This is a genomic window from Pseudomonas sp. TE21394 (assembly GCF_054057835.1).
This window is the reverse complement of the sequence record NZ_JBSRZR010000001.1, coordinates 5,125,253-5,178,814: the sequence shown is the minus strand read 5'-3', so window position 1 is coordinate 5,178,814 and position 53,562 is coordinate 5,125,253. Positions and strand designations below refer to the sequence as shown.

Annotated in this window: 57 protein-coding genes and 1 pseudogene (2 of these 58 only partly in view); 25 read left to right on the top strand and 33 right to left on the bottom strand. The window is 64.7% G+C overall.

Annotated elements, in window-relative coordinates; translation table 11 throughout:
* From ACVWZT_RS23715 to ACVWZT_RS23690, 6 genes are all read left to right on the top strand, one after another.
* Nucleotides 1-823 carry the 3' portion of a LysR family transcriptional regulator gene (locus ACVWZT_RS23715; RefSeq protein ID WP_296235043.1) on the top strand. 62 nt of this gene lie to the left of the window's left edge, so the window shows 823 of its 885 coding nt (coding positions 63-885); the start codon falls outside the window, past its left edge; its stop codon occupies nt 821-823.
* Between the two features lie 37 nt (nt 824-860).
* Nucleotides 861-1,262, top strand: coding sequence for a hypothetical protein (locus tag ACVWZT_RS23710; protein WP_296235044.1), 402 nt, complete (start codon nt 861-863; stop codon nt 1,260-1,262).
* 125 nt (nt 1,263-1,387) lie between these two features.
* Nucleotides 1,388-1,609, top strand: coding sequence for an MbtH family protein (locus ACVWZT_RS23705; RefSeq protein ID WP_003256222.1), 222 nt, complete (start codon nt 1,388-1,390; stop codon nt 1,607-1,609).
* Complete coding sequence (locus ACVWZT_RS23700; protein WP_296235045.1) at nt 1,606-2,325, top strand: thioesterase II family protein; 720 nt, start codon at nt 1,606-1,608, stop codon at nt 2,323-2,325. The genes ACVWZT_RS23705 and ACVWZT_RS23700 overlap by 4 nt, the downstream gene beginning before the upstream one ends.
* A 57-nt stretch (nt 2,326-2,382) precedes the next feature.
* Entirely contained in the window at nt 2,383-2,934 is a 552-nt protein-coding gene (locus ACVWZT_RS23695; RefSeq protein WP_296235046.1) for a hydrolase, read from the top strand.
* A 26-nt stretch (nt 2,935-2,960) separates the two neighbouring features.
* Entirely contained in the window at nt 2,961-4,013 is a 1,053-nt protein-coding gene (locus ACVWZT_RS23690; RefSeq protein ID WP_457471744.1) for a DUF1615 domain-containing protein, read from the top strand.
* Between the two features lie 22 nt (nt 4,014-4,035).
* On the opposite strand, the gene ACVWZT_RS23685 is transcribed toward ACVWZT_RS23690, so the two are convergent.
* The 9 genes from ACVWZT_RS23685 to ACVWZT_RS23645 all read right to left on the bottom strand — a co-directional run bounded on the left by ACVWZT_RS23685 (nt 4,036) and on the right by ACVWZT_RS23645 (nt 11,578).
* Nucleotides 4,036-4,899, bottom strand: a complete 864-nt coding sequence (locus tag ACVWZT_RS23685; protein WP_457471743.1) for a metal ABC transporter substrate-binding protein — start codon at nt 4,897-4,899, stop codon at nt 4,036-4,038.
* The gene (locus ACVWZT_RS23680; protein ID WP_457471741.1) at nt 4,896-5,795 is read right to left on the bottom strand and encodes a metal ABC transporter permease; all 900 of its coding nucleotides are present in this window, start codon (nt 5,793-5,795) and stop codon (nt 4,896-4,898) included. The genes ACVWZT_RS23685 and ACVWZT_RS23680 overlap by 4 nt, the downstream gene beginning before the upstream one ends.
* On the bottom strand, nt 5,795-6,541 hold the full coding sequence (locus tag ACVWZT_RS23675) for a metal ABC transporter ATP-binding protein (RefSeq protein ID WP_457471739.1): 747 nt from the start codon (nt 6,539-6,541) through the stop codon (nt 5,795-5,797). The genes ACVWZT_RS23680 and ACVWZT_RS23675 overlap by 1 nt, the downstream gene beginning before the upstream one ends.
* Entirely contained in the window at nt 6,538-7,440 is a 903-nt protein-coding gene (locus ACVWZT_RS23670) for a metal ABC transporter substrate-binding protein (RefSeq protein WP_296235051.1), read from the bottom strand. The genes ACVWZT_RS23675 and ACVWZT_RS23670 overlap by 4 nt, the downstream gene beginning before the upstream one ends.
* Nucleotides 7,441-7,456: 16 nt before the next feature.
* Entirely contained in the window at nt 7,457-8,026 is a 570-nt protein-coding gene (locus tag ACVWZT_RS23665; RefSeq protein ID WP_296235052.1) for a DUF6162 family protein, read from the bottom strand.
* On the bottom strand, nt 8,023-8,343 hold the full coding sequence (locus ACVWZT_RS23660; protein WP_296235053.1) for a hypothetical protein: 321 nt from the start codon (nt 8,341-8,343) through the stop codon (nt 8,023-8,025). The genes ACVWZT_RS23665 and ACVWZT_RS23660 overlap by 4 nt, the downstream gene beginning before the upstream one ends.
* A complete protein-coding gene (locus tag ACVWZT_RS23655; RefSeq protein ID WP_296235054.1) occupies nt 8,340-8,879 on the bottom strand; it encodes a thiamine pyrophosphate-binding protein in 540 nt (179 codons plus the stop codon). Before ACVWZT_RS23655 ends, ACVWZT_RS23660 begins: the two co-directional genes overlap by 4 nt.
* Nucleotides 8,876-10,069 carry a PepSY-associated TM helix domain-containing protein gene (locus ACVWZT_RS23650; RefSeq protein ID WP_296235055.1) on the bottom strand — a complete coding sequence of 398 codons (1,194 nt, stop codon included), beginning with the start codon at nt 10,067-10,069 and terminating at the stop codon, nt 8,876-8,878. Before ACVWZT_RS23650 ends, ACVWZT_RS23655 begins: the two co-directional genes overlap by 4 nt.
* Nucleotides 10,070-10,243: 174 nt before the next feature.
* Nucleotides 10,244-11,578, bottom strand: coding sequence for a lysine N(6)-hydroxylase/L-ornithine N(5)-oxygenase family protein (locus ACVWZT_RS23645; RefSeq protein ID WP_457471737.1), 1,335 nt, complete (start codon nt 11,576-11,578; stop codon nt 10,244-10,246).
* Between the two features lie 202 nt (nt 11,579-11,780).
* Between ACVWZT_RS23645 and ACVWZT_RS23640 the strand changes: the two genes are divergently transcribed.
* Nucleotides 11,781-12,215, top strand: a complete 435-nt coding sequence (locus ACVWZT_RS23640) for a hypothetical protein (RefSeq protein WP_457471735.1) — start codon at nt 11,781-11,783, stop codon at nt 12,213-12,215.
* Between the two features lie 288 nt (nt 12,216-12,503).
* Here the strand turns inward: ACVWZT_RS23640 and pbpG are convergent, their stop codons facing one another.
* The gene (pbpG, locus tag ACVWZT_RS23635; RefSeq protein ID WP_457471734.1) at nt 12,504-13,430 is read right to left on the bottom strand and encodes a D-alanyl-D-alanine endopeptidase; all 927 of its coding nucleotides are present in this window, start codon (nt 13,428-13,430) and stop codon (nt 12,504-12,506) included.
* Nucleotides 13,431-13,736: 306 nt separating this feature from the next.
* Between pbpG and ACVWZT_RS23630 the strand changes: the two genes are divergently transcribed.
* Nucleotides 13,737-14,105, top strand: coding sequence for a hypothetical protein (locus tag ACVWZT_RS23630; protein ID WP_296231217.1), 369 nt, complete (start codon nt 13,737-13,739; stop codon nt 14,103-14,105).
* A 41-nt stretch (nt 14,106-14,146) separates the two neighbouring features.
* On the opposite strand, the gene ACVWZT_RS23625 is transcribed toward ACVWZT_RS23630, so the two are convergent.
* Complete coding sequence (locus tag ACVWZT_RS23625) at nt 14,147-14,551, bottom strand: MerR family transcriptional regulator (RefSeq protein WP_296231215.1); 405 nt, start codon at nt 14,549-14,551, stop codon at nt 14,147-14,149.
* A gap of 73 nt (nt 14,552-14,624) precedes the next feature.
* On the opposite strand from ACVWZT_RS23625, the gene ACVWZT_RS23620 reads away from it, so the two are divergent.
* Nucleotides 14,625-15,689, top strand: coding sequence for an SDR family oxidoreductase (locus tag ACVWZT_RS23620; RefSeq protein WP_457471732.1), 1,065 nt, complete (start codon nt 14,625-14,627; stop codon nt 15,687-15,689).
* Between the two features lie 104 nt (nt 15,690-15,793).
* Here ACVWZT_RS23620 and ACVWZT_RS23615 read toward each other — a convergent pair.
* Nucleotides 15,794-15,925, bottom strand: a pseudogene (locus ACVWZT_RS23615) (DUF2599 domain-containing protein); the annotation flags it as partial.
* Between the two features lie 266 nt (nt 15,926-16,191).
* On the bottom strand, nt 16,192-16,866 hold the full coding sequence (locus ACVWZT_RS23610) for a polysaccharide lyase family 7 protein (RefSeq protein ID WP_457471731.1): 675 nt from the start codon (nt 16,864-16,866) through the stop codon (nt 16,192-16,194).
* A 245-nt stretch (nt 16,867-17,111) separates the two neighbouring features.
* On the opposite strand from ACVWZT_RS23610, the gene ACVWZT_RS23605 reads away from it, so the two are divergent.
* Nucleotides 17,112-17,423 (top strand): DUF1654 domain-containing protein, encoded by a 312-nt coding sequence (locus tag ACVWZT_RS23605; RefSeq protein WP_457471729.1) that lies wholly within the window; start codon nt 17,112-17,114, stop codon nt 17,421-17,423.
* A 38-nt stretch (nt 17,424-17,461) separates the two neighbouring features.
* Here the strand turns inward: ACVWZT_RS23605 and ACVWZT_RS23600 are convergent, their stop codons facing one another.
* The 3 genes from ACVWZT_RS23600 to ACVWZT_RS23590 all read right to left on the bottom strand — a co-directional run bounded on the left by ACVWZT_RS23600 (nt 17,462) and on the right by ACVWZT_RS23590 (nt 19,002).
* Nucleotides 17,462-18,280 carry a S24 family peptidase gene (locus tag ACVWZT_RS23600; RefSeq protein ID WP_296231234.1) on the bottom strand — a complete coding sequence of 273 codons (819 nt, stop codon included), beginning with the start codon at nt 18,278-18,280 and terminating at the stop codon, nt 17,462-17,464.
* A gap of 110 nt (nt 18,281-18,390) precedes the next feature.
* On the bottom strand, nt 18,391-18,573 hold the full coding sequence (locus ACVWZT_RS23595; protein WP_296231209.1) for a hypothetical protein: 183 nt from the start codon (nt 18,571-18,573) through the stop codon (nt 18,391-18,393).
* A gap of 93 nt (nt 18,574-18,666) precedes the next feature.
* Entirely contained in the window at nt 18,667-19,002 is a 336-nt protein-coding gene (locus ACVWZT_RS23590) for a hypothetical protein (protein ID WP_296231208.1), read from the bottom strand.
* 160 nt (nt 19,003-19,162) lie between these two features.
* Here ACVWZT_RS23590 and ACVWZT_RS23585 point away from each other — a divergent pair, with 160 nt between their 5' ends.
* Nucleotides 19,163-19,984: a shikimate 5-dehydrogenase gene (locus ACVWZT_RS23585; protein ID WP_457471728.1), complete on the top strand. Its 822-nt coding sequence runs from the start codon at nt 19,163-19,165 to the stop codon at nt 19,982-19,984.
* A 63-nt stretch (nt 19,985-20,047) separates the two neighbouring features.
* Here ACVWZT_RS23585 and ACVWZT_RS23580 read toward each other — a convergent pair whose 3' ends face one another.
* From ACVWZT_RS23580 to ACVWZT_RS23570, 3 genes are all read right to left on the bottom strand, one after another.
* The gene (locus ACVWZT_RS23580; RefSeq protein WP_296231206.1) at nt 20,048-20,290 is read right to left on the bottom strand and encodes a hypothetical protein; all 243 of its coding nucleotides are present in this window, start codon (nt 20,288-20,290) and stop codon (nt 20,048-20,050) included.
* A gap of 97 nt (nt 20,291-20,387) precedes the next feature.
* On the bottom strand, nt 20,388-20,915 hold the full coding sequence (gene gloA, locus ACVWZT_RS23575; RefSeq protein WP_296231205.1) for a lactoylglutathione lyase: 528 nt from the start codon (nt 20,913-20,915) through the stop codon (nt 20,388-20,390).
* A gap of 225 nt (nt 20,916-21,140) precedes the next feature.
* Nucleotides 21,141-21,500, bottom strand: coding sequence for a histone-like nucleoid-structuring protein, MvaT/MvaU family (locus tag ACVWZT_RS23570; protein ID WP_296231204.1), 360 nt, complete (start codon nt 21,498-21,500; stop codon nt 21,141-21,143).
* Nucleotides 21,501-21,863: 363 nt separating this feature from the next.
* Between ACVWZT_RS23570 and ACVWZT_RS23565 the strand changes: the two genes are divergently transcribed.
* Both ACVWZT_RS23565 and cobF read left to right on the top strand, forming a co-directional pair.
* Nucleotides 21,864-23,153, top strand: a complete 1,290-nt coding sequence (locus ACVWZT_RS23565) for an OprD family porin (RefSeq protein ID WP_457471725.1) — start codon at nt 21,864-21,866, stop codon at nt 23,151-23,153.
* 67 nt (nt 23,154-23,220) lie between these two features.
* Entirely contained in the window at nt 23,221-23,970 is a 750-nt protein-coding gene (gene cobF / locus ACVWZT_RS23560; protein ID WP_296231201.1) for a precorrin-6A synthase (deacetylating), read from the top strand.
* Nucleotides 23,971-24,049: 79 nt separating this feature from the next.
* Here cobF and ACVWZT_RS23555 read toward each other — a convergent pair whose 3' ends face one another.
* Nucleotides 24,050-24,400, bottom strand: coding sequence for a response regulator (locus ACVWZT_RS23555; RefSeq protein WP_457471722.1), 351 nt, complete (start codon nt 24,398-24,400; stop codon nt 24,050-24,052).
* 250 nt (nt 24,401-24,650) lie between these two features.
* On the opposite strand from ACVWZT_RS23555, the gene ACVWZT_RS23550 reads away from it, so the two are divergent.
* From ACVWZT_RS23550 to ACVWZT_RS23530, 5 genes are read left to right on the top strand one after another with little or no spacing between them, the layout of a single operon-like run.
* Nucleotides 24,651-28,121 (top strand): response regulator, encoded by a 3,471-nt coding sequence (locus ACVWZT_RS23550; RefSeq protein WP_296231199.1) that lies wholly within the window; start codon nt 24,651-24,653, stop codon nt 28,119-28,121.
* Complete coding sequence (locus tag ACVWZT_RS23545) at nt 28,118-28,939, top strand: CheR family methyltransferase (RefSeq protein ID WP_296231198.1); 822 nt, start codon at nt 28,118-28,120, stop codon at nt 28,937-28,939. The genes ACVWZT_RS23550 and ACVWZT_RS23545 overlap by 4 nt, the downstream gene beginning before the upstream one ends.
* On the top strand, nt 28,936-29,511 hold the full coding sequence (locus tag ACVWZT_RS23540; protein ID WP_296231197.1) for a chemotaxis protein CheB: 576 nt from the start codon (nt 28,936-28,938) through the stop codon (nt 29,509-29,511). Before ACVWZT_RS23545 ends, ACVWZT_RS23540 begins: the two co-directional genes overlap by 4 nt.
* Complete coding sequence (locus ACVWZT_RS23535) at nt 29,505-30,731, top strand: hybrid sensor histidine kinase/response regulator (RefSeq protein ID WP_457471719.1); 1,227 nt, start codon at nt 29,505-29,507, stop codon at nt 30,729-30,731. Before ACVWZT_RS23540 ends, ACVWZT_RS23535 begins: the two co-directional genes overlap by 7 nt.
* Nucleotides 30,732-30,774: 43 nt before the next feature.
* Complete coding sequence (locus ACVWZT_RS23530; protein ID WP_225777371.1) at nt 30,775-31,152, top strand: response regulator; 378 nt, start codon at nt 30,775-30,777, stop codon at nt 31,150-31,152.
* Nucleotides 31,153-31,209: 57 nt separating this feature from the next.
* Here the strand turns inward: ACVWZT_RS23530 and ACVWZT_RS23525 are convergent, their stop codons facing one another.
* Genes ACVWZT_RS23525 through ACVWZT_RS23515 form a run of 3 tightly spaced genes read right to left on the bottom strand, consistent with a single transcriptional unit; the run spans nt 31,210 to nt 33,850 of the window.
* The gene (locus ACVWZT_RS23525; RefSeq protein WP_296231194.1) at nt 31,210-31,791 is read right to left on the bottom strand and encodes a TetR/AcrR family transcriptional regulator; all 582 of its coding nucleotides are present in this window, start codon (nt 31,789-31,791) and stop codon (nt 31,210-31,212) included.
* A 12-nt stretch (nt 31,792-31,803) separates the two neighbouring features.
* Nucleotides 31,804-32,652, bottom strand: coding sequence for a 3-hydroxybutyryl-CoA dehydrogenase (locus ACVWZT_RS23520; protein ID WP_457471717.1), 849 nt, complete (start codon nt 32,650-32,652; stop codon nt 31,804-31,806).
* A gap of 13 nt (nt 32,653-32,665) precedes the next feature.
* Nucleotides 32,666-33,850 (bottom strand): acetyl-CoA C-acyltransferase family protein, encoded by a 1,185-nt coding sequence (locus ACVWZT_RS23515; protein WP_296231192.1) that lies wholly within the window; start codon nt 33,848-33,850, stop codon nt 32,666-32,668.
* A gap of 168 nt (nt 33,851-34,018) precedes the next feature.
* Here ACVWZT_RS23515 and ACVWZT_RS23510 point away from each other — a divergent pair, with 168 nt between their 5' ends.
* Nucleotides 34,019-35,029 carry an AraC family transcriptional regulator gene (locus tag ACVWZT_RS23510; RefSeq protein WP_296231191.1) on the top strand — a complete coding sequence of 337 codons (1,011 nt, stop codon included), beginning with the start codon at nt 34,019-34,021 and terminating at the stop codon, nt 35,027-35,029.
* A 68-nt stretch (nt 35,030-35,097) separates the two neighbouring features.
* Here the strand turns inward: ACVWZT_RS23510 and ACVWZT_RS23505 are convergent, their stop codons facing one another.
* The gene (locus ACVWZT_RS23505) at nt 35,098-35,535 is read right to left on the bottom strand and encodes a carboxymuconolactone decarboxylase family protein (protein ID WP_457471715.1); all 438 of its coding nucleotides are present in this window, start codon (nt 35,533-35,535) and stop codon (nt 35,098-35,100) included.
* Between the two features lie 195 nt (nt 35,536-35,730).
* On the opposite strand from ACVWZT_RS23505, the gene ACVWZT_RS23500 reads away from it, so the two are divergent.
* A complete protein-coding gene (locus ACVWZT_RS23500) occupies nt 35,731-36,189 on the top strand; it encodes a nucleoside deaminase (RefSeq protein WP_457471714.1) in 459 nt (152 codons plus the stop codon).
* Nucleotides 36,186-37,382, top strand: a complete 1,197-nt coding sequence (locus ACVWZT_RS23495) for a cyanate transporter (RefSeq protein WP_457471713.1) — start codon at nt 36,186-36,188, stop codon at nt 37,380-37,382. Before ACVWZT_RS23500 ends, ACVWZT_RS23495 begins: the two co-directional genes overlap by 4 nt.
* Here ACVWZT_RS23495 and pdxR read toward each other — a convergent pair.
* From pdxR to glcD, 7 genes are all read right to left on the bottom strand, one after another.
* Entirely contained in the window at nt 37,375-38,808 is a 1,434-nt protein-coding gene (gene pdxR, locus ACVWZT_RS23490; RefSeq protein WP_296231186.1) for a MocR-like pyridoxine biosynthesis transcription factor PdxR, read from the bottom strand. The two genes, ACVWZT_RS23495 and pdxR, sit on opposite strands and share 8 nt — an antisense overlap.
* 85 nt (nt 38,809-38,893) lie before the next feature.
* Nucleotides 38,894-39,232 (bottom strand): hypothetical protein, encoded by a 339-nt coding sequence (locus ACVWZT_RS23485; protein WP_296231184.1) that lies wholly within the window; start codon nt 39,230-39,232, stop codon nt 38,894-38,896.
* A 190-nt stretch (nt 39,233-39,422) separates the two neighbouring features.
* Nucleotides 39,423-41,594, bottom strand: a complete 2,172-nt coding sequence (locus ACVWZT_RS23480) for a malate synthase G (RefSeq protein WP_457471711.1) — start codon at nt 41,592-41,594, stop codon at nt 39,423-39,425.
* A gap of 46 nt (nt 41,595-41,640) precedes the next feature.
* Entirely contained in the window at nt 41,641-42,039 is a 399-nt protein-coding gene (locus tag ACVWZT_RS23475) for a heme-binding protein (RefSeq protein WP_457471710.1), read from the bottom strand.
* Nucleotides 42,032-43,267 carry a glycolate oxidase subunit GlcF gene (glcF, locus tag ACVWZT_RS23470; protein ID WP_457471709.1) on the bottom strand — a complete coding sequence of 412 codons (1,236 nt, stop codon included), beginning with the start codon at nt 43,265-43,267 and terminating at the stop codon, nt 42,032-42,034. The genes ACVWZT_RS23475 and glcF overlap by 8 nt, the downstream gene beginning before the upstream one ends.
* Nucleotides 43,268-43,276: 9 nt before the next feature.
* Nucleotides 43,277-44,329, bottom strand: coding sequence for a glycolate oxidase subunit GlcE (glcE, locus tag ACVWZT_RS23465; protein ID WP_457471707.1), 1,053 nt, complete (start codon nt 44,327-44,329; stop codon nt 43,277-43,279).
* Entirely contained in the window at nt 44,329-45,828 is a 1,500-nt protein-coding gene (glcD, locus tag ACVWZT_RS23460) for a glycolate oxidase subunit GlcD (protein WP_457471706.1), read from the bottom strand. The genes glcE and glcD overlap by 1 nt, the downstream gene beginning before the upstream one ends.
* 196 nt (nt 45,829-46,024) lie before the next feature.
* On the opposite strand from glcD, the gene glcC reads away from it, so the two are divergent.
* Entirely contained in the window at nt 46,025-46,789 is a 765-nt protein-coding gene (gene glcC, locus ACVWZT_RS23455; protein ID WP_296231174.1) for a transcriptional regulator GlcC, read from the top strand.
* A gap of 92 nt (nt 46,790-46,881) precedes the next feature.
* Here glcC and ACVWZT_RS23450 read toward each other — a convergent pair whose 3' ends face one another.
* Both ACVWZT_RS23450 and mrdA read right to left on the bottom strand, forming a co-directional pair.
* On the bottom strand, nt 46,882-47,199 hold the full coding sequence (locus tag ACVWZT_RS23450) for a DUF2388 domain-containing protein (RefSeq protein WP_296231172.1): 318 nt from the start codon (nt 47,197-47,199) through the stop codon (nt 46,882-46,884).
* Between the two features lie 241 nt (nt 47,200-47,440).
* Nucleotides 47,441-49,336 carry a penicillin-binding protein 2 gene (gene mrdA, locus ACVWZT_RS23445; protein WP_457471704.1) on the bottom strand — a complete coding sequence of 632 codons (1,896 nt, stop codon included), beginning with the start codon at nt 49,334-49,336 and terminating at the stop codon, nt 47,441-47,443.
* Nucleotides 49,337-49,627: 291 nt separating this feature from the next.
* Here mrdA and ACVWZT_RS23440 point away from each other — a divergent pair, with 291 nt between their 5' ends.
* The 3 genes in view from ACVWZT_RS23440 to ACVWZT_RS23430 are tightly spaced (each overlapping or abutting the next) and all read left to right on the top strand, a layout consistent with a single transcriptional unit that may run on beyond the window.
* Nucleotides 49,628-50,296, top strand: coding sequence for an ABC transporter ATP-binding protein (locus tag ACVWZT_RS23440; RefSeq protein WP_457471702.1), 669 nt, complete (start codon nt 49,628-49,630; stop codon nt 50,294-50,296).
* Entirely contained in the window at nt 50,293-52,752 is a 2,460-nt protein-coding gene (locus ACVWZT_RS23435; protein WP_457471701.1) for an ABC transporter permease, read from the top strand. The genes ACVWZT_RS23440 and ACVWZT_RS23435 overlap by 4 nt, the downstream gene beginning before the upstream one ends.
* Nucleotides 52,742-53,562, top strand: partial view of a lipocalin-like domain-containing protein gene (locus ACVWZT_RS23430; protein ID WP_457471699.1) — the 5' portion only. 235 nt of this gene lie beyond the right edge of the window; 821 of the gene's 1,056 nt are visible here — the first part of the coding sequence; its start codon is at nt 52,742-52,744; the stop codon falls past the right edge of the window. The genes ACVWZT_RS23435 and ACVWZT_RS23430 overlap by 11 nt, the downstream gene beginning before the upstream one ends.

Below are 53,562 nucleotides of genomic sequence, written 5' to 3'. Positions count from 1 at the left end.
TGCTGCCGAGCGCCTGGGCATGTCCAAGCAGTCGGTCAGCCGACGCCTGATGCAGCTGGAAGAGCGCCTGGGTGTGCGCCTGCTGAACCGCTCCACGCGGCGCCTGGACGCCACCCCGCTGGGCCAGCACTACTACCAGTCGGCACTGCGCCTGCTGGGCGAGGTGCAGCAGGTGGAGCGCGACATCAGCGGCCAGGCCCAGGCCTTGCGCGGCACTTTGCGCCTGAGCGCGCCGCTGTCGTTCGCCATGGCCCACCTGAGCTGCCTGCTGACCGAGTTCCTGCAGCTACACCCGCAGGTCGATGTGGAAGTGGACTTGAGCGACCGTGCCGTTGACCTGATCGGCGAGGGGTACGACCTGGCGCTTAGGATTGGCGTGCTGGAGGATTCCAGTCTGATTGCGCGGCGTATTGCGGGAGTCGAGCGGGTTTACTGCGCAAGCCCGGCGTATCTGCAAGGGCGCGGCGTACCCGCCACGCCTGATGAACTGGCTGGGCACGAATGCCTGCCTTACGGGCACTCACGGCAGGTGCAGTGGCAGTTCCGTCAGGGTGGCAAGGCCCAGATGCTTCAGGTGAGCGGGCGCATGCGGGCCAACAATGGCGAGATGCTCAGGGATGCGGCGATTGCCGGGATGGGGGTGACTTACTTGCCAACCTTTATCGTTGGGCAGGCGTTGGCGGACGGGCGGCTGGTGACTGTGCTGGATGAATGGCGGCCGCCGGCGTTGCAACTGTCGGCGGTGTACCCGCAACACCGACAGGTGGCGCGGCCGGTGCAGGGGTTCGTAGCTTTCCTGCGCGAACGACTGGTGCAGCTGTGACAGCCTTGAAACGCCGCTACAGGCTATGCTTGCTGGCATGAGCACACCACCCCCTTTGCGCCCGCCTTGCCCGCCTGGCGCCTGCGATTGTGGCCGCGAACAGCTGGCTGACCACCCGTGGGCCGCCCAGCGCATCCTCCTGCTTACCCGCCAGGAGGAAAAGCGCCTGCTCGAACGCCTGGAAAACCTCAAGGACCTGGAAGACCTGCAGCGCCTGCAGCAACGGATGTACGAAAACCTCGGCATCCGTGTGCACATCGCCCCCGGTTTCAACGAAGTGCGGACCATGCGCGGCATCGTCATCGAGCTGGACGACCAGCCCGGGCTGTGCCGCAAGACCCGCCAATCGATTCCGGCGGCGATCCGCCGGGGGCTGGAACGCAACCCGCAGGTTGCCTTCCGTCTGCTCGATACCCATGATTTGCTGCGGGATACCTGAAGGCCAGCCAGGTGCGCTCGCTCTACAAGCGCCTGGCCGCTAATTTTTTCACAGTGTGCCACGTCTACTACAAGGCACCCCTGCGCCACGTGCGCAGCGGCATTCATCACTCAAGGAGACAGGCAATGACTTCCGTTTTCGACCGCGACGATATCCAGTTCCAGGTAGTGGTCAACCACGAAGAGCAGTACTCGATCTGGCCCGACTACAAGGCCATCCCCAACGGCTGGCGTGCCGTTGGCAAGAGCGGCCTGAAGAAAGACTGCCTGGCCTACATCGACGAGGTCTGGACCGACATGCGCCCGCTGAGCCTGCGCCAGAAAATGGCCGAAGCCGCTGCCCAGTGACCGCACTGAATCTGCTGTGCCTGCCGTACTCCGGCGCCAGCGCCATGGTCTACAGCCGCTGGCGGCGCAAGTTGCCCGCGTGGTTGCAGGTGCGCCCGGTCGAACTGCCCGGGCGCGGCACGCGCATGGCCGAGCCACTGCACACCAACCTGCAAGTGCTGGCCCGGCAATTGGCTGCCGAGCAACGTCTGGCGACGAGTGCCCCCTACGTGCTGCTCGGCCACAGCCTGGGTGCGTTGCTCGCCTTCGAACTGGCTCACGAGCTGCAGGCGCTGGGTAGCCGGCCACCGATGGCCTTGTTCGCTTGTGGAACCGCTGCGCCGACCCGCCGCGAGGATTACGAGCGCAACAATTGGCGCGAACCCAAGGGCGACGCCGAGCTGATCAGCGAATTGCGCGAGCTGCAGGGCACGCCCGAGGAAGTGCTGGCCAACGCCGAGCTGATGAGCCTGACCTTGCCGATCCTGCGTGCCGACTTCCTGCTCTGTGGCAGCTACGCTTACCGCCAGCGCCCGGCGTTGCAGTGCCCGCTGCATGTGCTGGGTGGCGTGGACGATCGCGCCAGCGACGAGCAACTACAGGCCTGGCGCCAGGAAACCCATGGCCCGTTCTCGCTGCAGATGTTCCCGGGGGGGCACTTCTTCATTCACGAACAGGAAGACCAGGTGCTCGCTGCGCTGGTCGCATCGCTTGAACCGCTTCGGCTTTCCGCCTGATTGACGTCACCGCTTGCCTGGGGGAGGCTAGGCCTTTTTCCAGGCAAGGGGCAGGCAATGCTGATCGATCCACACAAGGCGACGCTGCTGGTCGTCGACATCCAGGAAAAGCTCATCGGCGCCATGAGCGACCCTGCAGGCACCCGCGCACGGGCCCGCTGGTTGCTGGCAGCAACCGCCGAACTGGAGTTGCCGACGGTCGTCTCCGAACAGTATCCCAAGGGCCTGGGGCATACCCTGCCCGAGCTGCTGGCCGCAGCGCCAGCTGCCGAGGTGGTGGAGAAAAGCCATTTTTCCTGCGTAGCCGCTGAGTGCCTGCCAGCGAGCCTGATGGCGCGCGAGCAAGTGATCGTCTGCGGCATGGAAACCCACGTCTGTGTGCTGCAGACCGTGCTCGGCCTGCTGGCGCTGGGCAAGCAGGTGTTCGTGGTCGAGGATGCCTGCGACAGCCGCACCCTGGCGAGCAAGGCCGCGGGCCTTGCGCGCATGCGTGCTGCCGGCGCGCAGGTGGTGACCCGCGAGATGGTGTTGTTCGAGCTGTTGGGCAGTGCCGGCCATCCGCTGTTCCGTCACATCAGCAAGACCTACCTGGTCGGTGAACAGCCCTGAACGGCCGGGTACTGGCGGCCGGGCTGATGGCCCTGGCGCTGCTGCAAGGTTGCGCCGGGCGCCGTGAGGAAGCACCCGAAGCAGACCCGGCCAAGGTCCGCGCGCAACTGCTGCGGCTGTTGCCCGCCCAGGCCAGGGACCGCGAGGGCTGGGCCAGGGACATTCAGCAGGCATTCGAAACCCAGCGCATTGCCCCGAGCAAGAGTAACCTGTGCGCGGTGTTGGCCGTGACCGAGCAGGAATCGACTTTCAACGCCGACCCGCAGGTGCCCAACCTGGGGCGCATTGCCCGCGACGAAATCGACCGCCGTGCCGCGCGCCTGCATATTCCCAGGCTGCTGGTCGAGGGTGCGCTGAAGACACCTTCGGCCAATGGCAAGAGCTACCAGCAGCGGTTGCAGGCGGTGCGCAGCGAGAAGCAGCTGAGCGAACTCTACGACGAAGTCATTGCCCGCGTGCCGCTGGGCAATACCTTGCTCGGTGGATTGAACCCGGTGCATACCGGCGGGCCGATGCAGGTCAGCATAGACTTCGCCGAACAACATGCGCGCGATTACCCGTACAGCCACGCTGGCAGCATCCGCCAGGAAGTCTTCACCCGGCGTGGTGGCATGTATTTCGGTATCGCTCACTTGCTGGGCTACCCGGCGAGCTACCAACGCCAGCTGTATCGCTTTGCCGATTTCAACGCGGGCTGGTATGCCAGTCGCAACGCGGCCTTCCAGGCGGCACTGAGCAAGGCGGCCGGAGTGACACTGGCCCTTGACGGGGACCTGATCGCACCGGGTTCGATCATGCCAGGGGCCACGGAAAGGGCGGCGCGCAAGCTCGGTACCCGGCTCGGCCTGCGCAACCCGCAGATTCGCCGCCAGCTTGAGCAGGGCGACAGCCCGGCGTTCGAAGACAGCGAACTGTACAGCGGGGTGTTCGCCCTGGCCGATGCAGCGGCTGGCAAACCGCTGCCACGGGCCGTGTTGCCCGGGATCGAGCTGAAGAGCCCGAAGATCACCCGCAAGCTGACCACGGCGTGGTTTGCCGGGCGGGTGGATGAACGTTATCAGCGGTGCATGAAGCGTTAGCAGTCAGGCGCCTGTGCCGGTCTCAGCCCCCGCCCAGTGCGCCCACCACCTGGTCGACACTGGCCTGCAGTCCGGCAAAGGCATCTTCGGGGTCACTCTCCACTACCACCAGCTTCGCCCCAGCCTTGCTGATCGCCTCGACCACCGCCGGCTGCGGCTGGCGATGGTCCAGTACCACTGCCACTTCCTGTGCCTTCAGGTTCTGCTCCAGCGCCTGCAGTGCAGTGGCATCCCATGCGGCGGGCAGCGGTTGCTCCACCACGTCCAGGTTCAGCCCGCTGGCCAGGTAGCCCAGGCGCTCCGACAGGCTCACCACGGTCAGGTTGTCGACCTTGGCCAGGCGCGTCTGGCTGCGTGCGGCAAGTTCCAGCAACTGGCGCTTGAGCCTGGCCAGGTTGCCCTGGATCGTCGCCTTGGCTTGCGGCGCGAGCCGTTCCAGGTCATTGGCTACCACGTCGGCCATGCGCCCGAGGTTGGTCGGGTTCAGCCAGGGATAGGCGCCATAGGCATCGTCGCCGGTGACGGCAATGCCAGGCAACGCGCCGTCCACCGGCCGTGCGGCGTCGATCTCGACGATGCGGATATTGCTGCGCCGGGCCATCGGGTACAGCGGGTCGTCAGGCCAGATCGAACGCACGCCGATCACCGCATCGGCCTGCTGCGCGGCGTCTTGAAGGCTGGCGCCACCACGCCCGCTGAAATATGCCGGCTGACGGCTGGCGGGCAAGTTGGCCGGTGCCGCACGCTTGAGCTGCACGGCGGTGCCGTCGAGCAGGGCACTGGCCAGGCTGTGAGTGACCGGCAGGCTGGTCAGCACCTGGGTGGCAAAAGACAGCGATGGCAGGCCGGCCAGGGCCAGCACCAGGGTCAGGCGTTTGAGGTTCATGCCGGGTTTCCTTGCAGGCGGGGGACGAGTGCGCGGGCCAGCGCAGCCAGGGCAAAGCAGATGCCGGCAACCAGAATGATTGCGGCACCCGACGGCACCGGCAGGTCGAATACGATCGGCAGCAGGATGCCGAGCAGGGTGCTCGAGGTGGCGATCACTACCGACAGGAAGAAAAAGCCCTTGAGCGACTGGCTGACCAGACGCGCAGCGGCGGCTGGGATCACCAGCAGCGCTCCGACCAGGATTGCCCCGATCACCTTGACCGCCGCGACAGTCACCAGGGTCACCAGCACCACGAACAGGTAGTCCAGGGTCTTCACCGCCACCGCGCGCACCGCCGCCAGCTGCGGGTTGAAGCTGGCCAGCATGATGCGGTTGTACAGGGGTACGGCCAAGGTCACTACCAGCAGCGCGACGATGCCCAGCACCAGCAGGTCCTGGCCGCTCACGGTCAGCACCGAGCCGAACAGGACGTTTTCCAGGATATGCACATTGATCTTGCCTGCCAGCATCAGCAGCAGGCTGGCGCCCAGCGCCAGCGACACCGAGAGGAATACGCCGATCAGCGTGTCCGGCGCGAGCCCTGTGCGGTTACGCAGGAAGTTGAGCAGGATGCCGAATAGCAGGCAATAGCCGAACAGGCTGCCGTATGGGCCAGTGTAGGGTTCGCCCAGCAGGATGCCGATGGCCACGCCAGTCAGCGCGGCGTGGCCGACCGCCTCGGAGAAGAACGCGAAGCGCTTGACCACCACCAGGGTACCCAGGCCGCCCAGTACCGGGCCGATCATCAGCCCTGCCAGCAAGGCGTTGACCACGAAACCGTAGGCCAGTGCCTCGGGCAGGTAGCCGGCCGTGGCCCAGCCCTGGACCAGCAGGCGCAAAGATTCAAGGCTCATCAGGCACGCCCCTCGCTGCGTGGGTGCACGGAGAACAGCCCCAGCAGGCGTTCCGGGCTCAGGGCCTGGGCCGGCGGGGCATCGAACAGCACCTGGCGGTTCAGCCCGGTCACGCGGTCGCTCAGGCGCAGCACGGCCTGCAGGTCGTGTTCGATCCACAGTACAGTCGTGCCGGCCTGGCGCCAGCCGCGCAGCAATTGTTCGAACACCTGGATACCGGCTTCATCAAGGGCCGACATCGGCTCGTCCAGCACCAGCAACTGCGGCGTCGGGACCAGGCCCTGCGCCAGCAGCACGCGCTGGCGTTCGCCCCCCGACAGCGCGCCCATGCGCCGCTTGCGCTTGTCGAGCATGCCGACCTGCGCCAGGGCTGCGTCGATGTCCGGCTGCACCCGGCGCGACAGGCCGAGGAACGCAGGGCGGCGCTGGCACATGGCGGCCATGAAGTCGTCCACGGTCATTGGCAGGCCACGGTCGAATTCCAGCGCCTGCGGTACGTAGCCGATCACTTCGCGTTCGCCGGGCCAGTGCAGGGTCAACTGGCCCTGGTGCGGCATCTGCCCGAGCAAGGTCTTGATCAACGAACTCTTGCCACCGCCATTGGGGCCGACGATGGCATGCACGCTGCCAGCGGCGACGCCGAAGCTGACCTGGTCGAGGATGCGCGTGCGGCCCAGGGACAGGCCGACGCCGGTGAACTCGATGCGCGGCCCGCAGGCGGCCAGCAGGTTGGCCGCAGCGGTCATGCGCGGTTCTCCTGGATGGCGCGCACGACGGTGTCGAGGTTGCGCTGCATTTCCACTTCGTACTTGTCCTTGGTGTATTCGCCGTAGGAAATGTGCGTGAGCGGGTACAGACGCACACCGGATTCACGCTGGATGGTTTCGACATAGGCGGACGGGAAATCCATTTCCGAAAAGATCACCCGCACATCCAGGGCCTTCAGCTGGTCGATGGTCTTCTTCAACTGGGCCGGGCTGGGCTCGATGCCATGCGCGGGCTCGACCACGGCCGTCACCTCCAGGCCGAAGTCGCGCACCAGGTAGTCGTAGGCCGCATGGATGGTGGCCACCCGGAAGGTGGCGCCGGGCGCCTCGCTGACCTTGGCCAGGGCCTTGGCCCGCAGGGCGCGCAAGCGCTTGGCGTAGGCGCGGGCATTTTGCGTGTACAGCCTGGCGTTGTCCGGGTCGAGCTTGCCCAGTTCGCGAGCGATATTGTTGACCTGGGCGATGCTGGTACTGATCGACAGGAAGGTGTGCGGGTTGACCACCTTGCCGGCACCGCGTGCGGCAATGCCGGTGGCCGCCAGCAATGGCACGTTCTGGTTGGCCTCGATGGTCCGGATGTCGGGCTTTTCGCTGGCAGCGATCATGCGGTCGGCAAAATCGTCATGGCCCACGCCGTTGAGCACCACCACATCCAGCGTACCGATGCGCTTGATGTCTTCCGCCCGTGGCTCGTAGGCATGGGGGTTGAAACCTGCCGGAATCAACGGCACCACTTCGGCCTTGTCACCGACGATGTTGCTCACATAGCTGTAATAGGGGTGCAGGGTGATGCCGATGCGCAGCGGCTTGGCGTTATCGGCCAGGGCCGACAGCGGCAGCGCAAGGGCCAGGAGCAGGGCGAGGGCGGAGCGGAGCATGGAGGAGTCCTTGGGTTCAGTGACGGTGTTCGCGGGTGACCCCGGCGTCGTAATGGCTGACCACCTGCCGCCAGCCGGCAGCGATCAATGCGGCCGGGCCGAGGTCGTCCGGTGGCGCAGCGGCGGTGTCGCGGCGCAGCCAGACATCCGCCTCGCCAGCGCTGTCGCTTGGCACGATCAACAGCAAGCTGCCGGCCACTTCCGGGGCCTGGCTGCGCCCCAGGTAGGCACCGGCCTGCAGCCACGACCATTGGTGGTTGCCGCGGCCCTGGCTGCCGGCGTCGACCACGAACGGTGGCAGGCCTTCCTCGGCCAGGGCGCTTACGCTGGGGATGGCGGCGTTTTCTTCACGCAGCAGGCGAATTTCATCGAAGGCCACGCGCAGGTCGGTGTACAGGCCTTGCTCGGCGGCGGTGAGGTCGCGCCGGGCATCGATCTGGTAGCTGGCGATGGCTTGTTCGTCCACGCGTTCACCGCGCGCCAGCACCACGCTGGCGGCGAGCAACACGATCAGCAGGCTGACCAGCAGTACGTAGAGGGTTTCATGCCCGGCACCGGCCGGGCGGATCACTTGGCAGCGGTTCATGGCTGGGTTATATCGGCATGGTCGACTTCCACCACATGCCCGGGGCCGGCATCGAACAGCACGTAGAACTCGCCGTCCGGGCGCTTGAAGGTCAGCGTCGAGTCATCACCGAGCTTGCCGCCGACCAGCACCTGTTCGTCGTAGCCGATCACATCCAGAGTCACCCCAGGGGCACCGCTGCCGTCCGAGAAGCCACCGGTGCACTTGACCTGGCCATCAGCCAGCCCTTCGCATTCGCACATCGGGTTGTGGGCCAGGGCGGGGCCAGCGCCCAGCACCAGCACAGGCAGGGCGAGGATGCGCAACAGGTGTTTCATTTCTTGCCTCCTTGTTTTTCGAGCCAGGCCACGGTGGCTGGCGATGCCTTGGCCAGGGGGACTGACGCCTGGTACAGGCTGCCGTCCCAGCCTTCCAGGGTGATCCAGACCTGCGCGTCCGGTCGGGTGCGGGGCGGGATGGGCAGCGAAGTGCCCATGTGGTAGGGCGCGCCAAAGAAAATGGTGCCGGCGGCGCGCAGGCTGCGCGGTTTGCCGATGCGCAGGTAGGCGGCCTTGACCTCCTTGACACAGGCCTTGCACAACGAGGCATTGAACACCTTGAAGTACCCGGCCGGGCCGTCGGCGCGGGGGGGCTCGTCACGCAGCTCGGCCAGGTCGAGGCGGTAGGGGCCGACCTGGATGTCGCTGATCACATTGGCGCCAAGGCCGGCTTCGCCACGGAACAGCCTGGCGTCGGCGAAGTACTTCGGCATGAAGCCCAGCGGGATGAGAATCAGCAGGATATTCAGATGGAAGCGCCACTTCAGCCACAGCTGCTTCAGCGGGCTGGCGGGCAGCGCGTGTGCCTTGCTCATGGGCGGACCTCCACGGTGCTGTCAGTGCGTGCCGGGCGTGACGTACGCTCGCTGCGCTTGAGCGCGGCGGCGGTGGCCTGGGCGGTACGCCTGGTCCAGATCAGCAAACCGCTGAACACCATCAGGGTGAGGACCAGGCCGAAGAAGAACCACACCAGCTTGATCGGCAGACCGCCGAAATCGCCGGTATGCAACGGGCGCATGGATTCGGTGACGACCTCCAGCGCCGAGCGGTCGCTGAGCAGGAACTGGCTATCGACCTGGCGTGTATAAGGGTTCACCGAAGCGCTCTGGAACATCAGTGGGTACCAGCCCGGCCCGGCCAGGGTGACGTGGCTGTAGGCAGTGGCTGGCAGGGTGATGAAATTGACCTCCAGGCCCGGGATCGCAAGGCCGGCAATGCGTGCGGCTTCATCCAGGTCAATGCGCGGTGCGGGGCTGCCGTCCGCGGTTTGCGGCACGTCCTCGCGGGCGATCACCGGCACCACCGGGCGGCTGGAAATGGTGATGTGGTTGTCGAACAGGATCGCCTGGATCAGGAACCAGGTGCCGGTGATGGAGATGACCGCAATGAACCAGATCGACCATACCCCGGCCAGGCGGTGCAGGTCACCCCAGAATATCCGCGAGCCATGGCTGGTGCGCAGCGGCTTGAAGAAGCCTTTCCAGAATTTCTTGTATACCACCAGGCCGGTTACCAGCGACGCCAGCATGGGCAGGCCGAGCAGCGACACCAGGTACCAGCCCCAACTGAAGCCATTGGTGAACGGCACCAGCCACCAGCCGTGCAGCGCACGGGTGAAGGCCTCGAAGTTGAAATCCGGAGTCTTGCCCTGGATCGCGCCGGTGTAGGGGTTGACGTACAACGTCGGGCTGGTGCCGTCTGGCAGGGTGACGTCGGCCTTGACGGCAAAGTGCGAACCGTCGGGTTGGCTCAGGCGCTCCACCACCATGTCGGGCTCGGCCCTGTGCAACGCATCCAGCACCTGCTGGAAGCTCAGGCGCTCGACGTCGCCATTCGGCTTGTTGGCGCGTACGTCCGGGTTGGCCAGCCAGACGATTTCCTGGCTGACCACGGCGAGCATGCCGGTGAAACAGACGATCAGGACAAAGAACCAGATCGGCAGGGCGAGCCAGCTGTGGACCAGGAACCAAAGCCTGGATTTCGATTTTTTCGCGGTTTTGGCCATCGGACAGTCTTCTGCAAGGGTGGTCGAGCGTGTGCCCAGCCAAAGAGGCTGTACTGATAAGGACGAATGAGAATCAAAATCCTGCCGTTTTAAATGCAAGTAAATGTTTCAGAAACACCAAGGCCGGCCTGAGGCGTATTGCCCCGGGCCGGCCAAGCTGTAGCAAGCAGCGGTTCAGGCGCGGGTCAGCGCGACCGCCGCCTGCTGCCTGCCGTGCAGCTGGGCCAGGTCCTGGTACAGCGCGCGGCCGATCTCTGCAGCACGCGCCGGTAGCACCGAGAGCAGGGTGTCGCTCAGGCCATGGCTGTTTTCGCAGAAGCCTTGCAGGTACACCGACGCCTGCAGGTCCGGGCTGGCCAGTACGCGGTAGTTGCGGTCGACCGTGAAATCGTCCAGGTAGCCGGCCAGCGGTGCCAGCAGGTCACGGTGCGAGCGGCGTTCGTAGCCGGTGGCGAGGATCACGGCGTCATAGCGGTGGGTCTGCTGCTGGCCGGTGGCCAGGTCGCGCAGGGTCAGCTCCAGCCCAGCATGGGTGGCCAGCACCGTTTCCACCAGGCGTCGGCACAGGACGTTGTGACGGTACTGATGGGCCACTTTCTGCCGATAGAGGATGCCGTAGATGCGCTCGATCAGGTTGAGGTCGACCACCGAGTAGTTGGTGTTGTGGTATTCGTCGAGCAGCTTGCGGCGTTGGTCGGCCGGCTCGTTGTAGACCAGGTCGGTATAGTCCGGGGCGAAGATCTCGTTGACGAACGGGCTGTCATCGGCAGGCTTGAGCGCTGAGCCGCGCAGAATCATGTCGACCTTGACCGACGGGTAGCTGTCGTTGAGGTCGATGAACGCCTCTGCAGCACTCTGGCCTGACCCGATCACGGCAATACGCATGGGCGCGCCGCTGGTGCATGGCAGCTTGTCCAGGCTGCTGAGGTACTGGGAATGGTGGAATACTCGCGGGTCATCCGTGAAAGCTGCGAACTTTTCCGGAATTTTCGGAGTGCCGCCGCTGCCGACCACAACCGAACGGGTGCGGCGGCTGTATTCGCGGCCTTGTACGTCACGCGAGACCAGGCGCAGGTGATCGACCCGGCCCGCCTGCACTTCCGGTTCGATACGCAGCACCTCCTCGCCATACACCGCCTGGGTAGCGAAGTGCTCGGCGGCCCAGCGCAGGTAGTCGTTGTACTCGAGGCGGCAGGGGTAGAAGGTGCCGAGGTTGATGAAGTCGGCCAGGCGCTGCTTCTGATGCAGGTAATTGACGAAGCTGTAGGGGCTGGTGGGGTTGCGCAGCGATACCAGGTCCTTGAGGAACGAGATCTGCAGCTCGCTCTGGGTCGCCAGGGTTTCACCGTGCCAGCGGTAGTCCTGCTGCTTGTCGATGAACAGTGCATCGAGGGCATGGCCCTGAGACTCGGCGAGTTCTTCCAGGGCGATGGCCAGGGCCAGGTTGGAAGGGCCGAAACCCACGCCGATCAAGTCCCTGACAGTTTCCGTATGTGCAGACTGGCTCATGGCTGCGATTCCATAGTGGTCGAATGTGGACGCACGCCGGGAGTGAGCCGGCGCCTGCGTAGGTACATGGGTTGGAACGAGCCGAACGCCCGGGAATTTACCAGTGGCCGCCTGCGCGATTGCAAGCCGGGGCTAAAGACCTGCGCCTGGCGGCCGATAGGCAGAACAGTCCAGGGACCATTTTTATTGCAGGGAGAAATACATGACCGCAATCGCAGCAATCAGCGTCGGCAGCGCGGGCCAAGTGTCGGGCAGCACCTCCGGCGTCGCTGGCCAGGATGTGCAGAAGAGCGAAGAAAGCGGGGCCGGCACCCAGGTCGACCTGTCGAGAGTGAACGCTGGCAGCAAAGCCAAAGGCGCCGAAGACAGCAGCGACAGTGCTGAACCTGCGCACATCAGGCAATTGCGCGAAATGATCAAGAAGTTGCAGAAACAGTTGGCAGACGAGCAGAAGCAACTGGCGCTGGTGATGGCTCAGAAAATGGAAGAAACCGCCAAGCTGGCCGCCATCAGCGCCAGGCAGGCGAGTATCGCCACGCTCAATGGTGAAATCCTGCAGGCCACCGCGCAGTTGCTCGAAGCACTGCAGAAGACCGGTGGCAGCAGCGCCGGCGGGATGGTCAGTACCCAGGCCTGACGCTGGGTACGGCCCGCGCGGGCAACGGCGCCCGCCTGGCCAGGGCCTCTCACGTGAGGCTCTTGCGGGAGCGACTTATCCGCGATGAGGCCCGCCCAGGCATCCGAGAGTTTTCACCGAGATTATATTCTGGGCTTGGGGGCGGGTAAGGGCCACCAGGTGTACGCCGGGAAAGTTGCAGCGCCTATCCGATCGAGCGCCGCCCGCGCGGCGCTCGATCGGATAGGCGCAATCCCTCTTTCGACAAACTCTCGCCCTTGACTTGAACAGCGCTGTCGCCAAGCGCCGTCATTCTGCCGCCAGGCGCCCTCTGTTCTGCCGCTCCGCCTTGTACTGCATGGCCACTGCCGGTGCCGGCTTGGCAACACCGGTTTCCAGCCACTGGCGCATGCGGCTGGCATCGGCGAAGTGGGTGTACTTGCCAAAGGCATCGAGGATGACCATGGCCACCGGGCGGTTGTCCATGCGGGTCAGCAGCACCAGGCAGTGGCCGGCCTCATTGGTGAAGCCGGTCTTGGTCAGCTTGATGTCCCAATTGCTCTTGTTCACCAGGTGGTCGGTATTGCGGAAGCCCAGGGTGTAGTTGGGCTTGCGGAAGGCCACGGTCTTCTCGCGGGTGGTCGACAGCTCGCTCAGCATCGGGTACTTGCGCGAGGCCATCAGCAGCTTGGCCAGGTCGCGGGCGGTGGACACGTTCTGCGTCGACAGGCCGGTCGGTTCGACGTAGCGGGTGTGCGCCATGCCCAGGCTACGGGCCTTGGCGTTCATCGCCTTGATGAACGCCGGGTAGCCGCCCGGGTAGTGGTTGGCCAGGGTATTGGCCGCACGGTTCTCAGACGACATCAGGGTAATCAGCAAGGTTTCGCGGCGGTCCAGCTGGCTGCCCAGGCGCACACGCGAATACACGCCTTTCATTTCCGGGTTGTTGGCGATGGTCATGGTGAGCATTTCATCCATCGGTTGCTTGGCGTCGAGCACCACCATCGCGGTCATCAGCTTGGTCACCGAGGCGATCGGCACCACGCGGTCGGCGTGGTTCGAATACAGCTCCTGGTTGGTGTTCAGATCGATCAGCAAAGCGCTACCCGACGCCAGGTGCAGCTTGGACGGGTCACGTTGAACCTGGGCCGGGGATTGTGCAGCAGCGGTCGACGGGAGGGTCGCGGTACCTGTGAGCAACAGCAGCAGGCTGAGGATGGACAGGGATGTTTTCACGTTGAGGCTCACTAAAAGTTGGTATGTCGTTGGCTGTGCAAGGGTTTTCCCCCAAAAAACCGCTGCATTCTGGAGTATGGCTGAATTGCTGTCGAATGCCTTATGACTAAAGGGCGCAAGGTGAAGGAAATTTAATCCTGTACCCAACGTTGCCGCGGCAGGATAGGGCCTGGGTCAGTTTCTGCACGCTCGGGAGCGACATCAGTCGACCTGGCTAACCAGCTCCAGGTAGCCATTTGCCGCTTTGCCCGCGAATTCTGTAACTGGTAGAGTCTGCGCCTTTGTTACCAGCCTGAGAGGGATCTTATGCGGCGCATCATTGCAATGACATTTGGCGGTTTGACACCGAGCTATTACATCCGCCAGCTTTTCTTCGGCGCGCTTTTCGCGGCCTTGATTCTGGGCTTGGCTGCCAATAGCCCCACCGGCCTGAGCGGCAAACCCGGCCTGCTGCTGATGGCAGTCGTCTCGACCTTGTTATACCCGTACTCTCGTTTCGTCTACGAAAGCGTAGTGGGCTTCATCATGGGTAATAACGTCTTTTTCGTGAACGCACTGTTCATGTTGGCGGTCAAGGTCTTCACCATGGCGCTTTGCTGGTCAATGGCGATTTTCATCGCTCCAGTCGGCTTGGCCTATCTGTACTGGCATCACAGCCGAAGCGTTTCCCAGTAAGCAGGCGCTAACCCCTGAACCCAGCCATTGCGCTGGGTTTTTTATTGCCTGGAGACAGCCTTCTGTACAGGAAGATGCGGCACCATCAGCCCCTTGGCGATAGCACTGGCTTCAAGCTTCGCCCGCTCCGCATCCAGTGACGCATAGGCGTCCTGCAGGGTGATGATCTTCGCCTGGATTTCGGCCATCTTTTCCGCGATCAAGGCCGCGCCCTGGGCGCAATTGATCGTGTTGCCGCGCTTGGCAGCCAGGATGTCGCCGATCGCCGCAAGCGAAAACCCCATGCTCTGGGCAATCTGAATGAACTGCAGGTCGGCCACGGTCTGTTCGCTGTAATCGCGATAGTTGTTGGCCCGTCGATGAGCGCCGATAAGCCCGAGCTTTTCGTAATAGCGCAAGGCGTGGCGGCCGATGCCACTGCGACGCTCCAGTTGCGCAACATTCACAGCGAAAACTCCTTGACTGTAGACCCAGCTCTATACCTTAGCCTGCGCCGATCATGCAAACAAGGATTCGGTCATGGCTGTGGAATGCTTCATTACAGGTGGCAGCGGTTTTGTCGGGCAACATTTGCTGGCCCGTCTTTCCGCGACTGGGCACAAGACCTGGGTGCTCATGCGCAACCCTGAAAACATCGCGTGTCTCAGAGAGCATGTCGGCCGACTGGGCGGTAACCCGGCGAACATCCATGCCGTTGCGGGTGATATCGGCAGGGACGGGCTTGGCCTCTGCGAGGCAGACCGGCAGTGCATATCCCGCGTCTCGGTGGTCTTCCACCTGGCGGCAGCGTTTTCCTGGGGACTGACGATGGAACATGCCCGCGCGATCAATGTGCAGGGCGCGCTGAGGGTCGCCAGGCTGGCGGCGAGCCTGCGTGTTCGGTTGCTGATGGTGGGCGGCTACATGGTGCAGAACCTTGCCTTTCTTGGGCGTGTCGGGGTTGATCACGAATGCCCGGAAAACACTGACTGGCCCGCCGTCTATAGCCGCGTGGGTGGCTACGAGGGCAGCAAGCTGGAGTCGCATTTCGCAGTCATCCGCTACATGCAGGAAGCACATGCGGATTACACCATCGTTCATCCGGCTACGGTGGTTGGCCACAGCGAGAGTGGGCACATCCTGGCAGGGCAGCCGCTGGTCGAACTCATTCGCAATCTGGCGCGCGGCCGTTTCAAGGCGGTTCCCGGTTCCGCCCGGCACTGGTTGCCAATGGTCAGCGTCGATTACCTGGTGACGCTGATAACCTGCGTGGCGTTCGACCCTTTGCTGGCCAACCGGCAGGTGCTGGCGCTCAATGAGCACACCCCCAACCTGCAGGGGCTGCTCGAGGCGCTGGCGAAAACACTGGGGGTCAAGGCACCCCGGCGCCATGTCGCGATCGGAGTGCTTCGCTGGCTAGCGAGGATCCCCGGGCTGGCCGCACGCCTGGAGATCCGCGCCGAGTCGTTGAACTTCATCCAGCCGCAGCGCTTCGACATGAGCGAGAGCGAGCAACTCGAGCGCAAGTATCAGTTAACGCATCCCGATATGGCGCGAACCCTGGAAAGGACAGTGTGCTACGTCATGGCTCACTTGCCTTGCTGAGCCAACCACCTCAGGCCGTGTCCGCCGGGCTGTGGCGTCTTGTTGAAATCAAGGCCTGGAGCCCCGCCGATACCGGTCGGTACCGACAGGTCCGCGCCGGCGGATCAATACGGGTTGCAGGACTGCGCTACGGCCGTGGCCCGGTCGACGTACGGCCGCGCCGGCTCAAGGTGCCATCCGGGCTTGTTCCTGACAGGCCGGTCGTCATAGCTCGCCGCCAGGTGGCACACCAGTTGCCCAGGCCAGCGCGTCGCCGGGCAGGGGCGGCCAGCATATCGAGGGTAAAGGGCAGGGTACAGGCGCTGAGAAATGAGAGACGAAAGCGGTACATGGCCGATACAGCTGGTCGCACAAAACTGTTTACGCTTGTGCCCGCGGCGTAGTCAGCCGGTTGTTTGCGGTCAAATGCGCTTGCCAGGCAGCGGCGCCTTCATCGCAAAACGTCCCGTGCAACCTGCGTCGGAGCACAGGGCATCGGGACGTCTTTTTCGCCTAGCCAAGCTCAGACATGGGCCAGTGACAGATCGCTGATGATGCAGATCGAACCATCATCGGCCGGGGTCGTATCGGTGTAATCGACCTGGTTGTAGACTCCGCCATGGAACTCGAACCGGTGCGCCGCCCAACTGCTGTCGAATGGCAGGTCGCCGGAGCTGCCGGTCACCCCGTTGCAGCTGGCCGTCACGTTGACGACACCCTTGGCGCTGGCGTGGATGCTCACGAAGAACTTTGCTCCCAGTGGCACCCCCCTGAGCACCGTCGAGTTGACCGGGTCCGTCTGGTTGTAGGTCTGCCGGAACCCCAGGGTGATATCGCCTTTTTTCCAGAACACCTTCACTGGCGGGCTGTCGTCGCCGTATACGTGCATCTGCGCCACGACCAGCTTCTGTGCCCAGTTTACCTTGGTGAGGGTCATTTCCTGACGGTTCCAGTGGTCGAAGGCACTGCCCAGCGTCCAGTAGGTCGGCTCGGACCACTCGCAGCGTGTCCGTCGGGTACTTTTGCTCGACACGCCTTTGGTCGGGGCAGAAAGCTGCACCGAACCGTCGGCGAGCACTGACACATACTGCGGATACTGGGCGATCGCTTCGCTGCCGGTGAGTTCGTCGGCGACCAGGCTGGTCGCGGATTCGGCCACCGGAACGGAAATGATGAGGTTGCTGATGTCTACGCTCATGGAAGTACTCCTTGATGGATAACGGGTTGTGCCCTTTGGGCTGGCAGCGACAATGGCGCCGCTGCTGATGAAAAACTTAGCCACGAGCTAAATTATTGTCAATCGCTATGAGCTAAATTAATTTCGCTTGGCGATAAATCCGCTCCCGACCTGGGCTTTTTCCCGAACGGGGCTTTACGCTGGTTTTGACAAAGGGCTATGCTTGGCCTGGATACTGTACAAAAAAACAGTGTTGGAGGTGGCAGATGCCCAGGCACATGAAGCCGACGCTGCAGCAGCGCCAGCAAATGACCGGTTTGGAGCGGCTGATCCTGCGGGTTTCAGCGATGATCAACCACCCGCTGGCACAGACCCAGCGTTGGGTTGTGGTCCATCGCCTGGATACGGATGGTGAGGCTGAGTGGAAGGAAGTGCTAAGCCTGCTGGCCGAAACGCCAGAGTTGGACCTGGCCTTCAATAACGACGGCAGTGTCACGCTGCGTTGGACGCGCAGCAGCGTGGCTGCGCACGACGATCTTGCCGTTGAGCAGCAGCTCGGCGAGGCTGCACCGTTCTGAGTTACATAAAGAAGCCCGCCAGGAGGGCGGGCTTGGCGTCATACCAGGTGCGCATTCCATACCAGCAACACCCTGGCCTGGATATAGGTTTCTTCTCGACGGACCATGCGGTCCTTGTGTCGCGAGTTGTCGGAAATCATTTCGAAGTGCTCTTCATCGGCGATCTGCAGCCGCTTGATATAGAGGTGGTCACCCCAGCAAAACAGGTAGATGCCATCGCCGACGAACTCACGGATGCTGACGTCGACAATCAGTGGGTCGCGATGCCTGATGGTCGGCTCCATCGACTGGCCCCAGCCGGTCACCAACTTCAGGTGGTTATGGTCGCTGAACTCCACACCCAGCTCGCGCAGGTGGCTTGGGCTGACACGGACGTCCCTGAGCATTTCCGGGTAATCGTGGGGAATCTGCCCGCCGCCCATGGCCGCCCGCACGTCATAGTGGGCGATCCATACCTCGTCACCCACCAGGCCAGGCTGAGCCAGGTCGGCCTTGACCAGCGTGGCCTTTACCGGCTCCTCGGCAGCAGCCAGCAGCCGTTGCCGGGTTTCCTCGGGAATGCCTTTGCCGCTTCTGGCCAGCATCTGCTTGACCAGGTCAGCCGCGGACAGCTTGCTGTCGCCAATGTCAGGCAGGGCCTGCTCACCGGCTGCCGTGGTGTCGAACCAACCCCTGGGCAAGCCCTCTATACTCTCGATTCTGCGCGCCACGTCATCACCCAGGTTCTTTGCTGTCTTGTTCGAGAGGATCTGGCTGAGGTGTGCAGGGGCCATGCCCCAGCGTTCTGCACAGGAGCCCTTTCTCTGGTTACCGATCAGCTTGACCAGGTTGTGCTTGCGGATTTCGTAGATGTCCATGACGCGAAGCATGCCAGTGTTTAGCTCATTGCTAAATATGCCCAGGCAAAAAAAGGCCCACCAATAGGCGGGCCAGAAGGGCGTAGAGAGCAACGCACAACAAATGCGGGTCAGGCGACCAGGGTGCCTGGTTGCAGCTGTTCGATCAGCGCCTGGGCCGCGGCCAGGCTCGGCATCGGGCCGCTAACGGCTTCGCCGTTGCGCACCAGGTACCAACAGGCCAGCAGGCCTTGTTCACGCAACGAAGCGGGGACGGCGCTGCCGATAACGGACATGATCTGAATAGTGGCCATGGGGACCTCCTGTAAACATGGCTTCACCATACGCAGCAGCCGAGGCGGTTTGAAATCAACTTCCTCGATAGTGGTCATTAGTTCTATCAACCTTCACCAGCGCGGCGGGCCGTAATACACCGGTGGCGGGCCATAGTAGCCGCGGTAGCCCGGCGGTGGCGCATAGTAAGGCTGGTAGTACACCGGTGGTGGCGGTGGTTGTACGTACACCGGAGGCGGTGCGTAGTAGACCGGCTGGCGCTCGACATACACGGTACGCTCGCGCTCGCCATACACCGTCGCCCCGACCACAGCCCCGACCACCGCGGCACCTAACAGTGGGGCCGGACCATACCAACCACCGCCGCGATGGCCACCATGGGCGGCAGCGGGCCCGCTGATGGCCAGGGCACTGACCAGCAGGGCGACTGAAGGAATGTGGCGGTTCATAAAGCAACCTCGCAAGGACACCCCAAGCGTGGGGCCTGTTAACTATGACTCCACTTTCGGTCAGCCGAGCACAGGGAAACGGTAAAGGTTGCGTAAGGGACGACCAGTGGTTGCCTCTGTTACGCTGCACAAACGTTTCAGTCATGAAAAGGAGCAGGTCATGTCGACAAGTCCCAGCAGAGACACTGTGTTGTGCATTTCCCTGGCTGGCCGCCCCGGCACCTTCGGGGTGCGGTTCCATAATCATCTGTACCAGCAGCTGGGCCTGGACTTCTACTACAAGGCCATGCGCACCGATGACCTGCCGGCAGCAGTGGCGGGTATCCGCGCCCTGGGCATCCGCGGCTGCGGCGTATCGATGCCGTACAAGGAGGCCTGCTTGGCGTTGGTCGACGAGGTCGACCCCTCTGCGGCGGCCATCGAGTCGGTCAATACTCTGGTCAATACCAACGGCCATCTGAAGGCCTACAACACCGACTACCTGGCGGTACGCCAGTTGCTGGCGCAGCACCAGGTAGACCCGCGCACGGCATTTGCCCTGCGCGGCAGCGGTGGCATGGCCAAGGCCGTCGCCAGTGCCTTGCGCGATGCCGGGTTCGGCGAGGGCATCATTGTTGCGCGCAACGAGCAGGCCGGGCGGCAATTGGCGGATGTCTGTGGCTATCGCTGGGTGGCTGAGCTGGAGGACCTGTGCCCTCCGATGCTGATCAACGTGACGCCGATCGGCATGGCAGGCGGTGCGCAAGCCCAGCAACTGGCGTTTTCCGAAAACGCCATCGCTGCGGCAGAGCGGGTGTTCGACGTGGTGGCGATGCCGGCGCATACACCCTTGATTCGGCGGGCGCAGGCGTTGGCTAAACCGGTGATCACCGGGCTGGAGGTGATTGCGTTGCAGGCGCTGGAGCAGTTCGTGCTGTATACCGGTGTGCGACCGACGCCGGCGCAGGTGGAGGCGGCGGTGGCTTACGCCCGGGATATCTGATCATGCCTGTTCCGGCTCTTTCGCTGGGCCACCCGCAAAAGGGCCGGAACAGAACAGTCAGGATCAGAACACCTTGTGCCCTTTATCCAGTTGCTCGTCGACCAACGCCCGGCCATGGGCCAGCGACACATGTTGTGCATTCTCCAGGTCGGAGAAGAACTTCATCGGCATCCCCATGCGCTTGCTGGTATGCCCGTCGGGGTCGGTAATCAGGCATCCGGCGGCATAGGGCAGGGGTGAGTCGGGGTGGGGCATCACGCTGGCGGTGATGGTGTGCTGGCGGTATTCACAGTGAAGAGATTGCATCGTCCTTACCTCGCTGTGGCATGTGAAGCAGTTACCTTCATATACCACAGCAAGGGGCCGGGAGTTCCCGGCCCGACGAGCGCACCGCAAGGAACGCTCAGCCCTTGAGTTCGCTCGGCTGGATGACCTCGACCCAGTAACCGTCCGGGTCCTTGATGAAGGCCAGGTGGTTCATGCGTCCATCCTGCAGACGCTTCTGGAACGTTACACCCAGTTCCTCGAAGCGTGCGCAGGCGGCGCGCACATCCGGTACCGAAACGCAGATATGGCCAAAACCGCGCGGGTCGGTATTGCCGTTGTGGTAGGCGAACCCGGCATCGTTCTCGGTACCGTGGTTGTGGGTCAGTTCCAGCACGCCGGGGATCGACTTCATCCACTGGTGGCGTTCGGCGTCGTCGGCCGGGATCTGTGCCGGGTCGACCAGGGCCAGGAAGTAGAGGCTGAAGGCCGCTTCGGGGAAATCACGCTTGTCCACCAGGCGGAAGCCCAGTACACGGGTGTAGAAGTCCAGGGACTTTTCGATGTCCTTGACCCGCAGCATGGTGTGGTTGAAGACGAACTGTGCAGTGGCAGCGTCCGGTTGGGCGGTGACGCCGGGCAGGGTTTGCAGATCGTGCAGGCTCATGGGAACTCCTGAGGCAAGGCCGGGCGCAGGGCGCCGGCAAAACAGACAGGCTGGCCATGATACGGCAGTGCGCCGATTGCGCAAATGAAAGCGCCCTGCATGAGGCAGGGCGCTGGAATTAGAGGCCCGCATGTGCGGGCGCGTGATGGGGTCGCTAGTCCTTTAGCTGTTTCGATACTGAGCCAGCCGTTGTGAAAAAAGTGTGAAGTGCGCGTGGATGTTTCATCAGCGTACCCAGCTTTCTACCGTGGCGGCTCCATACTGTTCTTTCCAGGCCTTGAGGCCGCGGTGATTGCCGCCTTTGGTCTCGATCCGCTCGCCGGTATGTGGGTTGGTGTAAACCTTCACCACGCGGGGGCGGCGCTGTTGCTTGGGTGCTGTACTGGGCGCCCGGGTCGCGCTCTTCGGGTCGAGAATGGCGATGATATCGCGCAGGCTCTTGTCGTAGCTTTTCATCAGGCCGACTAGTTTCTGCTCGAATTCGATTTCGCGTTTGAGGCCGGCATCCTTTTTCAACGCTTCCAGTTGCGCCATCTGTTCCTGGAGCGCTTTTTCGGCAGCACGAAACTCTGCAAGTCTGGACACTGTAATCACTCCTGTACGTCGGGTGTGGCAGGGCGTGACGAACATTGAAGAACTAAAAAAAACGCCGGCCACGCGGGTGGGTTATGTTGTTCGCTGATATCGAGTGTAGTCATTCAGCGGTACTGGGTAAACTGCAAACTTTTTTGAAGTAAGCCGGGAACTTTGCGACTGTCACGTACGTTATTTGCATTTTTTTTCATGGTTGCCCTGCTGCGTGCTTAGACCATGGTCCAATGGCTCGCCCTAGAGCTGTTTTGCGATCATTTCAGATGATGGCCGTCTATTTTTCGGCCGACCCCGCAATACCGTGGCCAGCTTGCGCCACAGGTTATTTACTCGCCTTGATTCTGGATGTTTCCCCGCATGTTTGCCCCTTTCCCTCTCGCCCCCGGGCGTTGTGTTGCCGGCCTGTTCCTGTTGTGTGCCGGTGCCAATGCCCAGGCCGCCGGTTTTCTTGAAGACAGCAGCGCCAAGGTTGAAGCACGCAATGTCTATTTCAACCGGGACTTTCGTGATGGTCACAGCAGTTCCAGCCAGGGAGCGTCCAAGCGCGAAGAATGGGCACAAGGCTTCATCCTCAATGTGCAGTCCGGTTTTACCCAGGGCCCGGTAGGGTTTGGCGTGGATGCACTGGGCATGTTCGGCTTCAAACTGGACTCCAGCCCGGCGGACAGTAACAGCGGCCTGTTGCCGTCTTCTGGTCACGATCCGCGGCACTCGGCCGACCAGTACGCGAAGATGGGCCTGGCCGCCAAAGCCAAGGTTTCCAATACCGTGCTCAAGTACGGTTCGATGATGCCGGACGTGCCGCTGCTCAAGTACAACGATGGGCGCCTGCTGCCGACCCTGTTCCAGGGTGCCATGCTGACTTCCGAAGAAGTGCGCGACCTGAAGTTGACCTTGGCCCGCCTGGACAAATACACCGCACGGGATTCCACCGACCGTCAGGATATTCGCGTGCATTGCAAGAACAAGCGATATGCCTGTGATATCGAGGCCGACCATTTTGACCTGGCCGGTGTCGATTACCGTTTCAACGAGCGTCTCAGCGCCCAGTACCAGGTGGCCAAGCTGGAGAACATCTACCGCCAGCACTTCCTCGGCCTGGTGGCCAGCCAGCCATTGGCGGTGGGCAGCCTGTCGGCCGACCTGCGCTTGATCAAGAGTGATGACATCGGCAATGCCCGCGCTGGTGAAATCGACCACCGTGCATTCAGCGGCATGCTCGGCTACAGCCTGGGTGGCCACAAGCTCAGCGCCGGCTGGCAGCGTATGTACGGCGACAGTGCCATGCCGTACCTGGATGGCAGCAACCCCTACCTGGTCAACTATGCCCAGGTCAACGATTTCGCCGCCGCCCAGGAACGCTCCTGGCAAGTGCGTTATGACTATGACTTCAAGGCCATGGGGGTACCCGGCCTGACCTTCTTCACCCGCTACATCAACGGTGACAGTATCAAGGTGCCGGGCAGTGCGGCCGAAGGCAAGGAATGGGAACGCGACACGGAACTCAAGTACCAGGTGCAAAGTGGCACGTTCAAGGACGTCAGCGTGCGGCTGCGCAATTCCACCTACCGCAGCAACTATGAACGTTGGGCGCGTGACATGGACGAGACCCGGGTCATCGTCAGCTACAACTTCTCGCTGTTCTGATCGCTGGCTTTGCCAAATACCGGCAGCCGCCTGACAATGGCTGCTGGTTCACGCGAAGGGCAGGGCAATGAAAGACCTGTTGTTGATTGGCATCGGCCCCGGTGACCCGCGCCAGATCACCTACGAGGCGGTCGAGGCGCTGGCCCAGGCCAGCGTGTTCTTCGTGCTCGACAAGGGCCGCGACAAAGATGAGCTGGTGCAACTGCGCAAGGCCATTCTGCAACGTTACCGGCCCGAGGGTGGCTACCGCCTGGTGCAGGTGGCCGACCCTGTGCGCGAGGCACACGCCGATGGCTACCTGGGTGCGGTACAGCATTGGCACCGCGAGCGCGCGGCCCTGTACGCGCAACTGATTGACCAGGAGATCGCCGCCGGGGAGGTGGGCGCCTTCCTGCTGTGGGGCGAGCCAGCCTTGTATGACAGTACCTTGCGCATTCTCGACCAAGTCCGTGAGCGCGGCGTGGCACTGCGCCTGCGGGTAATTCCCGGCATCAGCAGCGTGCAGGCCCTGGCCGCGCGTCACCAGGTGCCGCTCAACCGCATTGGTGAACCGCTGACGGTGCTGCCAGGGCGATGCCTGGCGACGCTGGGGCGTATCGACAACGTGGTGGTGATGCTCGATGGCCAGTGCGCATTTGCCCAGCTCGATGACCCGGCATTGGTGATCTACTGGGGCGCGTATCTGGGGACCGAAGATGAGGTGCTGATTGCCGGCCCATTACAGGCGGTGAAGGCGCAGATCCTCGAGGTGCGCGAACGGCAGCGCGGGCGCAAGGGCTGGATCATGGATACCTATCTGTTGCGCAGGGAGCCGTGAGGCGCGGATAGCCCGGTAGCTGCAGGCCACGCGGGCCGGTCTGGGAGCGGGCAGGCCCGCGAAGCCGACTGCGCTCACCTCAAGCCGGGCCCACGATGTCTATCACCTTATCGCGCAATTGGTCGATGGTGAACGGCTTGCTGATCAGGTACATGCCTTCTGGTACATCGACGCTTTCGGCGTAGCCGCTGGCGAACAGCACCGGCAGCTTCGGCCGCAGTTCGCGCGCCTTGGCTGCCAGCGCCTCGCCGCGCATGTCCGGCAGCCCCACGTCGGTCATCATCAGCGCCAGGTCTTGGCCCAGGTTTGCGAGAATGCGCAGCGCCGCGCTGGCGTTTTCCGCCTCAATGACCGTGTAGCCTGACTCGTCGAGCACTTCGACCATCAGCATGCGGACGATGTCGTCGTCTTCGACTACCAGAAGGTGCATGGTTCCGATCCTGTACCAATTGAATTGTCTTTAATCTGTGCTCCGGGTGGCAGCAGAAGTTCCCCGAGGATACCGGTCCATGCAATCAGATGGAACGATTGGCGCACACCACCTTCAAATACTGGCTAAATGCCCTGCCAGACCCGCTAAAGCTGGTTAGACTCGCTTTACAGGACAGGGCATTGGCGAATAACGACAACGATTGATCGGCCACACTATTCATGGACTTTTCTTGCTCGGGCGTTTTCACATGATTCAAGCAGCCTCGATGGACCAGCGCAGCTTCCGCAAGTTGTTGACCCGCAACATCGGCCTCCCTTTGGGGGTGGGCCTGTTGGGGGCCTTGGCCTTTGTCGCAATGATCAACTACCTGCTTTCGGCCATGCAGTGGGTCGAGCATACCGACCGGGTCATCGGCAGCGCCAACGAGACGGTCAAGCTGTCGATCGACATGGAGACGGGGGTGCGCGGTTTCCTGATCACCGGCGACGAGCGTTTTCTCGACCCCTACGAGGTGGCCAAACCGCGAATTTTCGGCAGCCTGCAGGGCCTGCGCAGCATGGTCGAGGATAACCCGCAGCAGGTCGAGCGCATCGACCGCTTGGTCGCCCTGCAGCAGGCATGGAACGCCTTCGGCAGCGAACTCATCGCCCAGCGTCGCAGCCAGGGGGATTACCGCGCATCGATCGGCAGCGGCCGCGGCAAGCGCCTGACTGATGAAATCCGCAAGGAGTTCGACGCCCTGATCAACGCCGAGCAGCAGTTGCGTATGGCCCGTAACGAGCGGGTCAGCACGGTCACGGTCACGGTCATGGTGTCGTTCGTGCTGTTCATTGTCGGCCTGAGCGCCTTGCTCGCCTACCTGGGGCGGCGCGACCTGTTGGCGCTGTCGGCCAGCTACGATGACAACCTGCACGCCCAGCAACGCGCCACCGAGCACCTGGAACATCAGGCCTGGCTGCGCACCGGTCAGACGCAGCTCGCCGAGCAGGTACTGGGCCAACTGACCCTGCCGATGCTCGGTGACAACATCCTGCGCTTCTTCGCCGCTTACCTGGGCAGCGTGGTCGGGGCCTTGTACGTGCGTGACGAACATGGGCACCTGGTGCGGGTGGCCAGTTACGGCCTGGATGCCGAAGAGCAGGCCCGCGAGCAGGTACTGGGCGACCACGAAGGCCTGCTCGCCCAGGCGGTGCGCGAAGGGCGGCTGCTGCGCCTGGACAACTTGCCCGAAGGCTATTTCCACCTCAGCTCCGGTCTGGGCCGGGGCCTGCCGCGCAGCGCTGTACTGGTGCCGGCCAGTGAAGGCACGCAGACCAACGGCGTGCTCGAGCTGGGCTTCCTGCGGCCGTTGCAGCCACGTGACGAAGAACTGCTGCAACGGCTCGGTGGCAACATCGGCATCTCCATCGACAGCGCCCGCTACCGTCAGCGCCTGCAGGAAGTGCTGGCCGAAACCCAGCAACTGAACGAAGAGCTTCAGGTGCAGCAGGAAGAGCTGAAAACCGCCAACGAGGAGCTCGAAGAGCAATCCCGCGTGCTCAAGGAGTCCCAGGCCCACCTGGAAACCCAGCAGGCGGAGCTGGAGCAGACCAACGAACAGTTGTCCGAGCGTACCGAGGCGCTGGACCGCAAGAATGACGAACTGCTCCACGCCCAGGAACAACTGCAGGCGCGTGCCGAAGAGCTGCAACGGTCGAGCAAGTACAAGTCCGAGTTCCTCGCCAACATGTCCCACGAGCTGCGCACACCGTTGAACAGTTCGCTGATCCTGGCCAAGCTGCTGGCCGAGAACGTCGAAGGTAACCTCAGCGAGGAACAGGTCAAGTTCGCCGAATCCATCTACTCGGCCGGCAACGACTTGCTCAATCTGATCAACGACATCCTCGACATCGCCAAGGTCGAGGCCGGCAAGCTGGAAGTGCGCCCGGAAACCACCCAGCTGGAGCGCCTGGTCGAAGGCCTGCGCGGCATGTTCGAACCTTTGGCCGCGCACAAGGGCCTGGCCTTCGAGGTGACCACCGACGCCCAGGTGCCGGCCACCCTGTTCACCGACCGCCAGCGTCTGGAGCAGATCCTCAAGAACCTGCTGTCCAACGCGATCAAGTTCACCGAGCGCGGCCAGGTCAGCCTGAACATCGGCTACCAGCCCGACAGCGGCATCATCTTTGCCGTGCGTGATAGCGGCATCGGTATTGCCGCTGACCAGCAGCAGGCGATCTTCGGTGCCTTCCATCAGGTCGATGGCACCAGCAACCGGCGTTATGGCGGCACCGGCCTGGGGCTGTCGATTTCCCGCGACCTGGCGCATTTGCTGGGTGGGCAGATCCTCGTCGACAGCAGCCCTGGCAAAGGCAGTGTGTTCAGCCTGATCCTGCCGGAGCGCTACGAGCGCGAGGCACAGACGGCCGAGCCGCTGGCCCTGCGCCCGGCGGTCGATGCCTTGCCGCCTGCTGCCCCGACACCACCGGTGACGGTGGCACAGCAGCGTCCGGCGCCGGCGTTTGCCGACGATCGCGAACGTGCACCGTTCAGCAACCGCTGCATCCTGGTGATCGAGGACGAGCCGAACTTTGCCCGCATCCTGTTCGACCTGGCCCACGAGCTGGGTTACAGCTGCCTGGTCGCGCAGGGTGCCGATGAGGGCTTCGAGCTGGCCCAGGAGTACCTTCCCGATGCCATCCTGCTGGACATGCGCCTGCCCGACCATTCCGGCCTCACCGTGCTGCAACGGCTGAAGGAGCAGGCCAGCACCCGGCACATCCCGGTGCATATCATTTCTGTTGAAGACCGGGTCGAGGCGGCCATGCACATGGGCGCCGTCGGCTACGCGGTCAAGCCCACCAGCCGCGAGGAACTCAAGGAAGTGTTCGCCCGCCTGGAGGCCAAGCTGACCCAAAAGCTCAAGCACATCCTGCTGGTGGAAGACGACGACCTGCAGCGCGAAAGCATTGCCCGCCTGATTGGCGATGACGATGTCGAGATCACCGCCGTGGCCATGGCCCAGGATGCCCTGGCGCTGTTGCGCGAGAACATCTACGACTGCATGATCATCGACCTCAAGCTGCCGGACATGCTCGGCAACGAGCTGCTCAAGCGCATGACCGCCGAGGATATCCGCGCGTTCCCGCCGGTAATCGTGTATACCGGGCGCAACCTGACCCGCGAAGAAGAAGCCGACCTGCTCAAGTATTCCCGCTCGATAATCATCAAGGGCGCGCGTTCGCCGGAGCGCCTGCTCGACGAAGTGACGCTGTTTTTGCACAAGGTGGAGTCGCAGTTGTCCAACGAACGCCAGCGAATGCTCAAGACCGCGCGCAGCCGCGACAAGGTGTTCGAGGGCCGCAAGGTGCTGCTGGTGGATGATGACGTGCGCAACATCTTCGCCCTTACCAGCGCGCTGGAACACAAGGGCGCGATCGTCGAGATCGGTCGCAACGGGCGAGAGGCGATCGAGCGCCTCGAACAGCATGACGATATCGACCTGGTGCTGATGGATGTGATGATGCCGGAAATGGACGGCTTCGAGGCCACCCGCCTGATCCGCCAGCAAGCGCGTTGGCGCAAGTTGCCGATCATTGCCGTGACCGCCAAGGCGATGAAGGATGACCAGCAGCGTTGCCTGCAGGCCGGCGCCAACGATTACCTGGCCAAACCGATTGACCTGGACCGCCTGTTCTCGCTGATCCGGGTCTGGCTGCCGCAACTGGAGCGAATTTGACTAGCGAACGTAACACCGACATTGAAATCCGCTTGCTGATCGAGGCCATCTACCTCAAGTACAGCTACGATTTCCGCAACTATTCCGGCGCTTCGATCAAGCGCCGGATCCTGCACGCGCTGCGCCAGTTCGATTGCCTGACGGTATCGGCACTGCAGGAGCGTGTGCTGCACGACCCCGGCATGTTCATGCAGTTGCTGCAGTACCTGACGATCCCGGTCAGCGAGATGTTTCGCGACCCGGAGCACTTCCTGGCTGTGCGCAACGAAGTGGTGCCGCTGTTGCGCACCTGGCCGTCGATAAAGGTCTGGATTGCTGGCTGCAGCACTGGCGAGGAGGTCTATTCGATGGCCATCCTGCTGCGCGAGGAAGGGCTGCTGGAACGTACCATCATCTATGCCACCGACATCAACCCGCATTCGCTGGACAAGGCCAAGCAGGGCATCTATTCGATGCAGAGCATGCGCGAATACGCGGAAAACTACCGCCTGGCTGGTGGCCGGCGGGATTTTTCCGAGTACTACACAGCGGCCTACGGCAATGCCATCATGGACAGCTCGCTGCGCGAAAACGTGACCTTCGCCGACCATAGCCTGGCCACCGACAGCGTTTTTTCCGAAACCCAGCTGGTGTCGTGCCGCAACGTCCTCATCTATTTCGACAAGGTATTGCAAGATCGCGCCCTGGGTCTGTTCCACGAGTCCCTGTGCCACCGCGGCTTCCTGGTGCTGGGCAGCAAGGAGTCGGTGGATTTTTCCGCCTACGCCGAGCGCTTCGAGCCGCTGGTCAAGCCCGAACGGATCTACCGTAAATCATGAACGGCGTGCGCGCGGTGGTGATCGGCGCCTCGGCAGGCGGCGTGACGGCCCTGTTCAAGGTGCTCGGCGCGTTGCCAGCCGGTTTTGCCCTGCCGGTGGTCTGTGTGCTGCACCTGCCGGATGACCGCCACAGCCAACTGGCCGAGGTGCTGCAACGCCGCTTGCGCCGGCCCGTGTGCGAGGCGCGCGACAAGCAGCTGCTGCGGCCTGGGCAGATCTATGTGGCCGGGCCGGGTTATCACCTGTCGGTGGAACGCGATTTCAGCCTGTCGCTCAGCCAGGAGCCGCCGGTGCATTTCTCCCGGCCGGCAATCGACTATCTGTTCATGTCGGCGGCCGACGCCTACGGTTCCGGCCTGCTTGGCGTGCTGCTCACCGGTGCCAACGAAGATGGTGCCGCAGGGCTTGCCTATATCAAGAACAGCGGGGGCCGGACCATCGTCCAGGACCCGCGCGATGCACAGGTTGCGCTGATGCCGGAGGCTGCCCTGGCCCTGCACCAGCCCGACCATATCCTTACTTTGAGTGGTATCGAGCAGTTGCTCGCTGCCCTGGAACCCAGCGCATGCTAAGCCACACCACCGCCAAACTGCTGATCGTCGACGACCTGCCGGAAAACCTGCTGGCCCTCGGCGCCTTGATCCAGGGCGAAGACCGTGAAGTGCATCAGGCCCAATCCGCCGAAGCGGCGTTATCGCTGTTGCTCGAACATGAATTCGCCCTGGCCATCCTGGATGTGCAAATGCCGGGCATGAACGGCTTCGAGCTGGCCGAGCTGATGCGCGGTACGGAAAAGACCCGCAATATCCCCATCGTCTTCGTCACCGCCGCCGGGCGCGAGATGAACTACGCCTTCAAGGGCTACGAAAGCGGCGCAGTCGACTTCCTGCACAAGCCGCTCGACACGCTGGCGGTGAAGAGCAAGGTGTCGGTGTTCGTCGACCTGTACCGCCAGCGCAAGGTCCTCGACCGCCAGCTGCAGGCACTGGAGCGCAGCCGTCAGGAGCAGGAAATGCTGCTCGCGCAGTTGCAGACGGCGCGGGCCGAGCTGGAGCATGCCGTGCGCATGCGTGATGACTTCATGTCGATCGTGTCGCATGAGGTGCGCACTCCGCTCAACGGCCTGATTCTGGAAACCCAGCTGCGCAAGCTGCACCTTTCGCGCGGCAACCTTGCCGCGTTCAGCAGCGACAAGCTCCAGGCCATGGTCGAGCGCGACGAGCGGCAGATCAACAGCCTGATCCGCCTGGTCGAGGACATGCTCGATGTGTCGCGCATCCGTACCGGCAAACTGTCGCTACGGCCCAAGGCGTTCGACCTGGGCCAGCTGGTGCGTGGCCTGGTGGAGAACTTTGCCGCCCAGGCCACCACGCTGGAAACCCACATCGAACTGCAACGCTGCGAGCCGCTGTACGGTGAGTGGGACGAATTTCGCATCGAGCAGGTGCTGGCCAACCTGTTGTCCAATGCCTTGCGCTACGGTGAGCGCAAACCGGTGCACGTGCGCGTGTTCGAGGAAGATGGCCTGGCCTGCGTGCAGGTGCAGGACTACGGCATCGGCATTGGCGCGGCCAACCAGCAGCGCATTTTCCAGCAGTTCGAGCGGGTGGCTACCCAGCAGGCCAGTGGTGGCCTGGGCCTTGGGCTCTACATATCGGAGCAGATCGTCCAGGCCCATGGCGGGCGTATCCTGCTCGAGAGTGAAGAGGGCAAGGGCGCCACGTTCACCCTGCAGTTGCCGCTGGCGGCCTGCGCACAACAAAACGACCAGGCGCGAGCAACCTCTGCATGAGCCTGGGGTCACATGGCTGTTGCAAGCATTTCAAGGCGTTGACATGAGTGAAGATGCACAAGATGTGGTGCTGGTCGTCGAGGATGAACCGGCGATTCGCATGATCCTGCAGGATTACCTGGCAGGCGAGGGCTACCACGTGCTGGTGGCCGAAGATGGCGAGCAGGCGTTCGCGATCCTGGCCAGCAAACCGCACCTGGACCTGATGGTGACGGACTACCGCCTGCCCGGTGGGATATCCGGGGTGGAGATTGCCGAACCGGCGGTCAAGTTGCGGCCGGACCTGAAGGTGATTTTCATCAGCGGCTACCCGGCCGAGATTCTTGAATCCGGCAGCCCGATCACGCGCAAGGCGCCGATCCTGGCCAAACCGTTCGACCTGGATACCTTGCACGAGCAGATCCAGAGCCTGCTGCGGTAAAGCTGATGGCCCTGTTACCGGCAAGCCAGCGCGCACAGGTAACAGGGCCAGTACAGGTCAGCGCAGGGTCCGCTCCAGCCCGCCCACCAGCATGCTTTCCATCAAGCCCAGCCCTTGTTCCTCAGGCAACGCCTTCAACAGCCCCGGCAACTGGTTCAGCAGTGTCGCCAGCACATGCGCGGTAGCCACCAGCGCTTCCCCCTGCAGCTTTGCCTGCGGTGCGATCAACCGCAGCAACCCCGCCTCATAGCGCTTGCGCAACAAGGCCAGGCGCGCCTGCTGGTCGTCGCTCAGGCAACACAGGTCGCGCTCCGCCAGGCGAAACTGCAACGGTCGTTCGGCATGCAACTGCCAGTGTGCTGCAATCAGGCAGCTCAACGCCGACGCCCCACGGGCCATGGCCCGGCGGCCTTGATCCAGGGTCGCCTGCAACTCCTCGTACAACTCCTCGATCAGGTCGTACAACAAGTCCTGCTTGCTGGGAAAGTGGTGGTACAGCGAGCCGGCAGTCAGGCCCACATGAGCCGCCAGCTCGCGCATGCTGACCTGGCCAAAGCCCTTTTCGGCAAACAGCGCCATGGCCCGCTCGCGTCGCTCCTCGAAATTGGCACAGCGCATCGCGGCATTGACCGGGGGCATGGCGTGCGCTCCTCAGTAGGTGAAGAAACCGCGGCCGCTCTTGCGTCCCAGCCAACCGGCCGCGACCATTTCCTTGAGCAGCGGGGCAGGGCGGTACTTGCTGTCGTTGAAGCCTTCATGGAAGGCTTCCATGATCGCCAGCAGCGTGTCCAGGCCGATCAGGTCGGCCAGGGCCAGCGGGCCGATCGGCTGGTTGCAGCCCAGGCGCATGCCTGTGTCGATGTCCTCGGCGCTGGCCAGGCCTTCCTGACGCACGAAGATCGCTTCGTTGATCATCGGCACCAGGATGCGGTTGACCACGAAGCCCGGGCGGTTGCCGGCGGTGATCGGGGTCTTGCCGACCTTCTCGGTCACCACCAGCGCCTGGGCATAGGTGCTGTCGCTGGTCTGCAGGCCGCGGATGATCTCGACCAGTGCCATCATCGGCACCGGGTTGAAGAAATGCACGCCGATGAAACGCTCGGGGTGCTCGATGCTGGCGGCCAGTTGGGTGACTGACAGCGACGAGGTGTTGGTGGCGATGATGCAATCGGCGGCGACGTTGGCCGCCACTTGCTGCAGGATGCGCTGCTTGAGCTGCAGGTTTTCGCTGGCCGCCTCGATCACCAGTTGCGTACCGCTGAGCTGGGTGTAGTCGGTGCTGGTGCGGATACGCGTTTTCGCCGTCGCAGCCTTGTCCGCATCGAGGGTGCCTTTGCTGACCTGGCGCTCGAGGTTCTTGCTCAGGGTGGCCACGCCGCGCTCCAACGCCGCGTCGGAAACATCCACCAGCAACACTTGGTAGCCGGCTACCGCGCACACCTGGGCAATGCCGTTGCCCATGGTGCCGGCGCCAATCACGGCGATCTGTTCAATGCTCATGTATCAGCCTCCTTCAGACGCGTTCGAAGACCACGGCAATGCCTTGGCCACCGCCGATGCACATGGTGGCCAGGGCGTAGCGTCCCTGGATGCGCTGCAGCTCATGGATGGCCTTGGTGGCGATGATCGCGCCAGTGGCGCCGACCGGGTGGCCGAGGGAAATACCCGAGCCGTTGGGGTTGACCTTTTCCGGGTCGAAGCCCAGCTCGCGGGCCACGGCGCAGGCTTGGGCGGCAAACGCTTCGTTGGACTCGATCACGTCCAGGTCCTGCACCTTCAGGCCGGTCTTCTCGAGTACCTTGCGGGTGGCCGGGATCGGGCCCAGGCCCATCAGTTCCGGTTCGACGCCGGCATGGGCGTAGCCGACCAGGCGTGCCAGCGGCTTGAGGCCCAGGCGGCGCACCGCGTCAGCCGTGGCCAGCACCAGGCCGCCAGCGCCGTCGTTGATGCCGCTGGCGTTGCCGGCAGTGACGGTACCGTCTTTCTTGAATACCGGCTTCATCCCGGCCAGTTGTTCGGCGGTCACTTCGCCGCGGACGTGCTCATCGACACTGAACTGCACGCTGCCCTTGCGGGTTTTCAGCTCCAGCGGGACGATCTGGCTGGCGAAACGGCCCTCGGCGATGGCGCGGGCGGCACGCCGCTGGCTGGTCAGGGCCAGTTCGTCCTGCATCTCGCGGGTAATGCCGTGCCTGGCCGAGACATTCTCGGCGGTGATGCCCATGTGGAAGTGCTCGAACGGGTCCTGCAGCACGCCGACAGTGTAGTCGATGCCTTGCAGGTCACCCATGCGCGCACCCCAGCGGGCCTGCGGCAGCAGGTACGGGCCACGGCTCATGGACTCGGCGCCGGCCGCCAGGGCCACGTCGGTGTCGCCGAGCAGCAGGCACTGGGCGGCCGAGACAATGGCCTGCAGGCCGGAGCCGCACAGGCGGTTGACGTTGAAGGCGGGGGTTTCCTTGGGGATGCCGGCGTTCATCGCCGCGACCCGGGCCAGGTAGGCATCGCGTGGCTCGGTGGGGATCACCGTGCCCATCACCAGATGGCCGATCTGCTCGGCATCCACACCCGAACGCTCGATGGCGGCACGGGTGATGGCGCTGGCCAGGTCAGCCAGCGGCAGGTCCTTGAGGGAGCCGCCGAAGCCACCGATGGCTGAACGGACGGCACTGACGACATAGATTTCTGTGCTGCTCATAGGGGCTCCGATTGCGAAGGCATGGCGGGACCGGGCCAGGCTCTGCGAGAATGGCCGGCAATCCCGGAGTGGGACCGAGTCTAGGCAAAGGCTCTGTTGCAGCCTATGCCGGAACTGTTCAAACAACCTGGCACTTTTTGCCACTCAGCATAGACAGCGAAAACCGCCATGCGCGATAGCGATTCGGTCGCCGTGTACTTCCTCAATGCCATGCTCCACGCCCTGCGCGGCTGCCCCGATGAACGCGATGCACAACTGCGCGCGGTGGGCATCGACCCGCAACTGCTCGCGCAGCCCCAGGCCCGCGTGCCGGCCAAGGCCTTTGCCCAGCTGTGGCTGGCGCTGATCCGGCGCCTGGATGACGAATTCTTCCGCCTCGACAGCCATGGCATGCCGCAGGGCAGTTTCGCACTGATCTGCCGGGGCTTGATCCTCGAGCCGAACCTGGAAAAAGCCCTGCGCCAGTGCATGGCCGGTTTCGGCCTGTTCCTGCGTGACTTGCGCGGCAGCCTGACGGTGCGCGGCGGGCGGGCCGTGATCAGCGTGCACTCGGACATTGCCGACCCGCTGACCCGGGTGTATGCCGAGGAAACCTACCTGGTGCTGATGATCGGCATGCTGTGCTGGCTGGCCGGGCGACGGATCGCCATCGACCGCACCGAGCTGGCGATGTCGCGCCCGGCGCAAGAGGACGACCTGTTGTTGTGGGGGCCGGACCTGCGTCTGGGTAGCGGGCGTACCGAAGTGGAGTTCGATAGCGCCTACCTGCGCCTGCCGGTGGTGCAGGATTTGGCGGCCTTGAAAACTTTCCTGCGCAGCGCACCACAGGGGCTGGTGATTCGCTTCCGCAACCAGAACGGGTTGGTGGCCGAGGTGTACCGGCATTTGCGGGCGCGGCGGTATGGGCAATGGCCGACGCTGGCGGCGCTGGCGCAGCAGCAGGGGGTCAGTGCCAGCACCTTCCGCCGCCAGCTGGAGCGGGAAGGTCGCTCCTACCAGCAGATCAAGGACGAGGTGCGCCGGGCAATGGCCTTCGAGCGCCTGCGTGAAGGGGTGCTGAGCATTGCCGAGATCGCCGAGCAGGCGGGGTTCCAGGAGCCCAGTGCGTTCCACCGGGCGTTCAAGAAGTGGACCGGACAGAGTCCCGGCAGCTACCGGGCGCGGTTGGCCGGGCGTTGAGCGGTCACCTGTGCCGGCTTCTTCGCTGGCTTGCCCGCGAAGAGGCTGGCACAGGCTGCGCTCACTGATCAGGCCGGTACCATGGCAAACCCGACGCCAAAGCGGTTCCAGGCATTGATGGTGGCAATCGCCAGGGTCAGGTTGGCCACCTCGGCCGCTTCGAAGTGCTCCAGCAAAGCTTCATACTGTGCCTGCGGCGCACCGTGCTCGGGCAGCCGGGTCAGGCTATCGACCCAGGCCAGCGCAGCACGCTCGCGTGGGCTGAAGTAGGCGGTTTCCTGCCAGACGCACAAGGTCTGCAAGCGCGCTTCGGTCTCACCGGCCTTGCGAGCATCGTTGGCGTGCAGGTTGACGCAGTAGGCGCAGCCGTTGATTTGCGAAGCCCGCAGGCGCACCAGTTCCAGCAGCGATTGCTCCAGGCCGCTCCTGGCCAGGGCCTGTTCCAGGCCGACCATCGCCTGGTAGGCCTCGGGGGTGTGCCTGGCCCATTCGATACGGTTGTGCATGGCTATCTCCAAGGGGGTAGGTGGGATGGCGCTACTGTAGCGCCGGCCGTGCGCCGCCCCGATAGCCAATCGCGCGCATGAGGAGGAGGCCAATCGGCTATTCGGCTGGCCACTGACAGGCATCCAATCTCTTCATTTCTGCCCGGACGTCCGGGCCGGGATAATGACCGGGAGTTGCTACTGGAGAAGCCATTCATGTCCGCAGAACATTTCATGCGCGAAGCCCTCGACCTGGCCCGCGCCAACATCCGCGCCGGTGGCCGGCCCTTCGGCGCCGTGCTGGTGTACCAGGGGCAGGTGCTGGCGCGCGCGGTCAACGAGATCCACAGCACCCAGGACCCTACCGCCCACGCCGAGATGCAGGCCATCCGCAAAGCCAGCCATGCGCTGGGCCAGGCGCGCCTGGCGGGTGCCGAAATCTACGCCAGTGGCCATCCATGCCCGATGTGCCTGGCGGCCATGCACCTGTGTGGTATCGAGCGCGCCTGGTTTGCCTACGACAACACCGAGGGCGAACCCTTCGGCTTGTCCACTGCGGCGGTCTACGCGCAGATGGCCCGCCCGCCGCAACAGCAGAGCCTGCCGCTGCGTGTGCTGAAGCCCAGCGGCGAAGCCGGCCTGTACCTGGAATGGCAGCAGGCCAACAAGCAATGAGAGCGGCCCTGGACCTGTTGCTGGTGATCTTGCTGGCACTGAACCTGAGGCCGATTCTGACCAGTATCGGCCCGTTGCTCGAAGCCATGCGCGCCAGCACCGGCCTGGGCTATCAGCAGGCGGCCTTGCTGACGGCGTTGCCGGTGCTGTGCATGGGCCTGGTGCCGCTGCTGCAGCCGTGGTTGCAGCGCTGGCTCAGCGAACATCGCGGCATGCTCGCGGGCCTGGCGGCGATCGCCCTGGCCTGCCTGTGGCGGCTGCAACTGGACAGTGCCTGGGCGCTGATCGCCAGTGCGCTGCTGGCCGGCCTGGGGGTCGCGCTGGTACAGGGCATGATGCCAGGGTTGGTCAACCGTTGGTTCCCCGGGCGCCTGGCCGCAGCGATGGGCCTGTATTCGGCGGCGCTGATGAGCGGCGGCGGCCTGGCCGCCGTGCTCGGGCCGCACGTCAGTGACTACTTTGGCCACTGGCAGGTCGGCCTGGGCCTGTGGGCCGCCCCTGCGCTGCTGGCACTGCTTGCCTGGGCCATGCTGCGGCCTCGCCGGCACGTACCGATGCAAGCCGGTGCCGCGCGCGGGCACTGGTTCGGGACGCGCCGGGCGTGGTTGCTGGCGCTGTACTTCGGCCTGATCAATGGCGGCTACACCAGCATGGTCGCCTGGTTGCCCGCCTATCACATCGAGCATGGCGGCAGCGCCCAGGGCGGCGCAGACCTGGTTGGCCTGATGACCCTGTTCCAGGTGGCTGGTGCTCTGGGCCTGCCGCTGCTGTTGCGGCGCTGGCCAGACCGCCGCCCCGGCCTGTGGCTGGCGCTGGCGATCCAGCTGGCGGGTTTCCTCGGCCTGCTGTTGGCGCCAACACTGGCACCGGCGCTGTGGGTGGCGTCGATCGGCTTCGGCCTGGGCGCCTGTTTCAGCCAGAGCCTGACGTTGACCCTCGAGCATCTCAAGACCCCGACCGAGGCGGGCAGCCTGGCGGCGTTCGTGCAGGGGATCGGTTTCATCATCACCGGCATCGTGCCGTACATCACTGGCTGGTTGCGTGATGTGAGCGGCGACTTCCAGGCGTCCTGGACGCTGCTGAGCGTGACCGTGCTGGCAATGCTGCTGGTGACTGTCTGCTTCAACCCGCGCGGCTATGCCGCTGCCATCACCCGCCCGCTGCCGGCAGGCAAGACCGCGGTGGTCAACTGAGACGCTGCAAGGTATCGCGCACGCGGTCCAGCGCTGGGTCGATGTCCAGCAGTTCGATGGCGCCAAAGCCCAGCAGCAGCCCGGGGCGCACCGCTGCCTCGCTGAAGAACGGTGCCAGCGAGTAAAGGCCGACCTCCACCTTGCGTGCCAGGTTGGCCAGCAGTTCGATATCCACCCCAGGCTTGGCCAGCGCGCTGAGGTGGAAGCCGGCACTGGCGGGGATGGCGCTGAGCCATGGCGCCAGGTCACCGCCCAGGCGCGCCAGGATGCGTTCGCGGCGGGCGCTATATATGTCATGGCAACGGCGGATGTGTCTGTTCAGGTGGCCTTCGGCCAAAAAGCGCGCCAGCGCCCACTGCAACAGGGTCGGGCTGTGCCAGTCACTGAGGTGCTTGGCCACGCAGGCGGCTTGCAGCACGGCTGGTGGAAGCACGGCATAACCCAGGCGCAGTTCTGGCAGCAGGGTCTTGGAGAACGTTCCCACGTAGGCCACCAGGCCATGGCGGTCGAGGCGCTGCAGCGCATCTGCAGCCGGCCCGTGGTAGCGAAATTCGCAGTCGTAATCGTCTTCGATGATCAACGCCCCCAGCTCGGCGGCCCGCGCCAACAGGGCGTGCCGGCGTTGCTCGCTCATCGGCATGCCCAGCGGGAACTGGTGCGACGGCGTCACATAGATCAGCCGGGTACCGTCGGCGATCTGTTCCACGCACAGGCCTTCGTCGTCCACCGGCACGCACTGCAGGCGCGCACCCAGCGCCAGGAACAGTTGCCGTGCGGGCGGATAGCCGGGGTCCTCCATGGCCACCTGGCAACCCGGCTCGATCAGAACCCGGGCGATCAGGTCCAGTGCCTGCTGGGCGCCGTTGCACACCAACAGGTCGGCGGCACTGCAGTGCACACCCCGGGCGTAGGCGATGTGATGGGCAATGGCCTCGCGCAGCTCGGGCAGGCCCTGGGCCGGAAAGTGCCGTTCGGGGTGGCGCTGGCTGCGGCGCAGGGCGTAGTTCAGGCAACTGCGCCACTGGTCGAACGGGAACTGCGCCTTGTTCGAGGCCCCACCGATGAAGTCATAGCGTGAGGGGGATTCCAGCTGGCGACGGCCGAGCACGGTGGCGCGTTGTTGCCAGCGTTCCAGCGAAGCGGCGCTGGCCAGCGGGATGGTGCTGGACGTACTGCTGCGCAGCGGCTGACGCGGGGCGATGAAGGTACCGCGGCCGACAACTCCGCTCAACAGGTTGTCATAGGTCAGGCGGGAGTAGGCTTCGGCCACGGTCTTGCGTGACACGCCGAGTTGTTCGGCCAGCAGGCGGCTTGGCGGCAGTTGGGTGCCGGCGGCCAGGTGGCCGCTATCGATGCCGGCACGCAATTGCTGGTAGAGCTGGTCGGCCAGGCCTTTGCGGCCGTGCAGGCGAATATGCAGTTCCATGGGCGGGTCCGCAGTGGGAGGTGCGCTCAGGATAGCGGGTAGAAACGGCCTTGTGTTGCGCCAGGGTGGGATGGCATGCGGGTGCTCAGAAGCGGGCTGTACTCACCGTGATATAGCCTTTGTCCGCCAAGGCTATGCGGATCACCGTTTCATCCGCTGGCGCCGCGCGGGTGCGCTTGATGCGCACGCCTTCCACTGCTGCCGCCTTCATATGCTGCGCAATGGCCCGCCCGTGCGCGTCGAAGAACACTTCGCTGGCCAGCAACTCGATACGCTCGATCAGCTGACGGGAGCGTTCATCCGTGGCGCAGAAGAACATCACCCCCGACAGGTGTGGATCTTCATCGGGGTTGCTCATGTCATGGGCCAGCAGTTCGCGCAGGCTGCTGCGCAATTCGGCGGTGGAGCGGGCGTACTGGTGCATGCGGAGCCTCCTCTGGATCGCGACCTTGCGTCATCCAGTGCCGATCATGTTTTCAACGGCCAAGGGCAACAAGTAGGGGGTTTCCGAGCGCCGCGTGGGAAAATTCTGAGCGGGACGATGCCCGCTCAGACTGGCAAGGAGGCGAGGGTGGCAGCGGGCTTTCAGCTGCTCCTGACCAGGGCGGCGCGCTCTAGCGCTGGACCTCCTGTTTGAAGCGCAACCGCCAGCCATGGAGCAATGGCTCGGTGTAGCCGCTTGGCTGCTTGCGCCCTTCGAACACCAGCGCCCGCGCGGCGCGAAAGGCATGTGAGGCGGCGAAATCGGCCGCCATCGGCCGGTACGCCGGGTCGGCGCCATTCTGCTGGTCGACCACGGCGGCCATGCGCTGCAAGGTCGCCTCGACCTGTTCGGCACCCACCACTCCATGGTGCAGCCAGTTGGCAATGTGCTGTGCCGAAATCCGCAAGGTCGCGCGATCTTCCATCAGGCCCACGTCATGGATATCTGGCACCTTGGAACAGCCGACGCCTTGCTCGACCCAGCGCACCACGTAGCCGAGGATGCCCTGGCAGTTGTTGTCGAGCTCGGCCTGGATCTCGTTCGCGGTCCAGGGGCGATCGGGACTGACCGGGACACTGAGCAAGTCATGCAGCAGCTCGGCCCGCTGGGCATCTGGGTCAACCTGTTCCAGCGCTTGCTGCACGGCAGCCACATCCACCTGGTGATAATGCAGCGCATGCAGCGTCGCGGCAGTGGGCGAGGGCACCCAGGCGGTGTTGGCGCCAGCCCTGGGCTGGGCGACTTTCTGTTCGAGCATGGCCGCCATCAGGTCGGGCATGGCCCACATGCCCTTGCCGATCTGCGCCTTGCCGCGCAGGCCGCAGGCCAGCCCGACCAGCACGTTGCTGCGCTCGTAGGCCTGGATCCAGGCGCTGCCCTTCATGTCGCCCTTGCGCAGCATGGCACCGGCTTCCATGGCCGTGTGCATCTCGTCGCCGGTGCGGTCGAGGAAGCCGGTGTTGATGAACACCACGCGTGACGCGGCGTTGGCGATGCAGGCCTTGAGGTTGACGCTGGTTCGCCGCTCCTCGTCCATGATGCCCATCTTCAGCGTATACGCAGGCAGGCCCAGCAGGGCTTCGACGCGGCTGAACAGTTGGTCGGCGAAGGCCACTTCGGCTGGCCCGTGCATCTTCGGTTTGACGATGTACAGGCTGCCCTCGCGGGAATTGCCACGGCGCTTGAGGTCGTGCAGGCCGATCAGGCTGGTGACCACGGCATCGAGGATGCCTTCCGGAATCTCCTGGCCGTCACGGTCGAGAATGGCCGGGTTGGTCATCAGGTGGCCCACGTTGCGGATGAACAGCAGCGAGCGGCCCGGCAGGGTCAATGGCTGGCCGTCCGCGCCTTGGTAGTCGCGGTCTGCCGCCAGGCTGCGAACAAAGGTCTTGCCGCCCTTGCTGACCCGTTCGCTGAGGTCGCCCTTCATCAGGCCGAGCCAGTTGCGGTACACGTTGACCTTGTCGTCGGCATCCACCGCGGCCACGGAGTCTTCGCAATCGATGATGGTGGTGAGCGCCGCCTCCAGGAGAATGTCCTTGACCCCGGCCGGGTCCTGCTGGCCGATCGCGTGGCTGGGGTCGATCTGGATTTCGAAATGCAGCTGGTGATGTTGCAACAGGATCGCGCTCGGCCTGTTCGGCTCACCTTGGTAGCCGCGCCATTGCCCAGGGTGTTCAAGACCGACCTGGCGGCCATCGGCCAAGGTGACTTGCAGCCTGCCCTGGTTGACCGTGTAGGCCCTGGCATCGCCATGTGATGCTCCTTGTAGCGTCGCACTGGCATCGAGGAACTGGCGGCCAAAGGCAATTACCTTGGCGCCGCGTACCGGGTTGTAGCCGTGGCCACGTTCGGCACCCTCGGTTTCGGCGATGGCATCGGTGCCATACAGCGCATCGTACAGCGAGCCCCAGCGGGCGTTGGCGGCATTCAGGGCATAGCGGGCGTTGCTCAGCGGTACCACCAGCTGCGGGCCGGCCTGCACGGCAATTTCGCGGTCGACGTTGCGGGTACCGACCTGCACCCTGGCGGGCGCTTCCACGAGGTAGCCGATGCTGCGCAGGAATTGCTGATAGGCGGCCATGTCATTGATCGGGCCGGGGTGCTGGCGGTGCCAGTGGTCCAGTTCGGCCTGCAGGCGCTCGCGTTCGGCGAGCAGGGTGCGGTTGTGCGGGGCGAGGTCATGAACCAGGGTGCTGAAGCCTTGCCAGAAGGCGCAGGCCTCGATACCGGTGCCGGGCAGCACCTCGTCTTCGATGAAACGCTGCAGGGTGGGGGCGATGTGCAGTGGGTGGTTTGGCATGTCTGTTGGCTCGATAGTCTGTCTGCGGAAAGTGAGTGCACAGGATTCAGAGGGCTGCAGCTGCGGCCATGGCCACCTGGGCATCCTGCCCGGGCTTGACCCCGGAAACGCCAATGGCGCCTACCACCTGGCCCTCCACCCGCAGCGGTACGCCGCCCTCCAGGCAGGTCAGCAGTGGTGCGGTGACGAACGCCGTGCGGCCTGCATTGACCATTTCCTCGTAATCGCGCGTCTCCCTGCGCCCAAGCGCTGCGCTGCGCGCCTTTTCCACGGCGATGTAGGCGCTCGCCGGGGCGCAGCCGTCCAGGCGTTCCAGGGCCAACGGGTGGCCGCCGTCGTCGACCACGGCGATGGTCACGCTCCAGTGTTGCGCCAGGGCTTCCTGGCGGGCGGCGCTCAGCACTCGGGCGACTTCGGCCTGGCCGATAACGGGCTTGCTATGCATGGTGGTTCTCCGGATTCAAGGCTGCTTCGACGATTTCGATCCAGTGCCGCACCGGCGTGCGCCTGGCCCCGTCGAGGTGGGCCTGGCAGCCGATGTTGGCGGTGGCGATGACTTGCGGTTTGCCGCTTTCCAGGGCGTTGAGGCGGTTGTCGCGCAGTTGCCGCGACAGCTCAGGCTGGGTCAGCGAGTAGGTGCCGGCCGAGCCGCAGCACAGGTGGCTGTCGGCGACCGCGGTAAGGGTGAAACCCAGGCGTGTGAGCAAGGCTTCCACGGCACCGCCCAGTTTCAGCGCGTGTTGCAGGGTGCATGGGCAATGGAAGGCCAGGCGCTGTTCGGCGCACAGACCCAGTTGCTCGACCGGCTCGTCGCGCAGTACCTCCACCAGGTCGCGCGACAGCGCGCTGACGCGTGCGGCCTTGGCAGCGTAGTGCGGGTCGTTTTCCAGCAGGTGGCCATAATCGCGCACGAATGCGCCACAGCCGCTGGCGGTTTGCACGATGGCCTCGGCGCCGGCCTCGATGGCGGGCCACCAGGCGTCGATATTGCGCCGCGCGCGTTGCAGGCCTTGTGCCTGGGCATCGAGGTGGTAGTCCACCGCGCCACAGCAACCGGCTTGGTGGATCGGCTCCACGCTGATGCCCAGGCGGTCCAGCAGGCGTGCGGCGGCAGCATTGGTGTTGGGCGACAGGGCCGGTTGCACGCAGCCTTCCAGCAGCAGGACCCGCCGCGCATGACGGGCTACCGGACGCACGCCGGGGGCGGCAGCGCGAGCCGGCAGCTTGTGCCTGAGGGTGGCCGGCAGCAGTGGGCGCAGCGCCTGGCCGCTGCGGGTCAGGGTCTTGAACAGCGCCGGGCGCGGCACCACCGCACGCAGGCCGTGGCGCAGCAGGCGCTGGCCGAGTGGGCGTGGTACCTGCTGGTCGACCACGGCGCGGCCGATATCCAGCAAGTCGTGGTACTTCACCCCGGAAGGGCAGGTGGTTTCGCAATTGCGGCAGCTCAGGCAGCGGTCCAGATGTGTCTGGGTACTGGCGCTCACGGGCTCGCCTTCGAGCACCTGCTTGATCAGGTAGATACGCCCGCGTGGGCCGTCCAGCTCATCGCCCAGCAACTGGTAGGTGGGGCAGGTGGCGGTGCAGAAACCACAATGCACACAGGAGCGCAGGATGCTTTCGGCTTCGTCGGCGCGGGCCAGGCGCCGGGCGCTTTCGCTAAGGTTGGTTTGCATGGTCTGGGCTCACAGGTCCGGGTACAGGCGGCCAGGGTTGAAGATGCCCTGGGGGTCGAGTTGCTGCTTGAGGGCGCGGTGGTAATGCAGCAGCGCGGTGGGCAGCGGTGGGCTGCTGGTAACGCCTGGGACGTAACAGGTGGCATGGCCACCGGCCCTGGCCACCCGTTCGCGGATGTCCTGTGCTGCTGCGGTGGACTTCAGCCAGCGCTGGGCGCCACCCCAATCAAGCAGTTGCCGGCCGGGCAACTCCAGTTCGCCGGTGGCCAGCGGCACCGACAGGCGCCATAGCGGTGCAGGGTCGGCAAAGAACGCCAGGCGCTGCTCGCGCAGGTCGCTCCAGAAGCGGCTGTCGAGCGCTTCGCCGCCCAGGCGCTGGCGCGCTGACTGGACCGAGCCTTCACCGCCTTCCAGGCGCAGGTACAGCGCGTCGCCGTCATGGCAGGCGGCACTGATCGGCAGCGGTTGCTGGCCCCATTCGGCGAGTTCCAGCAGCGCTTCGTGGCGGCTCATCGGCAGGCGCAGGCTCAGGCACTGGCGCGGACGCGGCAGCACTTTCAGCGACACTTCGGTCAGCAGTCCCAGGCAACCGAAGCTGCCCGCCATCAGCCGTGACACGTCGTAACCGGCGACGTTCTTCATCACCTCGCCACCGAAGCGCAGCAACTTGCCATGGCCGGTTATCAGCCGTGTCCCCAGCACGTAGTCACGCACCGACCCGGCCCACGGCCGCCGTGGCCCTGACAGCCCGGCTGCGACCATGCCCCCCACGGTGGCCTCGGGGCCCAGGTGTGGCGGCTCGCAGGGCAGCATCTGGCCGGCTTCGTGCAGCACCGCCTCGATTTCGTGCAGCGGCGTGCCGGCCCGGGCGGTGAGCACCAGCTCGGTCGGGTCGTAGCTGACGATGCCGCGGTGGCTGCGGGTGTCCAGCACGTCGCCGGCCACCGGGTTGCCGAGCATGGCCTTGCTGTTGCCCCCCTGGATACGCAGCGCCGTAGCCTGGTTCAATGCCTGGCTGACCTGCTCCAGCAGGGCCTGGCTCATATCACGGTCCATGCTCATCAGAAGCGCTCCAGCTCGGGGAAGGGCAGTTGTCCATGGTGCACGTGCATCGCGCCGAATTCGGCGCAGCGGTGCAGGGTGGGGATGTTCTTGCCGGGGTTGAGCAGGCCCTTCGGGTCGAAGGCGGCCTTGACCGCATGGAACAGGGTGATTTCGTCGGCGCTGAACTGCGCGCACATCTGGTTGATCTTCTCGCGCCCGACACCATGCTCGCCGGTGATGCTGCCGCCGACGGCCACGCACAGCTCGAGGATCTTGCCGCCGATGGCCTCGGCGCGCTGCAGTTCACCGGGCAGGTTGGCATCGAACAGGATCAGCGGATGCATGTTGCCGTCGCCGGCGTGGAACACGTTGGCCACGCGCAGGCCATACTCGCGGGACAGGTCGCTGATGCCCTTGAGCACCCGCGGCAGCTCGCGGCGCGGGATGGTGCCGTCCATGCAGTAGTAGTCCGGGGAAATGCGCCCCACTGCCGGGAAGGCGTTCTTGCGCCCGGCCCAGAAGCGCACACGTTCGGCCTCGTCACTGGCCAGCCGCACCTCGCGCGCCCCGGCCCGGGCCAGCACGGCGGCGACCCTGTCGCAATCATCGTGCACGTCGGCTTCGACCCCATCCAGCTCGCACAGCAGGATGGCTGCCGCGTCCACCGGGTAGCCGGCGTGGATGAAGTCCTCGGCGGCACGGATCGCCAGGTTGTCCATCATTTCCAGGCCACCGGGGATGATCCCGGCGGCGATGATCTCGGCCACGGCCCGGCCGGCATCCTCGACGCGCTCGAAACTGGCCAGCAGCACCCGCGCCACCTGGGGTTTGGGCAGTAGCTTGACGGTGACTTCGGTGACGATGCCGAGCATGCCTTCGGAGCCGGTGAACAGTGCCAGCAGGTCGAAACCGGGGCTGTCCAGGGCATCGCTGCCCAAGGTCAGGCGTTCGCCTTCGACCGTCAGGATCTCGACCTTCAACAGGTTGTGCACGGTCAGGCCGTACTTCAGGCAGTGCACGCCACCGGCGTTTTCGGCAACGTTGCCGCCGATGGAACAGGCAATTTGCGAGGACGGGTCTGGTGCATAGTACAGGCCGTGCGGTGCCGCGGCCTGGGAGATGGCCAGGTTGCGCACGCCGGGCTGCACCCGGGCGAAGCGGCCCTGCGGGTTGACCTCGAGGATGCGGTTGAAGCGCGCCATCACCAGCAGGATGCCCTTGGCCAGCGGCAAGGCGCCGCCCGACAGGCCGGTACCGGCGCCGCGCGCGACCACCGGGACGCCGCGCTGGTGGCAGAGCCTGAGCAATGCCTGCACCTGCTCCAGGCGCTCGGGCAGCACTACCAGCAGCGGCACCGTGCGGTAGGCGGAAAGGCCATCGCATTCGTAGGGTTTGAGGTCTTCCTCGCGGTGCAGTACCTCGAGGTCCGGCAGGGCATCGCGCAGCGCCTGCAGCAGGGCCGCCTGGTCCACGGCGGGCAGTGCGCCATCGACGCGTTCGTCGTACAGGATGTTCATGGGCTCACTCGGCAACGGTTATTGTCGTTGTTGGCACATCGCTCACCCTTTGCAGCCTGCGCGTCACAGCGGTTGGGGTCGAGTAGCCGGGAAGCTGGTCCTACCAGTTTTTGCCAGACGCGCTGGTTATTGGCGGTATCACTCGGCTAGATTGAGGTCGGCAGGCAAAGTGGTCCTACCAGCAGGAGGGTGCGCAATGGCTACTGAAGGCAAGGTCAAGGTCGCCGACCAGGTGGCCGAACGGGTCGAACGGCTGATTGTCGAGGGTGTGCTGAAGGTCGGCCAGGCCCTGCCGTCGGAGCGGCGCCTGGTGGAAAAGCTCGGGTGCTCGCGTTCGGCGCTGCGGGAAGGCCTGCGCATCCTGCGTGGGCGCGGCATCATCGATACCGAGCAGGGCCGTGGTTCGTTTGTCGCCGACCTGACCGGGCGGGCCGGGGGCACACCGTTGATGCACCTGTTCAGCTCGCAGCCACGTACGCTGTTCGACCTGCTGGAAGTGCGCGCGCTGCTGGAGGCCGAATCGGCGCGCCTGGCCGCCTTGCGTGCCACCGATATCGACCGCCTGCTGATTCGCCGGCGCTATGACGAGATGCTTGCCGCGCATGCCGGCCACGAGGCGCTTGATGCCCGTGAGCATGCCCGCCGCGACCATGCCTTCCACCGCGCGATCAGCGAGGCGTCGCACAACCCGGTGCTGGTACTGACCTTGCAATCGCTCAACGACCTGACCTTGAGCACGGTGTTCGCGTCGGTCAACAACCTGTATTGCCGCCCGGCGCAGAAGCGCCAGATCGACCGTCAGCATGCACGGTTGTATCACGCCGTCATGGAGCAGTTGCCCGAGCAGGCGCAGAGGGCGGCACGGGAGCACATCAACGGCATCCGCGACAGCTTGCGCGAAATCGAGCAGGAGGAGCAGCGCCTGGTGCGGGCGACCATGCGCATGGATGGTTGGGGGTGAACCTCACCGGTGCCGGCCCTTGCGCGGCTGAACCCGTCCAGCAACGGCCTTGGTGGCCTTGTGGAGGCGGGTTCAGCAGCGGACGGCCCGGGTCAGTGATTGCCTACGGTATCGTCCTGCGACAGGATGGCCTGGGCCAGTTCTTCATCACTGGCCTGCAGGCCAGGATGTTCCTTGCGCGCTTGCTCCAGTGCCGCCTCCACGTAGGCGCCACGGATTGCACCGCCGCTGGCGACGTAAGCGGAAAGCTCGTCGCGCGCCGGGATGATCCGTTTGTCGTCCTTGAAGGTCGAGTAGAGCGAAGCGGAAACACCGGCAGAGGTGGCGACGTCGCCCGCGTCGACGTCAGCCAGGGCAGCACCGGCAGGCAGCAGGAGCAGCAAGGCAGGGGCGAGGAGTAGGTGGCGCATGGCATGTTCTCCAGTAACGTGAAGCACAGGGAAATAAACCACTCAGTGTTTAAGAACGCACGGAGGTGCCCGGAGTTCCATGGGTGTTCCACGGTAGGCTGCGCTCAGCCGGCCAAATGCATGCATGGACTGTGGCGAGCCCGGCGTGCTCTGCTCGGGCTTGCCAGGATCAAGGCACTGCCAAGCTGGAGCGCCCGTCCGCGCTGATGCCTCGCACGGCAGGCTGTTCGGCGGTGCGCCCCTAGCTGTGTGGCGCAGCATGCGCGGCTGCGCCCCCGGCATATTCAGGCTTCAGATGCCCCTGGTCGTCCAGCAGATAGGCATCCATCACCTCGCGTACCACCGGGCCCGCCACCCGTCCGCCGGCTTCCCCGTTCTCGATCATCACCGCTACCACCACGCTCGGGTGCTCGGCGGGCGCAAAGCCGACGAACAGGGCGTTGTCGCGGTGCCGCTCCTGGGTCTTGTCGCGGTTGTAGCGCTCGCCTTGCCTGATCGCCACCACCTGCGCGGTGCCGCTCTTGCCGGCAATCCGGTACTGCGCGCCAGCCGCGGCGGCACGGGCGATCCCCCGCGGGTCGTGCATGACCATCTGCATGCCCTGGCTGACCTGGTCCCAGGCATGCTTGTCATGCAGCACGATGTCGGGCATTGGGTGGGGATCGACCGGGGCCACGCCGCCCACGCTCCTCGCCAGGTGCGGGCGGTGCCAGACGCCCTTGCTCGCCAGCAGGCTGGTGGCCTGGGCCAGTTGCAGCGGGGTGACCTGCATGTAGCCCTGGCCGATGCCAAGGATCAGCGTCTCGCCCGGGAACCAGGCCTGGCGCCGCGTGGCACGTTTCCACTCGGCCGATGGCATCAACCCCGAGGCTTCCTCGAACATGTCCAGCGACACCTTCTGGCCCAGGCCGAACTCGGCCAGGTAGTCGTGCAGGCGGTCGATGCCGAGCTTGTGGGCCAGGTCGTAGAAGTAGGTGTCGTTGGAGCGCATGATGGCGGTGTACATGTCCACCCAGCCATCGCCGCTACGGTTCCAGTTGCGGTACTTGTGGTCATAGTTGGGCAGTTCGTAGTAGCCCGGGTCGAAGACCCGGCTGCCCGGGGTGATCACGCCGCTGTCGAGGCCGGCGATTGCGACCTCCGGCTTGACCGTCGAGCCCGGTGCGTAAAGGCCGCGCAGCACACGGTTGAACAGGGGCCGGTCGATGGAGTCGCGCAGCGCGGCGTACTGCTGGAAGCTGATGCCCTTGACGAACAGGTTGGGGTCGAAGCTGGGGTTGCTGACCATGGCCAGCACATCGCCGTTGGCCGGGTCGAGCACCACCACCGAGCCACGGCGGTCGCCCAGCGCTTTTTCCGCTGCCAGTTGCAAGTGCGCGTCGAGGGTCAGGACGATATCCTGGCCGGGGGTCGGGTCCTTGTGGTTGAGCACCCGCATCACCCGACCCTGGGCGTTGGTCTCGACCTCCTCATAACCCACGTGGCCGTGCAGCTGGCTTTCGTAGAAATGTTCGATGCCGGTCTTGCCGATCGACTGGGTGCCACGGTATTCGGTGTTGTCGAGGGCCTTGGCCTCTTTTTCGTTGATCCGCCCCACGTAGCCCACCGAATGGGCGAAGTGCTCGGCCAGCGGGTATTCGCGGATGAACTGCGGTTCGACCTCCAGGCCTGGCAGACGGAACTGGTTCACTGCGACCAGGGCGATCTGCTCTTCGCTCAGGCCGACCATCAAGGTGACCGGCTCGAACGGCTTGCGGCCCCGGCGCAGGTCCTTGTCGAACTGCTTGCGCTCGTCTTCGCCCAGGCCCAGGACCTGGGTCAGGGTGTCGAGCACCTTGGCCGTGTCGCCGCCGGCCCGTTCGCGGGTCATGGTCAGGTCGAAGCTGGGCTTGTTGGCGGCCAGGACCACGCCGTTGCGGTCATAGATCAGGCCACGCTCGGGGGCGATGGGCAGCACGTGAACGCGGTTGTTTTCCGACACGGCGCTCTGCTGGTCATGTTGCACCACCTGCAGCACATAGAGCCTACCCACCAGGACGGCGCACAGGCTGAAGACCAGGGCGGCGCAGGCCAGAAGCCGGCGGTTGACCAGGTGCTTTTCCTTTTCGTGGTCCTTGAGAGGGATGGGTTGCGGCATCGGCGGTTTCGTCTGCGGGTGGCGTGGCTGGGTAAGACGTGGGCCTGTACACGCCGGGCCTGTGGGTGCGGGGGCGGTGATGCTACGCAAGGTGCCAGGCCCTCTCAAGGCGAAGGCCGCGTGCAGCAACCGGGCGACGGTCGCTACGCCCATGATCATGCGGCCCGCCGGCAAGATGAAGATTTGTTCATCACCGGGTCGGCGGGCTGCAAACTGCCGATGGAACGATACACGCGCATCGCGCCGAACCTGCTATTCCTAAAGGACACCTGAACCGACCAAGGCCCATCGATGCTGGTCATCGAACAACTGTACAAATCGTTCCCCACCCCACAAGGCCTGCAGCCGGTATTGCAGGGCGTCGACCTGCACCTGGCACGCGGCAGCAGCCTGGCGCTGATGGGTGAATCAGGCAGTGGCAAAAGCACCTTGCTGCACCTGGTGGCCGGCCTCGATCGCGCCGACAGCGGCCGTATCCTGATCGACGGCGCCGCCCTCGACAGCCGTTGCGAAGCGTCGCTGGCGCTATGGCGGCGCGAGGCGGTTGGCCTGGTGTTCCAGCAGTACAACCTGATCAGCAGCCTGGACGTGGCGGCCAACCTTGCCTTCCAGGCGCGCCTGGCTGCGCGGCATGACCCGCATTGGGTCGCGTATCTGGCACAACGCCTGGGCCTGACGGGTTTGCTTGCGCGCTACCCCGAACAGCTGTCCGGCGGCCAGCAGCAACGGGTTGCCATCGGCCGTGCGCTGGCCGGGCGCCCGTCCTGGCTGCTGGCCGACGAGCCTACCGGCAGCCTCGATGAAGCCAGCAGCGACGAAGTGCTGAGTTTGCTGCTGCAACTGGTCGCCGAGGCCGGCAGCGGTGTGCTGATGGTGACCCACAGCCCGCGCCTGGCGGCGCGCTTGCAGCAGCGTTGCTACTTGCAGGTCGGCCGCGTGCGCGCCGAACCGGGTCGATGAGACTGCTGTCGCTGGCCCTGTGGGCACTGCTCAGCCATTGGCGGCGCCACCGTGCGCAGTGCTTCAGCATCCTCACCGGCCTGTGGCTGGCCACGGCTTTGTGGACCGGTGTGCAGGCGCTTAACAGCCAGGCGCGCAGCGACTATGCCCGTGCCAGCGCGGTATTGGCGGCGCCGCTGCAGGCGCAGCTGGTGCCGCGCCATGGCGAACGCTTCGACCAGGCACTGTACGTGCAACTGCGCAGGCTGGGCTGGGCGCTGAGCCCGGTACTGGAAGGCCGCCTGCGTCTGCCGGGCGAGCCGGCGCGCAGCGTGCGGTTGATCGGCATAGAGCCATTGAGCCTGCCGCCGGCCAGCAGCATTGCCGGCGTACAGCCACAGGCATTCGACTTGCAGGCGTTCATCGGCCTGCCTGGGCAAGCCTGGGTCGGACCAGACCTGCTGCGTCAACTGAACATAGCCCCCGGGGAAGCGATACGCGACAGCGAAGGGCAACTACTGCCACCGGTGGTGCTGCAGCCTGCACTGGCCCCAGGGGTGATGGTGGTCGATATCGGCCACGCGCAAGCGCTGCTGCACGCGCCTGGCCAGTTGTCGCGCCTGCTGGCCACCGCGCCGGGGCCGCTGCCGGGGCAAGTCGCTGCCGAGCTTGAATGGCAACCCCGGCAGGATGACGGCGGCCTGCAGCGGCTGACCGACAGTTTCCACCTCAACCTGACAGCACTGGGCCTGCTGGCGTTCGTCGTCGGCCTGTTCATCGCCCATGCCGCGATCGGCCTGGCGCTGGAACAGCGGCGCGGGCTGATACGCAACCTGCGTGCTTGCGGCATCAGCCTGAAGGTCCTGTTATGGGCGCTGGTGCTGGAACTGGGCCTGTTCGCCGTGCTGGGCGGTGTCGCCGGGGTGGCCAGTGGGTACGCGCTGGCGGCGTGGCTGCTGCCTGATGTGGCCGCCAGCCTGCGCGGCCTGTATGGCGCCCAGGTGGCCGGTACGCTGAGCCTGCCGGCGTGGTGGTGGTTGGCGGGGGTGCTGGTTGGCGTGGTGGGGGCATTGCTGGCCGGGGTCGGCAGCGTATTGCGCGCTGCACGGTTACCGTTGCTGGCGCTGGCACAACCCCAGGCCTGGCGCCTGGCGCAGGGGCCGTGGCTGCAGCGTCAGGCTGTGCTGGCGGGCCTGCTGCTGGTGTTGGCCCTGGGCTGTGGCCTGCTGGGTAACAGCCTGCCCAGCGCGTTCGGCCTGCTGGCGGGGCTACTGCTGGCGGCTGCGCTGCTGCTGCCAGCCTTGCTTGACAGCGCGCTGGCCTGGCTGGCGCGCCGTTGCCGGCGACCATTGGCGCAATGGTTCGTCGCCGATAGCCGTCAGCAACTGCCCGCCTTGGGGCTCGCGCTGATGGCCCTGTTGCTGGCGCTGGCCGCCACTGTCGGGGTAGGCAGCATGACCGAAGGCTTTCGCAAGACCTTTGTCGGCTGGCTTGACCAGCGCCTGTCGGCCGAGCTGTACATCACCCCACGGGATACCGCCCAAGGCCTGCAGATTGCCGAGTGGCTCAAGCAGCAACCCGTGCCCGGCACGCTACTGCCTGTCTGGCGCGTGGAAACGCAGCTGCAAGGTTGGCCAGTGCAGCTTCAGGGCATCGTCGACCATCCCGTCTATCGAACACGCTGGCCATTGCTGGAGCAACAGCCGGGCGCCTGGGAGCGACTGGCCAGTGGGCAAGCCGTGATGCTCAGCGAACAACTGGCCAGGCGTCTGCGCCTGCACCTGGGGGACAGCCTGAGGCTGCCGGCAGACAGCCCGCGTGTGCTGACAGTCGTAGGAGTCTATGCCGATTATGGCAACCCCAAGGGCCACGTACTGGTCGGCGCCGACGCTTTACGCGAGCACTGGCCGCAGGCAAGCCTGACGGGCTTGAGCGTCGATCTGGCCGCAGACCAGGTGCCATCGCTCATGGCCGCACTGCAGCAGCGCTTTACCCTCGACGACAGCCGGGTGGTCGAGCAGGCCCGACTGAAACGCTGGTCGACCGAGGTGTTCAACCGTACCTTTGCCGCCACCGCCGCGCTCAACAGCCTGACCCTTGGCGTGGCCGGGGTGGCGCTGTTCATCAACCTGCTGACCCTGGGCCAGACCCGCCTGGGCCAGTTGGCGCCCTTGTGGGCACTGGGGGTGCGGCGTGCGCAACTGGCCTGGCTGAGCCTCGGGCAGACGCTGCTGCTGAGCAGCCTCACCGTGCTGCTGGCCATCCCGTTGGGTATCCTGTTGGCCTGGTGCCTGGTCGCGGTGCTGAACGTGCAGGCATTCGGCTGGCGCCTGCCGCTTTACGTGTTTCCTGCACAGCTATTGCAGTTGGCCCTGCTGGCGTTGCTGAGCAGCCTGTTGGCCAGCGCCTGGCCCTTGTGGCAACTGGCGCGCCGCCAGCCACGCGAACTGTTGAGGCAGTTCACCGATGAAGCGTAGCGTGTGGCTGTTGCTGTTCGGCGTGCTGGGCGGCTGCGACCAGCCGGCGGAACAAAGCTATGCCGGGCTCGGCCAGCAGGCTGGCACATTCAGCCAGGTAACCCGCGAGCATCGGCTGGAATTTCCACGTGACCACGGGGCGCACGATGGCTTTCGCATCGAATGGTGGTACGTCACCGCCAACCTGCAGGATGCCCGCCAGCGCGACTGGGGCGTGCAATGGACGCTATTCCGCTCGGCCCTGCGCCCAGGCCCGGACACTGCCGGCTGGAACAGCCCGAACCTGTGGCTGGGGCACGCGGCGTTGACCGGCCCGGACGGCCACCAGTCGGGTGAAACCCTGGCACGCGGGGGGATAGGCCAAGCTGGCATCCAGGCCCGGCCGTTCCGGGCGTGGATCAATGACTGGTTGCTGCAGGGCAGCGCTGGCATGGAGAACCTGCAGATGCTGGCCTCCGCCGAGGGCTTTCGCTACGACTTGCAACTGCACAGCGATGGGCCCCTGGTGTTGCATGGCGAGCAGGGCTACAGCGAGAAATCCGGCAAAGGGCAGGCTTCGTATTACTACAGCCAGCCGTATTACCGCGTGCGTGGGTATGTGCAGCGTGGCGGCCAGTGCATTGCTGTCACCGGCCAGGCCTGGCTGGACCGGGAGTGGAGCAGCCAGCCCTTGGCCCCCGGGCAGACCGGTTGGGACTGGTTTTCGCTGCACCTGGACAACGGCGCCAAGCTGATGTTGTTCCAGGTGCGCCAGGCCCAGGGCGAGGCGTATCGCGCCGGGACCTGGGTTGGCCCGCAAGGTGAAGTGGT

Bases quoted from the DNA above. Each gene is read 5' to 3' on its own strand.
- cobF (WP_296231201.1), top strand. From the start codon at position 23,221: ATGAAAGACCTGTTGTTGATTGGCATCGGCCCCGGTGACCCGCGCCAG.
- ACVWZT_RS23660 (WP_296235053.1), bottom strand. From the start codon at position 8,343: ATGAAACACCTGTTGCGCATCCTCGCCCTGCCTGTGCTGGTGCTGGGC.
- ACVWZT_RS23670 (WP_296235051.1), bottom strand. From the start codon at position 7,440: ATGCTCCGCTCCGCCCTCGCCCTGCTCCTGGCCCTTGCGCTGCCGCTG.
- ACVWZT_RS23500 (WP_457471714.1), top strand. From the start codon at position 35,731: ATGTCCGCAGAACATTTCATGCGCGAAGCCCTCGACCTGGCCCGCGCC.
- ACVWZT_RS23540 (WP_296231197.1), top strand. From the start codon at position 28,936: ATGAACGGCGTGCGCGCGGTGGTGATCGGCGCCTCGGCAGGCGGCGTG.
- ACVWZT_RS23505 (WP_457471715.1), bottom strand. From the start codon at position 35,535: ATGCACAACCGTATCGAATGGGCCAGGCACACCCCCGAGGCCTACCAG.
- ACVWZT_RS23485 (WP_296231184.1), bottom strand. From the start codon at position 39,232: ATGCACCAGTACGCCCGCTCCACCGCCGAATTGCGCAGCAGCCTGCGC.
- gloA (WP_296231205.1), bottom strand. From the start codon at position 20,915: ATGAGCCTGCACGATCTGCAAACCCTGCCCGGCGTCACCGCCCAACCG.
- ACVWZT_RS23605 (WP_457471729.1), top strand. From the start codon at position 17,112: ATGCCCAGGCACATGAAGCCGACGCTGCAGCAGCGCCAGCAAATGACC.
- ACVWZT_RS23620 (WP_457471732.1), top strand. From the start codon at position 14,625: ATGGCTGTGGAATGCTTCATTACAGGTGGCAGCGGTTTTGTCGGGCAA.
- ACVWZT_RS23535 (WP_457471719.1), top strand. From the start codon at position 29,505: ATGCTAAGCCACACCACCGCCAAACTGCTGATCGTCGACGACCTGCCG.
- ACVWZT_RS23585 (WP_457471728.1), top strand. From the start codon at position 19,163: ATGTCGACAAGTCCCAGCAGAGACACTGTGTTGTGCATTTCCCTGGCT.
- ACVWZT_RS23555 (WP_457471722.1), bottom strand. From the start codon at position 24,400: ATGCACCTTCTGGTAGTCGAAGACGACGACATCGTCCGCATGCTGATG.
- ACVWZT_RS23680 (WP_457471741.1), bottom strand. From the start codon at position 5,795: ATGAGCCTTGAATCTTTGCGCCTGCTGGTCCAGGGCTGGGCCACGGCC.
- ACVWZT_RS23480 (WP_457471711.1), bottom strand. From the start codon at position 41,594: ATGCCAAACCACCCACTGCACATCGCCCCCACCCTGCAGCGTTTCATC.
- ACVWZT_RS23590 (WP_296231208.1), bottom strand. From the start codon at position 19,002: ATGAACCGCCACATTCCTTCAGTCGCCCTGCTGGTCAGTGCCCTGGCC.
- ACVWZT_RS23665 (WP_296235052.1), bottom strand. From the start codon at position 8,026: ATGAACCGCTGCCAAGTGATCCGCCCGGCCGGTGCCGGGCATGAAACC.
- ACVWZT_RS23435 (WP_457471701.1), top strand. From the start codon at position 50,293: ATGAGACTGCTGTCGCTGGCCCTGTGGGCACTGCTCAGCCATTGGCGG.
- ACVWZT_RS23525 (WP_296231194.1), bottom strand. From the start codon at position 31,791: ATGCCCCCGGTCAATGCCGCGATGCGCTGTGCCAATTTCGAGGAGCGA.
- pdxR (WP_296231186.1), bottom strand. From the start codon at position 38,808: ATGGAACTGCATATTCGCCTGCACGGCCGCAAAGGCCTGGCCGACCAG.
- ACVWZT_RS23655 (WP_296235054.1), bottom strand. From the start codon at position 8,879: ATGAGCAAGGCACACGCGCTGCCCGCCAGCCCGCTGAAGCAGCTGTGG.
- mrdA (WP_457471704.1), bottom strand. From the start codon at position 49,336: ATGCCGCAACCCATCCCTCTCAAGGACCACGAAAAGGAAAAGCACCTG.
- ACVWZT_RS23530 (WP_225777371.1), top strand. From the start codon at position 30,775: ATGAGTGAAGATGCACAAGATGTGGTGCTGGTCGTCGAGGATGAACCG.
- ACVWZT_RS23595 (WP_296231209.1), bottom strand. From the start codon at position 18,573: ATGGCCACTATTCAGATCATGTCCGTTATCGGCAGCGCCGTCCCCGCT.
- ACVWZT_RS23645 (WP_457471737.1), bottom strand. From the start codon at position 11,578: ATGAGCCAGTCTGCACATACGGAAACTGTCAGGGACTTGATCGGCGTG.
- glcD (WP_457471706.1), bottom strand. From the start codon at position 45,828: ATGAACATCCTGTACGACGAACGCGTCGATGGCGCACTGCCCGCCGTG.
- ACVWZT_RS23705 (WP_003256222.1), top strand. From the start codon at position 1,388: ATGACTTCCGTTTTCGACCGCGACGATATCCAGTTCCAGGTAGTGGTC.
- ACVWZT_RS23495 (WP_457471713.1), top strand. From the start codon at position 36,186: ATGAGAGCGGCCCTGGACCTGTTGCTGGTGATCTTGCTGGCACTGAAC.
- glcE (WP_457471707.1), bottom strand. From the start codon at position 44,329: ATGAGCATGGACCGTGATATGAGCCAGGCCCTGCTGGAGCAGGTCAGC.
- ACVWZT_RS23580 (WP_296231206.1), bottom strand. From the start codon at position 20,290: ATGCAATCTCTTCACTGTGAATACCGCCAGCACACCATCACCGCCAGC.
- ACVWZT_RS23690 (WP_457471744.1), top strand. From the start codon at position 2,961: ATGGCCCTGGCGCTGCTGCAAGGTTGCGCCGGGCGCCGTGAGGAAGCA.
- ACVWZT_RS23650 (WP_296235055.1), bottom strand. From the start codon at position 10,069: ATGGCCAAAACCGCGAAAAAATCGAAATCCAGGCTTTGGTTCCTGGTC.
- ACVWZT_RS23685 (WP_457471743.1), bottom strand. From the start codon at position 4,899: ATGAACCTCAAACGCCTGACCCTGGTGCTGGCCCTGGCCGGCCTGCCA.
- ACVWZT_RS23550 (WP_296231199.1), top strand. From the start codon at position 24,651: ATGATTCAAGCAGCCTCGATGGACCAGCGCAGCTTCCGCAAGTTGTTG.
- ACVWZT_RS23515 (WP_296231192.1), bottom strand. From the start codon at position 33,850: ATGAGCAGCACAGAAATCTATGTCGTCAGTGCCGTCCGTTCAGCCATC.
- ACVWZT_RS23675 (WP_457471739.1), bottom strand. From the start codon at position 6,541: ATGACCGCTGCGGCCAACCTGCTGGCCGCCTGCGGGCCGCGCATCGAG.
- ACVWZT_RS23475 (WP_457471710.1), bottom strand. From the start codon at position 42,039: ATGCATAGCAAGCCCGTTATCGGCCAGGCCGAAGTCGCCCGAGTGCTG.
- ACVWZT_RS23565 (WP_457471725.1), top strand. From the start codon at position 21,864: ATGTTTGCCCCTTTCCCTCTCGCCCCCGGGCGTTGTGTTGCCGGCCTG.
- glcF (WP_457471709.1), bottom strand. From the start codon at position 43,267: ATGCAAACCAACCTTAGCGAAAGCGCCCGGCGCCTGGCCCGCGCCGAC.
- ACVWZT_RS23630 (WP_296231217.1), top strand. From the start codon at position 13,737: ATGCGGCGCATCATTGCAATGACATTTGGCGGTTTGACACCGAGCTAT.
- ACVWZT_RS23600 (WP_296231234.1), bottom strand. From the start codon at position 18,280: ATGGACATCTACGAAATCCGCAAGCACAACCTGGTCAAGCTGATCGGT.
- glcC (WP_296231174.1), top strand. From the start codon at position 46,025: ATGGCTACTGAAGGCAAGGTCAAGGTCGCCGACCAGGTGGCCGAACGG.
- ACVWZT_RS23450 (WP_296231172.1), bottom strand. From the start codon at position 47,199: ATGCGCCACCTACTCCTCGCCCCTGCCTTGCTGCTCCTGCTGCCTGCC.
- ACVWZT_RS23695 (WP_296235046.1), top strand. From the start codon at position 2,383: ATGCTGATCGATCCACACAAGGCGACGCTGCTGGTCGTCGACATCCAG.
- ACVWZT_RS23640 (WP_457471735.1), top strand. From the start codon at position 11,781: ATGACCGCAATCGCAGCAATCAGCGTCGGCAGCGCGGGCCAAGTGTCG.
- ACVWZT_RS23520 (WP_457471717.1), bottom strand. From the start codon at position 32,652: ATGAGCATTGAACAGATCGCCGTGATTGGCGCCGGCACCATGGGCAAC.
- ACVWZT_RS23710 (WP_296235044.1), top strand. From the start codon at position 861: ATGAGCACACCACCCCCTTTGCGCCCGCCTTGCCCGCCTGGCGCCTGC.
- ACVWZT_RS23510 (WP_296231191.1), top strand. From the start codon at position 34,019: ATGCGCGATAGCGATTCGGTCGCCGTGTACTTCCTCAATGCCATGCTC.
- ACVWZT_RS23440 (WP_457471702.1), top strand. From the start codon at position 49,628: ATGCTGGTCATCGAACAACTGTACAAATCGTTCCCCACCCCACAAGGC.
- ACVWZT_RS23610 (WP_457471731.1), bottom strand. From the start codon at position 16,866: ATGAGCGTAGACATCAGCAACCTCATCATTTCCGTTCCGGTGGCCGAA.